The 54,089-nt window shown below is 40.2% G+C and carries 61 protein-coding genes, 2 pseudogenes and 1 riboswitch (1 of these 64 running past the window's edge); of the genes and pseudogenes, 37 read left to right on the forward strand and 26 right to left on the reverse strand.

Annotated features, from left to right (window positions below; genetic code table 11):
* Nucleotides 1-394, reverse strand: partial view of an aconitate hydratase AcnA gene (gene acnA, locus CZ487_RS14525; protein WP_077213016.1) — the 5' end (the start) only. Its footprint begins 2,315 nt before the window's first position; 394 of the gene's 2,709 nt are visible here — the first part of the coding sequence; it begins with the start codon at nucleotides 392-394; its stop codon lies off the left edge, out of view.
* A 334-nt stretch (nucleotides 395-728) separates the two neighbouring features.
* Here acnA and sspO point away from each other — a divergent pair, with 334 nt between their 5' ends.
* Entirely contained in the window at nucleotides 729-878 is a 150-nt protein-coding gene (gene sspO, locus CZ487_RS14530) for a small acid-soluble spore protein O (protein WP_077213017.1), read from the forward strand.
* Between the two features lie 137 nt (nucleotides 879-1,015).
* Here sspO and CZ487_RS14535 read toward each other — a convergent pair whose 3' ends face one another.
* Entirely contained in the window at nucleotides 1,016-1,276 is a 261-nt protein-coding gene (locus CZ487_RS14535; RefSeq protein ID WP_077213018.1) for a hypothetical protein, read from the reverse strand.
* 109 nt (nucleotides 1,277-1,385) lie between these two features.
* Here CZ487_RS14535 and CZ487_RS14540 point away from each other — a divergent pair, with 109 nt between their 5' ends.
* Entirely contained in the window at nucleotides 1,386-1,529 is a 144-nt protein-coding gene (locus tag CZ487_RS14540; RefSeq protein WP_077213019.1) for a small acid-soluble spore protein P, read from the forward strand.
* Nucleotides 1,530-1,625: 96 nt separating this feature from the next.
* Here the strand turns inward: CZ487_RS14540 and selA are convergent, their stop codons facing one another.
* Complete coding sequence (gene selA / locus CZ487_RS14545) at nucleotides 1,626-3,035, reverse strand: L-seryl-tRNA(Sec) selenium transferase (protein WP_077213020.1); 1,410 nt, start codon at nucleotides 3,033-3,035, stop codon at nucleotides 1,626-1,628.
* A 146-nt stretch (nucleotides 3,036-3,181) separates the two neighbouring features.
* On the opposite strand from selA, the gene CZ487_RS14550 reads away from it, so the two are divergent.
* Nucleotides 3,182-3,577: an Hsp20/alpha crystallin family protein gene (locus tag CZ487_RS14550; protein WP_237562890.1), complete on the forward strand. Its 396-nt coding sequence runs from the start codon at nucleotides 3,182-3,184 to the stop codon at nucleotides 3,575-3,577.
* 107 nt (nucleotides 3,578-3,684) lie between these two features.
* Here CZ487_RS14550 and CZ487_RS14555 read toward each other — a convergent pair whose 3' ends face one another.
* The 3 genes and pseudogenes from CZ487_RS14555 to CZ487_RS27885 form a co-directional block, all read right to left on the reverse strand.
* Nucleotides 3,685-4,149 (reverse strand): DinB family protein, encoded by a 465-nt coding sequence (locus CZ487_RS14555; RefSeq protein ID WP_077213021.1) that lies wholly within the window; start codon nucleotides 4,147-4,149, stop codon nucleotides 3,685-3,687.
* 86 nt (nucleotides 4,150-4,235) lie between these two features.
* On the reverse strand, nucleotides 4,236-4,433 hold the full coding sequence (locus tag CZ487_RS27195) for a hypothetical protein (protein ID WP_077213022.1): 198 nt from the start codon (nucleotides 4,431-4,433) through the stop codon (nucleotides 4,236-4,238).
* Nucleotides 4,434-4,754: 321 nt separating this feature from the next.
* Nucleotides 4,755-4,940, reverse strand: a pseudogene (locus CZ487_RS27885) (Rdx family protein); the annotation flags it as partial.
* Nucleotides 4,941-5,134: 194 nt separating this feature from the next.
* Here CZ487_RS27885 and selD point away from each other — a divergent pair.
* On the forward strand, nucleotides 5,135-6,187 hold the full coding sequence (gene selD / locus CZ487_RS14570) for a selenide, water dikinase SelD (RefSeq protein ID WP_084783280.1): 1,053 nt from the start codon (nucleotides 5,135-5,137) through the stop codon (nucleotides 6,185-6,187).
* Nucleotides 6,188-6,263: 76 nt separating this feature from the next.
* Here selD and CZ487_RS14575 read toward each other — a convergent pair whose 3' ends face one another.
* The 4 genes from CZ487_RS14575 to CZ487_RS14590 all read right to left on the reverse strand — a co-directional run bounded on the left by CZ487_RS14575 (nucleotide 6,264) and on the right by CZ487_RS14590 (nucleotide 10,556).
* Entirely contained in the window at nucleotides 6,264-7,178 is a 915-nt protein-coding gene (locus CZ487_RS14575) for a pseudouridine-5'-phosphate glycosidase (protein ID WP_077213024.1), read from the reverse strand.
* Nucleotides 7,175-8,284, reverse strand: a complete 1,110-nt coding sequence (locus tag CZ487_RS14580; protein ID WP_077213025.1) for a PfkB family carbohydrate kinase — start codon at nucleotides 8,282-8,284, stop codon at nucleotides 7,175-7,177. The genes CZ487_RS14575 and CZ487_RS14580 overlap by 4 nt, the downstream gene beginning before the upstream one ends.
* Before the next feature lie 126 nt (nucleotides 8,285-8,410).
* Nucleotides 8,411-9,364, reverse strand: coding sequence for an L-threonine 3-dehydrogenase (locus tag CZ487_RS14585; RefSeq protein ID WP_077213026.1), 954 nt, complete (start codon nucleotides 9,362-9,364; stop codon nucleotides 8,411-8,413).
* A 1-nt stretch (nucleotide 9,365) separates the two neighbouring features.
* On the reverse strand, nucleotides 9,366-10,556 hold the full coding sequence (locus tag CZ487_RS14590) for a glycine C-acetyltransferase (protein WP_077213027.1): 1,191 nt from the start codon (nucleotides 10,554-10,556) through the stop codon (nucleotides 9,366-9,368).
* A 251-nt stretch (nucleotides 10,557-10,807) separates the two neighbouring features.
* Between CZ487_RS14590 and CZ487_RS14595 the strand changes: the two genes are divergently transcribed.
* From CZ487_RS14595 to CZ487_RS14615, 5 genes are all read left to right on the forward strand, one after another.
* On the forward strand, nucleotides 10,808-12,364 hold the full coding sequence (locus CZ487_RS14595; RefSeq protein ID WP_077213028.1) for an ABC-F family ATP-binding cassette domain-containing protein: 1,557 nt from the start codon (nucleotides 10,808-10,810) through the stop codon (nucleotides 12,362-12,364).
* Nucleotides 12,365-12,548: 184 nt separating this feature from the next.
* Nucleotides 12,549-13,454 carry a putative selenate ABC transporter substrate-binding protein gene (locus CZ487_RS14600; RefSeq protein ID WP_077213029.1) on the forward strand — a complete coding sequence of 302 codons (906 nt, stop codon included), beginning with the start codon at nucleotides 12,549-12,551 and terminating at the stop codon, nucleotides 13,452-13,454.
* A 13-nt stretch (nucleotides 13,455-13,467) separates the two neighbouring features.
* Nucleotides 13,468-14,220 (forward strand): phosphonate ABC transporter ATP-binding protein, encoded by a 753-nt coding sequence (locus CZ487_RS14605; RefSeq protein WP_077213030.1) that lies wholly within the window; start codon nucleotides 13,468-13,470, stop codon nucleotides 14,218-14,220.
* Nucleotides 14,220-15,848, forward strand: coding sequence for a PhnE/PtxC family ABC transporter permease (locus tag CZ487_RS14610; protein ID WP_077213031.1), 1,629 nt, complete (start codon nucleotides 14,220-14,222; stop codon nucleotides 15,846-15,848). The genes CZ487_RS14605 and CZ487_RS14610 overlap by 1 nt, the downstream gene beginning before the upstream one ends.
* A 919-nt stretch (nucleotides 15,849-16,767) precedes the next feature.
* Entirely contained in the window at nucleotides 16,768-17,415 is a 648-nt protein-coding gene (locus tag CZ487_RS14615; RefSeq protein WP_077213032.1) for a glycoside hydrolase family 25 domain-containing protein, read from the forward strand.
* A gap of 323 nt (nucleotides 17,416-17,738) precedes the next feature.
* On the opposite strand, the gene CZ487_RS14620 is transcribed toward CZ487_RS14615, so the two are convergent.
* Nucleotides 17,739-18,749 (reverse strand): DUF3231 family protein, encoded by a 1,011-nt coding sequence (locus tag CZ487_RS14620; protein WP_077213033.1) that lies wholly within the window; start codon nucleotides 18,747-18,749, stop codon nucleotides 17,739-17,741.
* A 116-nt stretch (nucleotides 18,750-18,865) separates the two neighbouring features.
* On the reverse strand, nucleotides 18,866-19,303 hold the full coding sequence (locus tag CZ487_RS14625) for a peptidylprolyl isomerase (RefSeq protein WP_077213034.1): 438 nt from the start codon (nucleotides 19,301-19,303) through the stop codon (nucleotides 18,866-18,868).
* Between the two features lie 227 nt (nucleotides 19,304-19,530).
* On the opposite strand from CZ487_RS14625, the gene CZ487_RS26660 reads away from it, so the two are divergent.
* Nucleotides 19,531-19,692 carry a hypothetical protein gene (locus tag CZ487_RS26660; RefSeq protein ID WP_154676039.1) on the forward strand — a complete coding sequence of 54 codons (162 nt, stop codon included), beginning with the start codon at nucleotides 19,531-19,533 and terminating at the stop codon, nucleotides 19,690-19,692.
* Nucleotides 19,693-19,750: 58 nt separating this feature from the next.
* Here the strand turns inward: CZ487_RS26660 and CZ487_RS14630 are convergent, their stop codons facing one another.
* Together CZ487_RS14630 and CZ487_RS14635 are read right to left on the reverse strand one after the other, a co-directional pair.
* On the reverse strand, nucleotides 19,751-20,944 hold the full coding sequence (locus CZ487_RS14630; protein WP_077213035.1) for an acyl-CoA dehydrogenase family protein: 1,194 nt from the start codon (nucleotides 20,942-20,944) through the stop codon (nucleotides 19,751-19,753).
* 160 nt (nucleotides 20,945-21,104) lie between these two features.
* On the reverse strand, nucleotides 21,105-22,664 hold the full coding sequence (locus CZ487_RS14635) for an acyl-CoA synthetase (RefSeq protein ID WP_139339577.1): 1,560 nt from the start codon (nucleotides 22,662-22,664) through the stop codon (nucleotides 21,105-21,107).
* A 244-nt stretch (nucleotides 22,665-22,908) separates the two neighbouring features.
* Here CZ487_RS14635 and CZ487_RS14640 point away from each other — a divergent pair, with 244 nt between their 5' ends.
* Nucleotides 22,909-23,499: a C39 family peptidase gene (locus tag CZ487_RS14640; protein ID WP_077213037.1), complete on the forward strand. Its 591-nt coding sequence runs from the start codon at nucleotides 22,909-22,911 to the stop codon at nucleotides 23,497-23,499.
* Nucleotides 23,500-23,527: 28 nt separating this feature from the next.
* On the opposite strand, the gene CZ487_RS14645 is transcribed toward CZ487_RS14640, so the two are convergent.
* From CZ487_RS14645 to CZ487_RS26665, 4 genes are all read right to left on the reverse strand, one after another.
* Complete coding sequence (locus CZ487_RS14645) at nucleotides 23,528-24,742, reverse strand: MFS transporter (protein WP_077213038.1); 1,215 nt, start codon at nucleotides 24,740-24,742, stop codon at nucleotides 23,528-23,530.
* Between the two features lie 198 nt (nucleotides 24,743-24,940).
* Nucleotides 24,941-26,092, reverse strand: coding sequence for a cell division protein FtsZ (gene ftsZ, locus CZ487_RS14650; RefSeq protein WP_077213039.1), 1,152 nt, complete (start codon nucleotides 26,090-26,092; stop codon nucleotides 24,941-24,943).
* Between the two features lie 256 nt (nucleotides 26,093-26,348).
* Entirely contained in the window at nucleotides 26,349-27,428 is a 1,080-nt protein-coding gene (locus tag CZ487_RS14655) for an NAD(P)H-dependent flavin oxidoreductase (protein WP_077213040.1), read from the reverse strand.
* 106 nt (nucleotides 27,429-27,534) lie between these two features.
* Nucleotides 27,535-27,693 (reverse strand): hypothetical protein, encoded by a 159-nt coding sequence (locus tag CZ487_RS26665; protein ID WP_154676040.1) that lies wholly within the window; start codon nucleotides 27,691-27,693, stop codon nucleotides 27,535-27,537.
* Between the two features lie 141 nt (nucleotides 27,694-27,834).
* Here CZ487_RS26665 and CZ487_RS14660 point away from each other — a divergent pair, with 141 nt between their 5' ends.
* Entirely contained in the window at nucleotides 27,835-28,851 is a 1,017-nt protein-coding gene (locus tag CZ487_RS14660) for a TIGR00341 family protein (RefSeq protein WP_077213041.1), read from the forward strand.
* A gap of 68 nt (nucleotides 28,852-28,919) precedes the next feature.
* Nucleotides 28,920-29,222 (forward strand): DUF5634 family protein, encoded by a 303-nt coding sequence (locus CZ487_RS14665; protein WP_077213042.1) that lies wholly within the window; start codon nucleotides 28,920-28,922, stop codon nucleotides 29,220-29,222.
* 83 nt (nucleotides 29,223-29,305) lie between these two features.
* On the opposite strand, the pseudogene CZ487_RS14670 reads toward CZ487_RS14665, so the two are convergent.
* From CZ487_RS14670 to yyaC, 3 genes and pseudogenes are all read right to left on the reverse strand, one after another.
* Nucleotides 29,306-29,645: pseudogene (locus CZ487_RS14670) on the reverse strand (zinc ribbon domain-containing protein YjdM).
* A 154-nt stretch (nucleotides 29,646-29,799) separates the two neighbouring features.
* Nucleotides 29,800-30,546, reverse strand: coding sequence for an SDR family oxidoreductase (locus CZ487_RS14675; protein ID WP_077213043.1), 747 nt, complete (start codon nucleotides 30,544-30,546; stop codon nucleotides 29,800-29,802).
* Nucleotides 30,547-30,597: 51 nt separating this feature from the next.
* Nucleotides 30,598-31,176, reverse strand: a complete 579-nt coding sequence (yyaC, locus tag CZ487_RS14680; RefSeq protein WP_077213044.1) for a spore protease YyaC — start codon at nucleotides 31,174-31,176, stop codon at nucleotides 30,598-30,600.
* 240 nt (nucleotides 31,177-31,416) lie between these two features.
* Here yyaC and guaC point away from each other — a divergent pair, with 240 nt between their 5' ends.
* A complete protein-coding gene (guaC, locus tag CZ487_RS14685; RefSeq protein ID WP_077213045.1) occupies nucleotides 31,417-32,400 on the forward strand; it encodes a GMP reductase in 984 nt (327 codons plus the stop codon).
* 49 nt (nucleotides 32,401-32,449) lie between these two features.
* Here guaC and CZ487_RS14690 read toward each other — a convergent pair whose 3' ends face one another.
* The gene (locus CZ487_RS14690) at nucleotides 32,450-32,872 is read right to left on the reverse strand and encodes a hypothetical protein (RefSeq protein ID WP_077213046.1); all 423 of its coding nucleotides are present in this window, start codon (nucleotides 32,870-32,872) and stop codon (nucleotides 32,450-32,452) included.
* 224 nt (nucleotides 32,873-33,096) lie between these two features.
* On the opposite strand from CZ487_RS14690, the gene CZ487_RS14695 reads away from it, so the two are divergent.
* A complete protein-coding gene (locus CZ487_RS14695; RefSeq protein WP_077213047.1) occupies nucleotides 33,097-34,689 on the forward strand; it encodes an FMN-binding glutamate synthase family protein in 1,593 nt (530 codons plus the stop codon).
* Nucleotides 34,690-34,740: 51 nt separating this feature from the next.
* Here CZ487_RS14695 and CZ487_RS14700 read toward each other — a convergent pair whose 3' ends face one another.
* Nucleotides 34,741-35,064: a hypothetical protein gene (locus CZ487_RS14700; protein ID WP_077213048.1), complete on the reverse strand. Its 324-nt coding sequence runs from the start codon at nucleotides 35,062-35,064 to the stop codon at nucleotides 34,741-34,743.
* A 99-nt stretch (nucleotides 35,065-35,163) separates the two neighbouring features.
* Nucleotides 35,164-35,267, reverse strand: a riboswitch (SAM riboswitch).
* A 214-nt stretch (nucleotides 35,268-35,481) separates the two neighbouring features.
* Between CZ487_RS14700 and CZ487_RS14705 the strand changes: the two genes are divergently transcribed.
* From CZ487_RS14705 to CZ487_RS14720, 5 genes are all read left to right on the forward strand, one after another.
* Nucleotides 35,482-37,050 carry an S-layer homology domain-containing protein gene (locus CZ487_RS14705; protein WP_077213049.1) on the forward strand — a complete coding sequence of 523 codons (1,569 nt, stop codon included), beginning with the start codon at nucleotides 35,482-35,484 and terminating at the stop codon, nucleotides 37,048-37,050.
* A gap of 138 nt (nucleotides 37,051-37,188) precedes the next feature.
* Nucleotides 37,189-37,863: a DUF3889 domain-containing protein gene (locus CZ487_RS14710; RefSeq protein ID WP_077213050.1), complete on the forward strand. Its 675-nt coding sequence runs from the start codon at nucleotides 37,189-37,191 to the stop codon at nucleotides 37,861-37,863.
* A 102-nt stretch (nucleotides 37,864-37,965) separates the two neighbouring features.
* The gene (locus tag CZ487_RS14715) at nucleotides 37,966-38,202 is read left to right on the forward strand and encodes a hypothetical protein (RefSeq protein WP_077213051.1); all 237 of its coding nucleotides are present in this window, start codon (nucleotides 37,966-37,968) and stop codon (nucleotides 38,200-38,202) included.
* Between the two features lie 134 nt (nucleotides 38,203-38,336).
* On the forward strand, nucleotides 38,337-38,465 hold the full coding sequence (locus CZ487_RS27725; protein WP_272914201.1) for a hypothetical protein: 129 nt from the start codon (nucleotides 38,337-38,339) through the stop codon (nucleotides 38,463-38,465).
* A 2,054-nt stretch (nucleotides 38,466-40,519) separates the two neighbouring features.
* The gene (locus CZ487_RS14720) at nucleotides 40,520-40,711 is read left to right on the forward strand and encodes a CDGSH iron-sulfur domain-containing protein (RefSeq protein WP_077213052.1); all 192 of its coding nucleotides are present in this window, start codon (nucleotides 40,520-40,522) and stop codon (nucleotides 40,709-40,711) included.
* A gap of 47 nt (nucleotides 40,712-40,758) precedes the next feature.
* On the opposite strand, the gene CZ487_RS14725 is transcribed toward CZ487_RS14720, so the two are convergent.
* Nucleotides 40,759-41,838, reverse strand: coding sequence for an LLM class flavin-dependent oxidoreductase (locus CZ487_RS14725; protein WP_077213053.1), 1,080 nt, complete (start codon nucleotides 41,836-41,838; stop codon nucleotides 40,759-40,761).
* Between the two features lie 252 nt (nucleotides 41,839-42,090).
* Between CZ487_RS14725 and CZ487_RS14730 the strand changes: the two genes are divergently transcribed.
* Together CZ487_RS14730 and CZ487_RS14735 are read left to right on the forward strand one after the other, a co-directional pair.
* Nucleotides 42,091-43,269 carry an MFS transporter gene (locus CZ487_RS14730; RefSeq protein WP_077213054.1) on the forward strand — a complete coding sequence of 393 codons (1,179 nt, stop codon included), beginning with the start codon at nucleotides 42,091-42,093 and terminating at the stop codon, nucleotides 43,267-43,269.
* A gap of 236 nt (nucleotides 43,270-43,505) precedes the next feature.
* A complete protein-coding gene (locus CZ487_RS14735; protein ID WP_077213055.1) occupies nucleotides 43,506-45,179 on the forward strand; it encodes a thiamine pyrophosphate-binding protein in 1,674 nt (557 codons plus the stop codon).
* A gap of 57 nt (nucleotides 45,180-45,236) precedes the next feature.
* Here the strand turns inward: CZ487_RS14735 and CZ487_RS14740 are convergent, their stop codons facing one another.
* Nucleotides 45,237-45,716 carry a hypothetical protein gene (locus CZ487_RS14740; RefSeq protein ID WP_077213056.1) on the reverse strand — a complete coding sequence of 160 codons (480 nt, stop codon included), beginning with the start codon at nucleotides 45,714-45,716 and terminating at the stop codon, nucleotides 45,237-45,239.
* Nucleotides 45,717-45,921: 205 nt separating this feature from the next.
* Between CZ487_RS14740 and CZ487_RS26195 the strand changes: the two genes are divergently transcribed.
* Complete coding sequence (locus tag CZ487_RS26195) at nucleotides 45,922-46,941, forward strand: cell wall hydrolase (RefSeq protein WP_237562891.1); 1,020 nt, start codon at nucleotides 45,922-45,924, stop codon at nucleotides 46,939-46,941.
* 241 nt (nucleotides 46,942-47,182) lie between these two features.
* Nucleotides 47,183-48,079, forward strand: coding sequence for a DMT family transporter (locus CZ487_RS14750; RefSeq protein WP_077213057.1), 897 nt, complete (start codon nucleotides 47,183-47,185; stop codon nucleotides 48,077-48,079).
* A 91-nt stretch (nucleotides 48,080-48,170) separates the two neighbouring features.
* On the opposite strand, the gene CZ487_RS14755 is transcribed toward CZ487_RS14750, so the two are convergent.
* Nucleotides 48,171-48,989, reverse strand: a complete 819-nt coding sequence (locus CZ487_RS14755) for a squalene/phytoene synthase family protein (protein ID WP_077213058.1) — start codon at nucleotides 48,987-48,989, stop codon at nucleotides 48,171-48,173.
* Between the two features lie 334 nt (nucleotides 48,990-49,323).
* On the opposite strand from CZ487_RS14755, the gene CZ487_RS14760 reads away from it, so the two are divergent.
* The 13 genes from CZ487_RS14760 (at nucleotide 49,324) to CZ487_RS26725 (ending at nucleotide 53,922) form a co-directional block, all read left to right on the forward strand.
* The gene (locus CZ487_RS14760; RefSeq protein WP_077213059.1) at nucleotides 49,324-50,709 is read left to right on the forward strand and encodes a class II fumarate hydratase; all 1,386 of its coding nucleotides are present in this window, start codon (nucleotides 49,324-49,326) and stop codon (nucleotides 50,707-50,709) included.
* A 153-nt stretch (nucleotides 50,710-50,862) separates the two neighbouring features.
* Nucleotides 50,863-51,021 (forward strand): hypothetical protein, encoded by a 159-nt coding sequence (locus tag CZ487_RS26670; RefSeq protein ID WP_154676041.1) that lies wholly within the window; start codon nucleotides 50,863-50,865, stop codon nucleotides 51,019-51,021.
* A gap of 152 nt (nucleotides 51,022-51,173) precedes the next feature.
* On the forward strand, nucleotides 51,174-51,332 hold the full coding sequence (locus tag CZ487_RS26675) for a hypothetical protein (protein ID WP_154676042.1): 159 nt from the start codon (nucleotides 51,174-51,176) through the stop codon (nucleotides 51,330-51,332).
* Nucleotides 51,333-51,380: 48 nt separating this feature from the next.
* Nucleotides 51,381-51,539 carry a hypothetical protein gene (locus CZ487_RS26680; RefSeq protein WP_154676041.1) on the forward strand — a complete coding sequence of 53 codons (159 nt, stop codon included), beginning with the start codon at nucleotides 51,381-51,383 and terminating at the stop codon, nucleotides 51,537-51,539.
* Nucleotides 51,540-51,691: 152 nt separating this feature from the next.
* Nucleotides 51,692-51,850: a hypothetical protein gene (locus CZ487_RS26685; RefSeq protein WP_154676042.1), complete on the forward strand. Its 159-nt coding sequence runs from the start codon at nucleotides 51,692-51,694 to the stop codon at nucleotides 51,848-51,850.
* Nucleotides 51,851-51,898: 48 nt separating this feature from the next.
* Nucleotides 51,899-52,057, forward strand: a complete 159-nt coding sequence (locus CZ487_RS26690) for a hypothetical protein (protein ID WP_154676041.1) — start codon at nucleotides 51,899-51,901, stop codon at nucleotides 52,055-52,057.
* A 152-nt stretch (nucleotides 52,058-52,209) separates the two neighbouring features.
* Entirely contained in the window at nucleotides 52,210-52,368 is a 159-nt protein-coding gene (locus CZ487_RS26695) for a hypothetical protein (RefSeq protein ID WP_154676042.1), read from the forward strand.
* A gap of 48 nt (nucleotides 52,369-52,416) precedes the next feature.
* Entirely contained in the window at nucleotides 52,417-52,575 is a 159-nt protein-coding gene (locus CZ487_RS26700; RefSeq protein ID WP_154676041.1) for a hypothetical protein, read from the forward strand.
* Between the two features lie 152 nt (nucleotides 52,576-52,727).
* A complete protein-coding gene (locus tag CZ487_RS26705) occupies nucleotides 52,728-52,886 on the forward strand; it encodes a hypothetical protein (RefSeq protein ID WP_154676042.1) in 159 nt (52 codons plus the stop codon).
* 48 nt (nucleotides 52,887-52,934) lie between these two features.
* A complete protein-coding gene (locus tag CZ487_RS26710) occupies nucleotides 52,935-53,093 on the forward strand; it encodes a hypothetical protein (RefSeq protein WP_154676041.1) in 159 nt (52 codons plus the stop codon).
* 152 nt (nucleotides 53,094-53,245) lie between these two features.
* Nucleotides 53,246-53,404 carry a hypothetical protein gene (locus tag CZ487_RS26715; RefSeq protein WP_154676042.1) on the forward strand — a complete coding sequence of 53 codons (159 nt, stop codon included), beginning with the start codon at nucleotides 53,246-53,248 and terminating at the stop codon, nucleotides 53,402-53,404.
* A 48-nt stretch (nucleotides 53,405-53,452) separates the two neighbouring features.
* A complete protein-coding gene (locus tag CZ487_RS26720) occupies nucleotides 53,453-53,611 on the forward strand; it encodes a hypothetical protein (protein WP_154676041.1) in 159 nt (52 codons plus the stop codon).
* 152 nt (nucleotides 53,612-53,763) lie between these two features.
* Nucleotides 53,764-53,922 carry a hypothetical protein gene (locus CZ487_RS26725; RefSeq protein WP_154676042.1) on the forward strand — a complete coding sequence of 53 codons (159 nt, stop codon included), beginning with the start codon at nucleotides 53,764-53,766 and terminating at the stop codon, nucleotides 53,920-53,922.
* The last annotated feature ends 167 nt before the right edge of the window (nucleotides 53,923-54,089 follow it).

Here is a 54,089-nt window from a genome sequence, read left to right on the forward strand (position 1 = left end):
CAGAGTGGTCGATTACAAGATCAACTGGTTTTTCAGGATTAATTTTATCAGGATCTCCACCTAGGTCAGCCATTGCTTTACGTAATGAAGCAAGGTCTACGACAGCTGGTACTCCTGTAAAGTCTTGTAGAATAACACGAGAAGGTTTGAAAGGTACATCAACCTCTTTAACCTCGTCAGTTCCCCATTTAGCTAAGTTTTCAACATGCTCTTTTGTAATAACGCGACCATCATATTGACGAAGGACAGATTCAAGAAGAACCTTTACAGAGTATGGAAGTTTTGAAACCTTGCCAATCCCTGCTGCTTCAAGTGCACCTAGGTCATAGAAGTTGTAACGTTTCCCGTTTAATTCGAATGATTTACGGGAATTAAAAACGTCGTTTTTAGACATATGTATTTCCCCCTCTTGTGATAATTCTATAACAACTTAAGGTATATTGTCGAAAAGTTTGAATTTTTGCTCCCATCCTAACTTTTCTCACATTTCCTATATTAATACAACCTTGAACATAAGTAAATAACAAGAAAGTTATAGTTTATGATAAGTTTTTCTTATATATTTAACTATTTTTAAGGTGATTAGCTTAATTATGCCCTTTTTTCGTCGATTTCCGAGCAATTTCTTATAAAATATTTTCCTTCGAAATTATACTAATAAAGTTTTACAAATATTTTGAATGAAATTCCTTTCATAGGAAAAAGTAACAAATGGAGGTGAGACATAAGTGGCAAAAAGAAAAGCAAATCATGTGCGGCCGGGAATGAACGCAGCTAGTGCACAAGGTACAGGAGCTGGCTATAACGAAGAGATGGCAAATGAACCACTAACCGAAGCACAAAAACAAAATAACAAAAAGAGAAAAAAGAATCAATAAATTCTAAATGCGGAAGCACTGCAGCTGGATATAGAAAAGCGGAAGCACCCTTACGATAAAGCCGGCAATTTTCCACTACTGAAAACTGTATATTACAAAAAGAGGGCTTTCAGACCCTCTCTTTTTGTGATTTATATTTATTCTGTTTGATTTACTTCTGTTACGATTGAGTGTAGATCTTGTCTGAACTGCTCTAGTCTGCTCCTTTGCGTGTCGGACGCCACCTCAAGAGCATTTTCTATCTGCTGCATGGCCTCATTCACTTCATTCTTTAGATGTTTCAATTGATGACCATAGCTTGCACTATCTCTTACAATATCTTGATACAGCTCTTGCGCTTCGTTTACCCCCTGCTGTGCTGCTTGAAAAGCTTGTTGCTTATCCTTATGGTATGGCATGTCAAAAACTCCTTTCTAAAGTGTTTACGTTAAATTGTGCAGTGTGCAAATAAAATATTCGGTATAAATCTTTCTTCACAGCAGCATCTTATGGTTAGGAGGGATTACAATGAATAAAAACGATGGAAAAGATATGCGCAAAAACGCACCAAAAGGAGAAAACTCAGGTCAGCCTGAACCGCTTAGCGGCTCCAAAAAAGTAAAAAACCGCAACCACACAAGACAAAAAAACAACCAACACCACGACATGTAGGTACCTGGTACCGTAAAAGGACGGTGTCCGTTTGGTATGGACACTGTGATAATACAAAGAAGCTGTTGGTCTTGGTTAGATCAACAGCTTCTTTTTTCAGCCTATTTTTGCTAGTGTTTGTAGTATCGTCTGTTCTTCTTCGTTTGTAACGCATCTTAAGTCAAGAATGACTTCATCTTTTTGAATGCGAACGACAATCGCAGTGTCCTCTTCCACCCTTAGTTTTCTTGCCAAATTCTCTGCTGATAAGTCTTTATGCTTTAGAACAGCCACATATGTAGGGAGTTCCACCTCAGGCATAGTCCCACCTCCTACCTGACTCGTGCTTTCAGCAATAGCAATGTCATATTGATTGCTAACCTTCGATAATTCAGCCGCAAATTTCTCCGTTCTTTCTTTCATTTCTTCTTTCGTGGTAAGCATGTCTCCTACAACTGGGATATTCCTAATACCAGATTCCCCTTTTACATACTCAATCAACGTACCCTCCAATGCGGCCAGCGTCATTTTATCAACACGGACAACTCGCGCCAATTGATTTTTCTTTAATCGGTCAATCAGCGGCTTTTTCCCAACAATAATCCCTGCCTGTGGACCGCCCAGCAGTTTATCTCCACTAAAAGAAACAATGTCAACACCCTTCATTAAGACATCCCCGACCACAGGTTCATTTCCAATGCCATGCTTACTGTAATCATAAAGGGCACCGCTGCCCAAATCCTCATAAAAAACCAGATTTTCATGAGCACTGGATAGATCAGCCAATTCCTCCGAACCGACTGACTTCGTAAAACCAATTACTTTGAAATTACTTGTGTGGACTTTCATCACCATTCCGGTATTTTCGGAAATAGCTCGTTCATAATCATAAAGATGGGTTTTATTTGTAGTACCAATCTCAACAAGCTTTGCTCCGCTTTCCTCCATAATAGATGAAATCCGAAAAGACCCGCCTATTTCAACAAGCTCTCCTCTAGAGACAATGACCTCTTTATCATAAGCTAACTCTCGCAGTATTAAATAAACCGCAGCGGCATTATTGTTCACGACCATTGCCGCCTCAGCTCCGGTAATCTCTTTAATAAGAGATTCTACATGTGAATGACGGGAGCCGCGCTCCCCTTCTTGGAGCTTATATTCTAAATTAGAATAAGACTCTGCCGTTTCCACCACATGTTTTATGGCCATTTTACTCATCCTGGCCCGCCCAAGGTTTGTATGTAAAATCGTGCCGGTGCCGTTTATTACTTTTTTTAATGTAAATTGAAATTGATGTTTAAGCCTCTCTTTAATGTTTTCAAAAAGATAGGAAAGAAATTCTTCATCTCCTGGAGAAGGTCCAGTATATTGTGCATGTAGTATATCTTCACGAATTTCATCAATCACCGCTTTAACATGCGCCGTCAGTTTCAATTGATCCAATCCATATTTATATATAAGCGTGCTATACCTTTCATCCCTTTGCAGCTCATGCACAGGGGGAATATAGCGAAGCATCTGTTTCATTAAAAATCCTCCATCCCAAGCTTTTACCGGTCCATTATACCACTTTCTTCACCATTTAAGAGAGTGTGAATAGAATGTTACAAGCATTCGAACTCTATCTTCATTTTACATTATGGCCAAAAAAATCAAAAAAGGGGTAAGGGTCAATGATGGCTAGTTTAAACGAGGATTCTTTGTTTGATGGTAATGAAGTTGAAAAATGGCTAAGAAAATTATACTTAGATCCACTAACTTCCTATTTAGATCAGACCATTTTTCGAATCGATATCTTTGAGACAGAACAGGAATATATATTAGAGGCACTTTTGTCAGACTACCAATGCAAGGATATCAGTGTTTATATAGAAGATGGTCAAATCAAAATAGAGGCCGTTAACACAGACCTTTCTGAGGAAGGTAAAAAAGCAAGGACCATCGACTTTCCTTTTAAAGTCATCGAAAAAGATGTAACCGCCACTTTTTCTGATGGGATATTAGAGATATTTATCTCGAAGATTAAGAAAGGCTCAGGAAAAAATCGATTTATTTCCGTTCTAATATAGCTGCTATACTATTTTTATTCTAAATAAATAAGGATAGATAAAAGCTAATCATTCCGGCTTTTATCTATCCTTTTATGTTATTTATCTCGGTTAGTTCCCCGGTTGTATCACATATTCGGCGGGTCAATCCCCTGCAGCCTTAAGAGTGCATTGACCTGACCTAAATGATACACCTCGTGATCGAAGACTCGATGGATAATCCACCCAATTGATGGATTTTCAATCGGTTCCCCGCGGAAGCCCTCCGATGGAATGGTACGAGTCTCATCAAGAACGGTAATTGGATTTTCTTGCAAATATGCTAAGGTTCTGCCTCTTGTTTCGTTAAGATAGTCTAGAATACTATCAATATCTTGAAGCTCTTTTCGTCTTTTAGGCGTCATATTCTCTCCCAGAATGACCGTCTGGAGAAACCAATCCTCTGCCTGAGCAATATGCCTTAATAAGAATCCGATACTGTTTTTAGAACCTTCCGGAGTCCATTCCAATTGTTCAGATGTAATTCCACCATATGCTGAGAAAAACTTATCTCTCAAATCATTCACAAAATAAAATCGTTCGATTGCTTTCAACTATGTCACCTCCTGTATATATTAGTTTAACTATTCTGTATATTTTAGAGAAAATCCTGCTATTACTATAAAAAATGGTAGTTAGCTTAGTTTCCTATCGTCTGATTTGGATTCTTCGAATGTACATTTATCACTCTTGTGCACTTTTCTTTTCTTCTCTTTCGTTTTTCCTTCTTCATCCTGCTTCTGCTTTCAGATTGAATAAACAAATACGTCAAATAAGATTTTAATTCGAACCGATCGCCTTCAATAAAGTGATTTAATAAATGCTTATTCTCCACCAAATCCTCACCACCTCTGCTTAATTATTATCCCGTATTCCTTTAGCATTACGCTTTACACTTTATATTCTCTATCTCTACTAATCTATAAAAAAGTAAGTACTGGCCCCGACCATCGCCATGTACCGTGACAGCCACACGCGCCGTCCTCCTAAGTACATTCTAATTGAAAACGCTTTCAGTTTCAATGAGTTCTTTGCATCAAGTTTCGACATTTTCATACTTTAACAACGTTGTTATGTTACAAATGTTATTTAATCAAAACGCTAACCATGACTGTCAGTATGACTGGTTAGCGCTGTCTTGTTCAATTCTTAAAAAACACTATAAGGCTTCCATCTTTTCGATGATTTCCTTATTTTTTGGAAAAAGCCCAGTATCATCCTTGGAATAAATCTTGTCTCCATTCACTGTGACTTCAAATATCCCTCCAGTACCTGGTGTCAAGATCATATTCTTAATGTCGGTACGAAAATGGGTAAACAAATCCTCCGCGAGACTCGCGGCCTTTGGTGCATAGTTTCATTGCATACAGAATTCTACTGTTACCTCATAAGCTTTCATTCATGGTGCCTCCTTCGAAAGTTGTCTTCAGTTATACAAGGTTATTGTAGTATACATTCAATTCTTTTCAAAGTAACTAGCATGTTAGAAATGATTTTCATTTCTTTTATGTGTATACTGATTTATGGAGGTGAGCTCTGTTGAGTGAACATGAAAAAATTCGACTTACATCGTTATCAACAAAAGCTGGCTGAGGCTGTAAAATTGGTCCAGAGGACTTAACTCAGGTTCTGAGTTTATTACCAAAACATGACCCTGTTCCCGAATTGCTTGTAGGCCATGAAACATCTGATGACGGCGGAGTCTATCAATTAACCGATACAATTGCACTTGTACAAACACTAGATTTCTTCACACCGATTGTGGATGATCCATATATGTTTGGGCAGATCGCTGCCGCAAATGCACTAAGTGACGTTTTTGCGATGGGCGGCACACCAAAAACGGTGATGAATATAGTTGCGTATCCTGTTAAAAAGCTTGGAGCTGAAATTTTAGCAGAAATTTTGAAGGGTGCAGGAGATAAAGTACACGAAGCCGGGGCTGTTACCATTGGCGGACATTCCATAGACGATCAAGAACCAAAGTTTGGTTTATCAGTTACTGGCGTAGTCCACCCAGATAAGGTTTGGAAAAATGTTGGGGCTAGACCTGGAGATGTATTAGTTTTAACTAAACCGATTGGCGTTGGAATTATGACTACAGGAATTAAGCGTCAAGCCGTGACAGCAGAACAGGAAAAAGTGGTTACTGAAGTAATGGCTGCGTTAAATCGTAAAGCTGCTGAAGCACTCCACAACTATTCTCCGAATGCCGTTACGGATATTACTGGTTTTGGATTGTTAGGCCACGGCAGTGAAATGGCTAGAGGCAGTAATGTAAGCTTTGAAATTTCCTACGAAGATGTACCGATGTTAGATGGAACAAATGAATTAGCCAAGAACGGTGTAGTTCCAGGCGGCTCAAAATCAAACCACAAATGGTTGGAAAACGACATCAATTACGAAGATATCAGCCCTGAAGAGCAACTTATCCTATGTGACGCCGTTACATCAGGCGGTTTGTTCGTATCTCTTTCTGAGCAAGAAGCGAAGCAATATGTTGCTGACCTTCATCAGCAAGGAATTAAAGATGCTGCAATCATCGGAAAAGTTACAGAGAAAAGAGACAAGCTTATTTTTGTAAAAAGGTAAAATCCCCTGTGATTTTACCTTTTTTACTAATTAAAAATAGAAGCAACCATGCAACAGTTGCTTCTACCATCATTCATTACTTCATTCCATATAAACTAACTGCAATTTTCGCTCCTACTACAGCGTTATTCTTTACCAATTCAATATTGGCGTCGAGACTTTTCCCTTCAGTCAGTTCTTTTACTTTTGCTAGTAAAAACGGAGTAGTATCCTTGCCGTGAATGTGATTCTCCTCTGCCTCTTTAAGAGCTGATTGAATGACACCAGTAATCATACTTTCTTCCATCGCATGTTCTTCTGGAATAGGATTAGCAATGACAGCTCCGCCTTTTAAATTCAAATCCCATTTTGCTTTTAACGTTGCAGCAACAGTTTCTGGGTTATCAGCACGGAAGTTAACGTCAAATTCACTTGTTCTCGTATAGAATGCTGGAAGTACATCTGTTCCATAGCCAATTAGCGGTACACCCTTTGTTTCCAAATACTCCATTGTCAGCCCTAAATCTAGAATAGACTTCGCACCAGCACAAATGACGGCAACATTAGTATTTGCTAACTCCTCTAGATCAGCGGAAATATCCATTGTTGTTTCAGCCCCGCGGTGAACACCGCCGATTCCGCCTGTTACGAAGATTCGAATATCTGCAAGATCTGCACAAATCATTGTAGCAGCGACAGTTGTTGCACCATTTTTCTTTGTAGCGAGTAAATAAGGAATATCTCTGCGGGAAGCTTTTGCAACCTCGGTATTTTTCCCAAGCATTTCAAGCTCCTCATCTGATAAGCCGATCTTTATTTTCCCTTCTAAAATCGCAATCGTAGCTGGTACTGCCCCATTGTCGCGAATAATTTGTTCGACTTCGCGGGCAGTTTTAACATTTTGCGGGTACGGCATTCCATGTGAAATGATCGTAGATTCCAATGCCACAATCGGTTTTCCTTGTTCCTTCGCTGCACGTACTTCTTCTGATAATGTGATATATTCTTTCATGATAATTCCTCCATGTCTTTTTGTAATTGTGTTGCTGTTAAATCCTCTCGAACGGTAAATGGCGAATGAAGTGTTTTATAGGCATTGACGATCCCTGCTTTGCCGATTTCCTTTAAAGCGTTCCCTTCCAGCCAAGAAAAAATCACCCCTGAACTGAAAGCATCACCCGCACCAGTTACATCAATAATTTGATCGGACTTAATCGCAGGAATATGAAAAACACCTTCTTCTTTATTTCCGATCATCACACCGTCTGCTCCCTTTGTAATGACAACATTGGATATACCAAGTGACAGCCATTTCTCAACAAATTCTCTCCACTCAGACTCGGTTTTTATTTCTTGTTGAAAAAACGTTTCTGATTCGTCCCGGTTTGTAATTAACCAAGTCACACCCGTTAAGTCATCAGGAAGCCTAGCCATTTTCGGTGATGAAACAGGGATAAAAATCAATGGTCTATCGTGTTTTTTGGCAAAATAACAAAGAGTTTGCAGCGCCTCTTTTGGGCAATTCAAATCAGCAATGATGCATTTAGCATGTTTCAATAAGCTTTCATGGCTTAGTATAAGTTCTGGTGTAATATACTCGTACACTTCCATATCTGCTAAAGCAATAACCATGTCACCATTCTCATCCAGTACAGCTGAATAAGATCCTGTTGAATGGTCCGGACTTGGAATAACCTTTTCAAGATTCATGTATAAGGAAGAGGAATCCTCTATGAATTTCCATTCCGAATCTGCGCCGCATTTTGTTAAAAGTGTCACATCCATCCCAAGGCGCCCGAGGTTCTCAGCAATATTTCGTGCGACCCCTCCTACACTTTGTGAAGATTTGACAGGATTAGATGTTCCAAGCATTGTCTTTTCTTTTAAGAAAAATTTTCGGTCAACATTCGCCCCGCCAATACAGACAATTTGTTCAGAATCATTCAGGATATAGGCTCGTCCAACGATCAAGCCTTTTTTCGTCAAACCAGAAATCATATTCGCAATCGATGGGCGCGACAAACCCAATATTTCTGCTAGTTCTTGCTGAGATATGAATGGATTTTCACGAATAAGATTGATCAGAGTCGTTTCCTTTCCTGACAACTTCTCAGGCACAGTTTCACCCCTCAAACTTTTGTTTAATTTTAAACTTATGTTTATATCTTACTTCGTTTTATTTAGTTTGTCCATCTAATATGTTTTTCTACAAAACAAAAAAACAAGCTTTAGAAACGCAGCTTGTTAAAAATAACTATTCTGTTTGGTTAGTTTCTCCAGCATATCAATGGTCATGTTTTCAAGATCGTACGCTGGTTTAAACCCCCATTCACTTTTTGCTGCTGCTGCATCAATTGAATTTGGCCAGCTGTCAGCGATACGCTGTCTTACGGGATCCACGTTGTAATCCATTACAAAATGCGGTAGATGTTTCTGTATTTCCTTTGCAAAATCCCCTGGCGTCACACTCATTGCTGTAACATTATAGGAATTTCGATGTTTAAGCTTAGAAGACTCGGCTTCCATTAAATCAAGTATCGCAGCTAGTGCATCTGGCATATACATCATGTCTAATGATGTCCCTTTTGCTAAATAACAGGTGTAGCGTCCGTTTTTCAAGGCTTCTTCATAAATTTCAATGGCATAGTCCGTTGTCCCGCCTCCAGGAGGGGTTAAATACGAGATTAAACCAGGAAAGCGAAGTCCTCTCGTATCGACTCCATACTTGTAGAAGTAATAATCGGAGAGCAATTCGCCGGCAACCTTATTGATGCCATACATTGTGGTCGGCCGCTGAAGGGTAACTTGTGGTGTATTGTTTTTGGGAGTAGAAGGTCCGAATGCTCCTATTGAACTTGGGGTGAAAAACTGCGCCTTTACTAAACGTGAAGTTTCCAAGGCGTTCAGGAGACCGTCCATGTTTAATTTCCACGCCTTTAAAGGGTGATTTTCTGCCGTCGCAGATAAAAGCGCGGCCAAATGAAGAATACTATCAACACGGTATTTTTTCACATATTCCAAAAATTTGTTTCCATCCATAACATCCAATATTTCAAATGGTCCGTTGGATAATTTCTCATCCTTCGGTTGGCGAATATCAGTAGCAATCACTTGATCCTCACCATATATTTCTCGGCATTTCATCGTCAATTCTGAACCAATCTGTCCTAATGCTCCAGTAATTAAGATTCTTTTCATTTTAAATCATGCCCAATTCCTTTCCAACCTTCTCATAAATTGAAATCGCCGTATCGAGCATTTCTTTTGTATGAACTGCGGTTGGCATATTTCTTACTCTGCCCGTACCTTTAGAGACTGTTGGGAAAACAATCCCTTTCGCATAAACGCCTTCTTCAATTAAGCGCTTGCTGAACTTCTGTGTCAGAACCTCCTCACCGATGATACAAGGAGTGATCGGTGTTTCACTTTCCCCGATATCGAACCCTAGCTGGGAAAGTCCTTTTTTCAAATAGTTTCCGTTATCCCATAATCTCTGATTTAATTCCGTACTTTCTGTTAAGAGATCAATGGCTTTTAAGCAAGCTGCTGCATCTGCCGGTGTCATTGCAGTAGAAAATAAAAACGGCCGGCTTCTCACTTTTAACCAGTCAATCAAAGATTTTTTCCCAGCAACATAACCCCCAACTACCCCGATTGCCTTTGATAATGTTCCAATTTGAAAATCAACTTTATCTGATAAACCAAAATGCTTAACCGTACCTGCTCCGTCACCTAATACTCCTGATCCGTGTGCATCATCCACATAGGTGATTAAATCAAATTCTTCAGCTATGTCAACAATTTCCGGAAGCTTAGCAATGTCTCCATCCATTGAAAAAACTCCATCGGTAATGACCATCACCTTATTAAATTGACGGGACTCAACAGCCTGTTTCGCTTTACTCCGCAAATCTTCCATATCAGAATGACGATAAGTGATGATTTTTGCCCCTGACAGACGGCAGCCGTCGATAATCGAAGCATGATTCAATTCATCTGATAAAATTCCATCTTGTTTATTCATCACAGCAGAAATCGCTGCCATATTACAGTTAAAGCCAGATTGATAAGCAATTGCCGCTTCTGTATGTTTAAATTGTGCTAACTTTTCTTCAAGCTCTATGTGCAGCTTTAGTGTCCCGTTAATTGTCCGAACGGCGCCTGCCCCAACCCCAAATTCCTCAATTGCCTTAATCGCTGCTTCCTTTAATCTTTGATCAGTTGCAAGCCCCAAATAATTATTAGATGAAAGATTAATTAATTTTCTACCGGCTATTTTGATAATCGGACCGTTCGGGCTTTCGAGCTGATCAATATCATTGAAAAGACCATTCTCCTTTAAATCTTGAAGGCTTTTATTCAAAAAAGAATCCAATGCTGTACTGCTCATGACATATCCTCCTCATTGATATCTTTTTCTATTAGTCTATTCCAAATATTTACCTCCTGTGTAAAAGGTCTAGTCTTGAAATAACAAATTTAGTATTATGTATAGAGTAAACTCCCATAGAAGAAGCGCGCCAATGATTATTGTTGAAAAATCGGACATTTACAGCCGTTGTTCTGTACAATCTCTTCGGCATGGAGGACAACTTCTGTAAGATAGATAGTAACTTTTTAAAAAAGCGAGGAATTTAGATAATGAGCTTATTAACAGTTGAGAAATTAAGCCATACGTTTGGAGATAGAACCTTATTTAAGGATGTATCTTTCCGTCTTTTAGCGGAAGATCATGTTGGTTTAGTTGGAGCAAATGGAGTAGGAAAATCTACTTTAATGAACATCATCACGAAGCAGTTGATTCATGATTCTGGAAAAGTTGAATGGACACCAGGTACTCATTACGGATATCTTGATCAGCATACTGTTTTAACACCAGGTAAAACGATAAAAGATGTTTTAAATGATGCGTTCCTTCCATTATTCCAACAGGAAGAGGAATTAAATGAAGTAACCGCGAAAATGGCAGATGCCAGCCCAGAAGAGCTTGAAGAACTTTTAGAAAAAATGGCAGAAATCCAAGACCGTCTTGATGCGGGCGACTTTTATTCTTTAGATATGAAAGTTGAAGAAGCAGCACGAGGACTTGGCTTAGATGCAATTGGGTTGGACCGTGATGTTTCAGCATTAAGCGGTGGACAACGTACGAAAGTATTATTAGCAAAGCTTTTATTAGAAAAACCAAAAGTATTATTGCTTGACGAGCCGACAAACTATTTGGATGTTGAGCATATTCGCTGGTTAACTGGTTATCTGAAAGAATATCCATATGCATTTATGTTAATTTCTCATGATACGGAATTCATGAACCAGGTATCGAATGTAATTTTCCATTTGGAGTTCTCAAAAATGAACCGTTACACAGCGAGCTACGAGAAATTTTTAGAACTGGCGGAAATCAATAAAAATCAACATATTAATGCCTATGAAAAACAGCAAGAGTTCATCAAAAAGCAAGAAGATTTCATTGCGAAAAATAAAGCTCGCTACTCTACAACAGGCAGAGCAAAAAGCCGTCAAAAGCAGCTGGAACGCTTAGAACGAATTGATCGTCCTGAAACAGCTGTGAAACCAACCTTTGAATTTAAGGAATCTCGCGGCAGCTCTCGCTATGTGTTTGAAGGAACTGACTTTGAGATTGGATATACTCAACCACTGCTACCGAAAATGTCAATGACCATTGAACGCGGAGAAAAAATCGCGATTGTTGGCTGCAATGGAGTCGGAAAATCCACCCTTTTAAAGACGATGCTTGGTGTTATTGAACCATTAAGCGGAAAAATAGAACGAGGTGACTTCCTCTTTCCTTCATACTTTGAACAGGAAGTGAAAGCTGGCAATATCACACCAATCGAATCTGTTTGGAATGACTTTCCGGGGATGGATCAGCATCAAATCCGTGCAGCTCTCGCTAGATGCGGTCTTAAGAACGAACATATCTCCCGCCCTCTTAATCAGTTGAGCGGTGGAGAACAAGCAAAAGTTCGTCTTTGCAAGCTGTTGATGCACGAAAGCAACTGGCTGCTATTTGACGAACCAACAAACCATTTGGATGTTGATGCAAAAGCAGAACTAAAGCGTGCCTTGAAAGCTTATAAAGGTACTGTTGTGTTAGTATGCCATGAGCCTGACTTCTATGAAGATTGGATTACTAAGGTTTGGAATGTGGAAGAATGGTCAGCTAGTCTAAATCGTTAATAGAAAGAATACTTCCCTTGCCTAGTTCTGGCAAGGGATTTTTATATTAATGATAAAATAGATCCTTGTACTTTCAACCTATCGATAAAATCTATGGATAAATATTGATAAAATCTATTATAACGTTCAAAAATGAAATATAATTAACTATTGATTGACTATTACTTGATAGATGGAGGACATAATGAGGAAACTTTTAACTTATTTTACTTTTTTACTATTATTGCTTCTTACAGCCTGTGGAGGTGGAGAAGAACCTGCAAATGAAAGCCAAGGAGAAGAAAACAATACTAAAAATACGGAAGAAGTATTTAAGATTGGTGCGATACCTGATCAAAATGCAGCGGAATTAAGTAGAAGTATGGGCGGAGTGGCAGAATATCTACAAGAAGAAACAGGACTTACAGTTGAATATGTTCCTTCTGTTGATTATGCGGCACTTGTAACAGCGTTTGAACGCGGTGAAATTCACTTAGCTTGGTTTGGCGGTCTAACAGGAGTTCAAGCGATGAGCTTAGTTGAGGATGCTGAAGCAATTGCACAAAGACCTCGCGACGAAGAATTCCATTCTGTTTTTATCGCACAAAAAGAGCTTGGTCTTAAAGGAATTGAAGACATCAAGGGACATAGCTTTACATTTGGCAGTGAAAGCTCAACATCTGGGCATTTAATGCCACGTTATTTCTTAATGGAAAATGGCATTGATGCTGAAAATGATCTTGATGGTGCGCCAAATTACTCAGGCTCCCACGATAAAACATATAAATTAGTAGAAGCAGGCACATTCCAAACAGGTGCTCTAAACGAAGCGGTATGGGAAACAGCCGTTGCAGAGGGAACAGTTGATACCAATAAGGTTGAAGTATTTTACGAAACACCTGCTTATTACGATTATAACTGGACAATTAACGCAGTAGATCCTGTGTTTGGTGAAGGTACGAAAGATAAAGTGAAAGAAGCTCTTCTTTCCATGGGTGAAGAACAACAAGAGATTCTAGATTTATTCGCAACAGATAAGTTCATTGAAACAAGCAACGAAAACTATGCTGCTATCGAGAAAGTGGCAAAAGAATTAGGCATCATTAAGTAGAGGTGAAGATGCTGTGGCATCTGAAAATATCATTGAAGTACAAAAACTACATGTTGGTTTTGAGAGGAAGATAGCTCTATCTTCCCTTTCTTTTTCAATCCAAAAAGGTGAAAGAGTTGCGTTGATAGGACCTTCTGGAGCAGGAAAAACGACGCTTTTGAATACATTGGCGACTTTTATCACTCCAACAGAAGGCGAACTACAGATAACGGGTTTGAATCATCAGGATAGCAAGAATCGGAAAAAGCTTGCCAAGAAAATCGGCATGATTCGGCAGCAATTCGATTTAGTATCCCCTCTCCCTGTCATTCATAATGTGCTTGCAGGGCGGTTGGCGGATTGGGGGTTTTTTAAGTCGCTTTTCTCTCTTCTCGTTCCTCAAGAAAAAACACTAGCGATGAAGGCCTTAGATCGAGTCGGCTTAAAAGACAAGCTATATGCGCGAACATCTACCCTATCTGGCGGTGAACAGCAGCGTGTTGCACTAGCTCGTTTATTAGTGCAAAAACCGGAAATCATCTTAGCTGATGAGCCGGTCGCCTCTCTTGATCCTGCTCGTGCGGAAGATGTTTTATCAATTCTGGCCAAGCTTGTAACCGAGGAAAACCAAACCTTGATCGCGAGCCTTCATTCGGTCGAATATGCGAAAAAATATTTTACAAGGGTTATTGCTTTGCGAGATGGTGAAATCTTTTTTGATTTGCCTTCTGAAAAAATAGAAGATCAAAATTTAGCAGCCCTTTATGAATTGAAGGGGAAATCATAATGTCTGCTAAACCCGATTTCTTCCGCTATTATAAAAAATCATATCTTACGATTATCTTAATTGGGATTTTTGTATGGAGTCTCTTTGCTGTTCAATGGAATAGCGATCTCATTCATGCGGGCGGCTTTGTGACAATTATGCAAATGCTCGGGGCGCTGTTCCAGCCAGATTTCTCGAAAGAAATCTTGGAACTGGCGATTGAGTCAACTTGGATTACCTTATCATATGCTGTGGCCGGCATGACACTTGCGTTTATCATTGCCTTCGTTCTTGGAGTGTTAGCATCGGGAATACTCTTTGGTGAAAGCCGTATATCAATTCTGATGAAATCTTTTTTTCGCGGACTTCTCGGCTTTTTAAGAGCCATCCATGAACTTGTCTGGGCGTGGATCTTTGTCGCTTCCTTCGGCCTTTCCCCTTATGCTGCGATTTTCGCACTCGCGCTTCCTTATGGAGGGATTTTAGGACGAATTTTTGCCGATATGCTTACGGATGTTCCTAAGGAACCGATTGAAGCATTGAATTCTACAGGAGCTTCTAAATTTCAGGTCCTTTTATACGGCTACCTTCCAATGGTAAAAACAAATATTTTAAGCTATACAATGTATCGTTTTGAATGTTCAATCCGGTCTTCAGCGATTATGAGTTTCGTCGGTCTTGGTGGACTGGGCTATCAAATACAGCTTTCGCTGGATGACTTACAGTACGACGAAGTTTGGACATTTATTTATTTTCTAATTGCCATCGTCGTATTGATTGATTTGTGGAGCAGTCAATTAAGGAATAAATTAAATGCTCCTTCTAAGCATTGGTTTGTACCGTTTTCTAGTATTCTTACTGTCTTTTTGGTAGCAGGATCATGGGGATATGTCTATTTCGTTGATAAAGCTAGTTTTTTGGCGTTATTTTCCCAAGAAAACCTGGCTTATGCGAAAAAGTTTTTTGCCGGAATGCTGGGAATCGGAGAAGAAAATCCGGCCTTCTTGGATCGTGAAAGCTGGAGTAACGCCTTGCTGCTTACGTATGATACATTAAGAATGAGTATTATGGCAATCGGTTTTTCAACGATTGTTATGTTCCTTACGGTAATCCCGGCGGCGAGAAATGTGGCAAATGGCACTTTAACGCTTGCTCCAAAATGGTACAGTTGGATTTCTTTCGGTTTTATTCGCTTATGCTATATTTTTAGCAGAGCGATCCCCGAATTGGTTTGGGCAATGATGATTATCTTTATTTTAAAACCAGGGATTTTACCAGGGGCGATTGCGTTAGCTCTTCATAACTTTGGTATCCTTGGTAAGCTTTGTGCAGAGGTCATTGAGGACTTAGATGAAAGGCCAATCCGCCATCTTTCCTCATCAGGGGCAAGCAAAGCGCAAATTCTCATGTATGGCGTCATTCCTTCTGTGCTCCCGCAATTTTTAACTTATATTTTGTATCGCTGGGAAGTGATCATGCGGACAACAATTGTGGTTGGATTTGTCGGTGCAGGCGGATTAGGTCAGCAATTTAAGCTGAGCATGAGCTTTTTCCATTATACCGATTTGACACTGCTGTTGTTCTGTTACCTGATTCTTGTGTGGATATCGGATTACATTTCAGAATGGGCAAGGAAAACGGCTAGATAAAGGGGATTCAGCGGGGCTGTCCAAAAAGTCAGGTAACTGATCTTTGGCAACCCTTTATTTTTTAGTTGTTGGTTAAATGGAGTTGTTGATTTCCACTCCAGGCACTTCGCTTTCCGCGGGCGGTACGGGGAGCCTCCTCGGCGCTTAGCGCCTGTGGGGTCTCCCCTGCCCCGTCATCCCGCAGGAGTCTTCGTACCTTCCGTTCCAATCAACCTATATTAAACCTTTTTTGGCTTATAAATTCCATCTAATTAAAAATAAGGGCAAAAAAAATTGCCCTATTTAGTAAATAGTAAGTGAGGAAACCATATAATACAAAAGCAATTGGAGAACAACGAGCTGTTATCTCCAATTGCTTTATTTTAGGGACTTATCGGACAGCCCCGTTTTTGCTTTGATGAAGACGGTCTCCTTCTCATGCTGCTGTTGTTACGGCTCTCATCCCCTTGATGAAGACCGTTCCCTTCTGATGCTGCGATTGTTTCGGTTCTCATTCCCTTAATGAAGACCGTTCCCTTCTCGTGCTATTGTTGGTTCGGTTCTCATTCCCTTAATGAAGACCGTTCCCTTCTCATGCTGCGATTGTTTCGGTTCTCATTTCCTTAATGAAGACCGTTCCCTTCTCGTGCTGCGATTGTTTCGGTTCTCATCCCCTAAATGAAGACCGTTCCCTTCTCGTGCTGCGTTTGTTTCGGTTCTCATTCCCTTAATGAAGACCGTTTTCTTAGGGAAATCACAAGCCTTTTGGTCTTCATCCCCATTACGAAGACCATTAACACAGTAAACCCTCCTGCCTTTTGTCCTTAATCTTTGTAGTTCTTATGACCCTAACATCCGCTTTAATTATTTTCTTGGTCTATGACAAGAACCCCCTACGATATAATGTAAGGTTACTACCTACTACGGGAGGGAAAGAAACGTGCCTATATATTGGGGAGTGGACTCGGCTGATAAAGTAACGCAGGAATTATATGACCGCGTGTTGCACAATTTTGGAAAACCATCCTATTGGGGAAGATATTTGGCTCCAATCCCTGAAAAAGCGACGGGTTTGACGAGAGCGGAAACAGACCTGCTCCATAATAGCGGAACAAAGGTCTTTGCGATTTACAATAATTTCGCAAAAGCAGTTGGATATAGAGAAGGAACGGTTGTGGCTCAAAATATGGTATTTAACGCGCGAAAAATTGGGTTCCCTAAAGGGAAAATGCTGGTTGCTAAAATAGAAGAAGGTTTTGAAATAGATGAGGCTTGGATACGTGGTTATGTTGACGCGATGTATACAAGCGGTTTCAAACCTGGAATCTATCATGATCCCATTAATGGAGTTTTTAAAGCAGCTTATTGTGAAGCAGTTTCGAACGATAACAAGGTTGCTAACCAGGTAATTCTTTGGAGTACTTCACCTGAACGAGGTCCAAGTAAAGCTAGAAATGCACCAAATTTCAGACCGAAAAAACCGCCTTGCAAAGGCAACGTCTGGGGCTGGCAGTATGGACGTGACTCGAATATTTGTCCGATTGATACTAATTTAGTGAACGGCTCGATGTTTGAATTGATGTGGTGAAAAAAATGTCCCCCACGGAATAATTACGTTTTTATCAGCGAACAATAAGCATAGTGTTAGCATCTAACACTAAACTTCAATGTGGAGGGATATATTTTGAATATTCTCTATCGCTTACTTCCAAATCTATTTTTATCGATCATCAGAAAATTATTCTTAATAAGGAAGATATCATTTAAGTTGATTAACTTATTAAGAATGCCGACTTTGGCTTAAGCATTGGAGATTCAAGAAGATATGTCTTTTCTCATTGATTAGAAAAAGGCGGGCATATTATTATATGCTTGCCTTTTTTAATACTTTGTAAAATTCCATTCCTGTCTTTACTCTTTCTCACCCTTTGTTAAGCTTCGGCGGTCTGTTGCTCTTGGCGGTTCTTCCAACCATCCAAAATCAATCATCAAATTCCCGCCGTCTTCTGCATATTTTGCAAGCTCAGCTGTCAGGGTAACATACTTAAAAGCTAAATCTCTTCGCGTTGTTACACTTAAGGCAGTACCATAAAAAGCAACAGCCATTTGCGTGGATAATTGAACCTGATACATCATAAGTTTATCGGAGAAAGGCGACACGGTAGAGTCCGTGATAGAAGATTGCCAAGAAGAAGGAGAATTCAGTTTCTCTTCTCGAAAGATATCATCAAATGCAGCAATATGTTTATTCGAAATTTCCATCCCTCTTCTAATATAAGCACGCACTTTATCGGAAGAAGCCACTTGGCTAAATGCCACCTTCAGAGCAACATGTAAATGCATTTTATTCATATTAAACGTAATATCGCCAATTTCCATAGCTGTTAAAGGGCGACGTTCTCCAAACCATCCAGTTAAGAAACTTTGGTGCTTTACAAAGTCTATTTTGGTTGGAGGTGTTAGAACAGGAGGACGGTGAAAGATCCCTTTTGTTAAAAGTGCGTCAATTGTTTGCTCAAAGAGCGCCATTACTTCGCTATTACAGGTTATGTAATACTGCCTTAAATCAGCCCGTATTGAGGTCCCTACGGAAAGTGCATAGCCTGTGATTCCCTGTAGAGACATAATATACATATAATATAAATAAAACGGGTCTTGGAACAATCGGGGAGCTTTCGTATTCACATCTTGTTCGGTAAATCCGAGCGGAATCGGATAGTTTTCACCGATAAAAAACTCTTTAATTTTCTCCACATGTCCTTCTGAATACTGTAACGCCGTCTGATAAATATCTCTTATATCCTCATCTTCTATATGTTCAAGTGCATATTTAATAAAACAAATTGACATGGTATCAAACATATATTGAGTCCAGAGACTAGACAGCTCTGGAGCTGTTAGTTTAATGTTTTTTATTTCCATGCCGACCCTCCTTTAGGATTTACACTATTAATTTTTCCTACTAACATGTAAATATTCCCTTAAAAAAGAGGAAACAAAAAAAAGAGAGAGTCTTTTACAACTCTCCCTCTTACTAATTATGCATCAAATACTTCAACTTTTTCCATAACATCGCCTTGCTTGTGCTTTAGGGCTGCATCCATTCCTGAAGTCACTTTTCCAAAAACAGTATGAACACCATTTAAGTGAGGTTGCGGTTCGTGTACGATAAAGAATTGGCTTCCACCTGTATCTTTACCAGCATGTGCCATTGAAAGGGACCCAACTTCGTGCTTATGAGGGTTTCCTTCTGTTTCACATTTAATTGTATATCCTGGACCGCCAGTTCCAGTTCCGTGTGGACAGCCTCCTTGGCTAACAAAGCCAGGAATAACACGGTGGAACGTTAACCCGTTATAAAACCCTTCGTTCGCTAATTTTTCAAAATTAGCAACTGTTCCAGGAGCTTCATTTGGATAAAGTTCAAACTCGATTTTGTCTCCGTCTTTCATTTGTATGTATCCTTTTTTCGCCATATAGTACATCTCCTTTTATGTATGCATAGAATCAATTCTTATCTTACATGATTCTTTTTCTAAAATAAAGCGCGAGGGTCTTTTCGCTTGGAATTTCAGTTAATTTTATGAAAAACATATCCTAGCATAAGTGTATTACAAGGATATATATCAATAAATAGCTGGTAGTTTATTTTTTAAAATAATATTTTCTTACTTTACATAAAATAAGCTTGGAGGTGAAAGACTTGATGGAGCATGAAAATATGCAGAGGGATCAAAATCAAAACAAGCTTGATCAACCAAGTACAGAGGAACTCATGAATAGAGTGAATCAATCCTTCGATCAAATGACAGAGGAAGTCAAAAATATATTAACTGAAAATAATCAACGCAATAATAAAATGTAATCAAATTTAAGCCGGAATAGATAGATTATCTACTCCGGCCTCTATATTAAATAGACTTTTAAAATTTGATATCCTTCGGAAGTCCCATTAAACGTTCCCCAACGACATTTCTGTTTATTTCAGAGGTACCTCCCTCAATGGTATAAGCCATTGAACGCAGGTATTCATTCTGCCAGCTGTCATGAATAGGGGCATCTTCTTTCCACAATATGTTTGTAGATCCTTGAAGGGTCATTGCATAGGCCAATATTTCCTGCCCGAGCTCACTCGAAACAATTTTATCCATCGAGCCTTCAGGACCTGGATGCCCCTTGCGAATTGTATTGGTCAAATGGCGGTAAAAGTTAAGCAGCAATGCTCTTGTCTTCGAGCGCAATTTCACTAGATTTTGCAAGACAAGTGGATTTTCTATAAGCGGCTGCCCATTTCTTGTTAATGTCTTTGCCATTTGTGCTAATTCTTCTACTTGATACTGCAATGAAAAAATTTTTCTAGCGACACCGACTCGTTCATGACTTAGTAGTGTCAAGGAAACCTGCCAGCCTTTATGCAATTCTCCTACAATATCTGCTTCATAGGCAACAGCATCAGTGAAGTAAACTTCGTTAAAATGATGCCAATCATTAATGGATCGAATTGGTCTTACTTCAACCCCCGGCTGATGCATATCCACTATAAACGCCGTAATACCTTCATGTTTTTTCCCAGTATTGTCTGTCCGGGCCAGCAAGAAGCAGCGGTCTGCCAAATGAGCAAAGCTTGTCCAAATCTTTTGACCATTAATAATCCACTTATCCCCTTGTTTAACGGCTTTTGTCTGTAAGGAAGCTAAATCTGATCCCGAGTTAGGCTCTGAATATCCTTGACACCAAATTTCTTCTCCATTTAAGATTTTTGGAACATATTTTTCTTTTTGTTCTTCTGTTCCAATTTGTAAAAGCGTTGGACCAACCATGGCTGTCCCGACTATATTTAGCTGCGGGGGTGCCTTAACTCTTGCCATTTCCTGTTCATAAATAACTTCCTCGATTAAAGATGCGCCTCTCCCACCATATTCTTGAGGCCATGAAACTCCTGCCCATTTCCCTTTGGATAAGGTCTTTTGCCAATCTTTCATAAATTTTGCTTGTTCTTTCGCATCCGCTGGTACTGTCTGCTTTCCTTCTAACCAACCATCAGGCAGGTTCTCTTGAAGCCATGAGCTCAATTCTGAACGAAATGCTTCTTCCTTTGGAGAAAATGTAAAATCCATTAATCTCATCCCTTTCTATTCCTGATTATTCATAGGTTTATTTTCTATTATTAAAAATTTTCATAATATTAACTATATTATAACTCTTATGTATTTAAGATTAAAAGTAAAATTGGCAACTCATTGAGCTGCCAATAAAAGTTATTGGATCAAATGAACGCTAGCTTATCAATGGTGCATTTTTTCTTAAAACTTGCTTCAACACTTTTCCTGCTGCATTTCTAGGCAACGCATCAATGAACTCTACTTCTTTTGGCTTTTTATAAGAAGCTAAATACTTCATGCAATGTGAAATTACATCATTTTCTGTCATCGATTTACCTGGCTTTAATGCAACAAACACCTTTACTTTTTCTCCCCACTCTGGGTCAGGCACACCAATGACGGCGCATTCTAGAATACCGGGATGCTTATAAAGAACCTCTTCAATTTCCGCTGGATAAATATTTTCTCCACCGCTTATGAGCATATCCTTCTTCCTGTCTACAATGTAGAAGTAACCTTCCTCATCGACTCTGACCAAGTCACCGCTATGGAACCATCCTCCCTTGAAGGCTTCAGCCGTTGCTTCAGGATTCTTATAATACTCCTTCATTACAGTTGGGCCGCGATAAACGATTTCTCCAATTTCACCAGGAGGAACATCGTTCATGTTATCATCTACCACTCTCACCTCAACATTAATCACTGGTCTCCCGATGGAAGCTGTTTTTCTAAGAGCATCATCCCCATAGAGAACAACCGTAATCGACGTTGTTTCCGTTTGACCAAACTGCTCGATCAGTGTTGCATTTTTAAAACTGCTGAGGATTTTTTTCTTTAACTCAAGTGGAGCAATCGCTGCGCCTACAGAACACCTCGTAATAGAGGAAACATCATACTTTTCATAATTCGGAACTTGGAAAAGGAAGATCCACATGGCTGGAACTAATCCTAATGTAGAAATCTTTTCTTGTTCAATTGTTTTAAAAATTTCCACCGGATTAAAATCACGGTGAATCACTATTGTACCGTTCATAATACAAACCGAAACAAGAGAACCAAGACCGCCAATATGAAACATTGGAATGGCAACCAATGTCTTTCCATACAATTCTGCTTTTCCTTCCCAAGCTAGATTCATAGAGTTTTGGCACAGGTTCTTATGAGTTAAGACGGCTCCTTTTGGGCGTCCTGTTGTTCCCGATGTATAGGCAATCATCGCTGCATCATTGTCAGTTAAGCCTTCTGGTGGAGTAAACGTAACTTCCGTTTGGTAGATAGAATCATAGTGTAAAAAATCTGATGGGATTTCTGTATCCCCCACTACGACAATCTTTTCTACTTTTGCCAATTGATCTTTCACGGATAGAATCTGATCAACAAACTCACCGTCAATAAATAATATTTTCGTATCGGAATTGTTAACAATATAGGCGATTTCCTCAGATGCTAGTCTGAAATTCATTGGAACACCTACACCGCCTGATAGTGCGGATGCATAGAAAATCTCAGCGAAGGCCAAGGAGTTTTTTAACAGAAATCCAACCTTTTCATCACGTTGTATCCCTTGATTTTGAAACCAGCCTGCCAAATGGGTTGCTCGTTCATCCATTTCTTTGAAAGTTAATCTTGTGTCTCCAAAAACAAACGCTTCAAGATTAGGCCCTCTATGTGCTGCACGTTTTAACATTTCCCCAACGAGGAGCTGGGATGACAAACTAAGTAAAGAGGTTGTCAAATTATATCCCTCCAAATGCATGATTTTATTTTGAATCTTCTAAATAATCATATAATAAAACGCTTACAATAAAATATAACATAATTTTTAGAATATTCAACAAATAATTACGAAAATAATCATTAAATTTGGGGGCATCTGGTAAGATACAATTATGTAGTTGATAGATTATTGATAGAAATATTCTATTTTTATGACGATTCAGTTACAATAAGGAAGAGAATAGAATTTGAGGAGAGATTAAATGACACCGAAAATAATACATGCACCTTTTGTTGAACAAATGCCAGAACTGCCTAGAGGCTGTGAAGTTACAAGCTTGTCTCTCTTACTGCAGCATGCAGGAATTCATGTTGATAAGATGACTCTCTCTCGTGAAGTGAAAAAAGTTCCCTTTAAAGAAGGTGACTGCTTTGGACATCTAAACGACGGGTTTGTTGGAGATATGTATTCTTTTGAAACAGATGGTCTAGGCGTCTATCATTCGCCGATTAAGAAACTAGCAGAACGATATTTGCCCAATAAGATCGTTGATATTACAGGATCAGAAACAGAGAAAATTTATCATACCATTGATCAAGGGCTGCCTGTTTGGATCGTGACGAATGATACCTTCAAAGAATTAGGTGAGGAGCATTTCAAAACTTGGAATACTAGATTAGGAGAATTGCGGATAACCTATCGCATGCACAGTGTTCTCGTTGTTGGATATGACGACGATCATGTCTATATTAATGATCCTTTATATCATGAGCCAAACCGCGCCATTGACCGCCATGATTTTGAGAAGGCGTGGGAGCAAATGGGCCGTCAAGCTATTACGTACATAAAGTAGAAAAAAAGGCGTCTACTGACGTCTTTTTCTACATCTGTATTGATTTTTGCGGCACTGGATTCTGGAAAGTTTCTGCTTTTTTTACCGTAAAGGCCAAAATAAATCCTACCCCTAACACAATCGAACAAAAAAGAAAGGCGCTCTTGAATCCTCCCCATTCATCAATTAACCAGCCGCCAATGGTCGGACCAAGAAATTGCCCGACTGCATAATAAAAAGTTGCATAACTAAATGCAATTGGCATCTCAACCGGCTTAACAAAATCCATACTAGAAGCTTGTATGAGCGTAAACAGTCCGTTCAACGTACAGCTTAGAATAAGCATATGCATGATAAATCCAGGCATGGAGGTAAAAAAAATCGGGATGAGCATAGAAAACGATGTGATACCTGCTGTTAATATGAGAGATATGCGTCTCCCTAATTTATCCGAAACAACTCCCCAAATTGGACCACAAAATATCGATAAAATTCCGTTAATAGCCATGAGCTGGCCAGCTATGGTGATATCTACTCCAGATTCGATCATATAACTCATAATAAAAACCGCATGAATGATATAAGTCATTCCTAAAATTCCATAAAGGACGGCAATTTTAATTACATTAGGATTTAAGAAGATTTCCTTTGTTGATGCCGTGTCTTGCATATGTTCGGATTTCTTCGTGGAAGGAGGATCCTTCATAATGACAAATGCAAGGATGACTACAATGAAAGCAACTAATGCAAATAACCCCCAGGCCACCCTCCAGCCGTATCCTGTAAAAACCGTTTCTAAATAGGGAACTAAAATTCCAGTCGTAAGAAGTCCGATTCCGACACCGCTTGTCGTGATCCCTATCATCGTTCCTTTTTTATGAGGAAACCACGCTACCAACCAGGATATGAGCGGTGTATATGTAAAGGCTGTCCCTACTCCTAAAAGAAGCATAAATAGGAAGGTAATCCAATAGGAAGAGGAAAATGTCAAGCCGATAAATCCCACCGTTACCAGAGATACGCCGCTTAGGATCGTAACCTTGCTTCCCCATTTTGCCGCTGCCATACCGGCAAAAATCACCATACATAAATAACCGAGTGAAGTAGTCGTCCCAAGATAACCCGCCTGACTGTAAGTAATATTCAAGCCATCTTTCATAAACGGCAGGACTACCCCATAAGAAAGCCTTGCAAACGCGATTACCACAGCTGCAATCAGCAATCCAATGCCGCTGTACACCCACATTTTTTTATCGGCAACCATTTCGTGCACCTCATTTTCCCACATTTACTTTTAGTGATAGTCTAATGTATTTTCTTTTATTGGTCAATTAATTTTCAGAATTTACTAATTATTGGAGCTTTATAGTTATGCAAAAAAACACCCCAAAAGTTAGTTTTTTACTCTAACTTTTGGGGTGCAGTAGTATTTTGTGTGTTTCGTAATCTTATGAACCTTAAGTTACGGCCGACGGTTTCTTCTGTTTCGTAAAAATGCTGGGATATCGAGGGATTCCTCTTCCTGCACAGTTGTGTTGCGTCTTGGACTTTGAACATATTCTTCTCGCTGAATTGGTTCTATTGGAGCTTCGTATACCTCTTGTCTTTGGACAGGTTTGTTTTCTCTAACAGGAGTTGGTGATTTTTTTTCAGGCACCTCTTTATCAGCAAATCCAGTTGCTATAACCGTCACGATGATCTCGTTATTCAAGTTCTCATTGATAACAGAACCGAAAATCATGTTTAGTTCTTCATCTGAAGAAGAAGCGACAATATCAGCGGCCTCTTGAACTTCATATAAACTCAGATTGCTTCCGCCGGTAATATTCATAAGAACACCTTGTGCGCCGCTAATCGACGTTTCTAACAGCGGACTTGATACGGCGTTTCTTGCTGCTTCTGCTGCTCCGTCCTCACCCTTTGCAATCCCGATACCCATAAGGGCAGTTCCTTTATTTGACATGATGGTTTTGACATCAGCAAAGTCAAGATTGATCAAACCAGGAACTGCGATTAAGTCAGATATCCCTTTTACCCCTTGTCGAAGTACACTATCCGCTTCACGGAACGCTTCAAGCATCGGTGTTTTTTTATCAACAATATGTAATAAACGGTCATTCGGGATAATGATTAATGTATCAACCGCCTTTTTCATTGCCTCGATTCCACTTGCAGCATTGACAGCACGCTTACGTCCTTCAAAGGCAAATGGTCTCGTTACAACACCGATTGTCAGTGCGCCGAGGCTGCGGCTGATCTGCGCAATGGCAGGTGCTGCACCAGTCCCTGTACCGCCACCCATACCAGCTGTAACGAATACCATATCGGCACCTTCAAGCACATCTTGAATTTGTTGAGCACTTTCTTCTACTGCTTTCATCCCGATTTGCGGGTTTGCACCTGCGCCGAGTCCTCTTGTTAAAGAACCGCCGATTTGCATAACGATATCCGCTTTTGACTGCTTAAGAGCCTGTGCATCGGTGTTCACCGTAATAAACTCTACACCTTCTACTCCGTCTTCAATCATACGGTTGACAGCATTTCCGCCTCCGCCACCGACACCAATTACTTTAATTCTTGCATTTTGATCTATATTTGTATCAAATTCGAACATTACCATCCCTCCAGGTTGCATCTAACGTCTTCAATTATTGGTAAAATCTACTATATTCGGGTTGATGTCCGCATGTTGTACTATTTAGTGTCACAGTAAGTGAGATAATGCAGATCCATACTATTAAAATAAAGCCCAAAATATACCTAGTATTTGTTAACTATAAAAAATAAATGTTACTATCATATGTTTACAAGATTACATTGTTTTAACGTTTCTTTTACAAAAAAATGATTTTTGTAATGATCAGATAGAATCAGCTATTTTTTAGCTTTTCAGCTTGACTTAAGATTGTTTTTATTAGACTATCTACAGTTTGATCTTTTGCCAGCCTTGGGCTCTGACCAGACCATAGTGACATATATTCAAACTGATTTTGTTGTCCAGCAGCTTTCCTGATTCCCTGAGTAAGAGTGTTTTGGATGGGAAATTCTGGAAGTATTTTTTCTTCTCCTCTCATATCTTTTATGAATTGATTTTCTACTCCTCTCGCCCATTTCCCAGAAAATGATCGGGTCACGACGACCTCATTTTCCTTCGATCGAAGGACCTTTTCCTTATGAATAGCGTGAGCTCCGCTTTCCATACATGTTAAAAAGGCAGTTCCCATTTGCACAGCACTTGCTCCTAAGAAAAGAGAAGCCATCAGCCCCCTGCCATCCATGATTCCCCCGGCCGCAATCAGTGGAATATTCACATGATCGGCCGCCTGTGGGATAAGCGACATTAATCCTACCATGCTTTTCTCCAACGAACTCTCGCTAAAATTCCCGCGGTGGCCACCAGCCTCACTTCCTTGAAGAACAACTGCATCCATTCCGCTTTCTTCTACCTCTTGTGCTTCGCTCACCGTTGTAGCAGTTCCAATTAAAAGGATACTGTGACGTTTCAACTCAGCCACTACTTCTTTCGATGGAATCCCAAAAGTAAAAGAGCATATTGGAACATTTTCTTCTATTATAACCTTTATTTGATTAATAAAGGTCTCGATTTGCTTATCATGACTCGGAAAGTCAACCTGCTTACTTTGCGAGATCTTCAATTTTTGATAAAAAGGATCTAGTATTTGCTGGGCGAAACCAATGTCTCCTTCAGAAGCATGAAAGGATTGAGGAACAAAGAGATTCACACCAAAATGGTTCTTAGTCATAGCCTTAATCTCTCTAATCTGCTCACGCAATTGACTAGGAGTCATATATCCAGCCCCAATAAACCCTAAGCCTCCAGAGTCAGAGACCGCTGCCACTAGTTTCGAAGTCGTAACACCTCCAGCCATCGGCGCTTGGATAATCGGGTATTGTATTTTCAACTTTTGTGTTAATTTATTCGCAAACATAACATTAGCTCCCCCTCAAAACTTTCAAAAAAAATCCCTATAGAGATTGTAATTTCCTATCCCTATAGAGTTTATATGTGCTCAGCAGAATATAATCTTATGACATCTAGTTTCTAACCTTACCAATTCTCTTTTTAATAGGGATGCTGTAACAGTCATCGCAAACGCCCTCGTTATCAATATATTCATTTTCGTCAGTGATGATTTGATTGCATGAAGAGCATTGCCATTGTTGATCTGTAACGGCCTCCTTAACATGCTCCATACTCTCAGCTCCTTTTTATTACAATATTCGCTAAAAAGTTCGAAAATCCTGTCATAAAACAAAAAAATTCGTATTGTTTCTAGATTTATGATTATGGGAAAGGCTATGAATAGGTAAATTTCAGCTTTGGAGTTGAGTGAAATGGATTTGCAGCTTGTGGAAGCGCATATACCAGAGAAATTTTTTGAAAAAGTGGGTGAATCTTTAAAGAAATACCCTTATGTATCTTACTGGGTGTCACAGGCAACAAATGATAAAAGACTTGTTCGTATCCTCGTAGAAACAAAGGATGCCGAAGAAATCTTAAATTATTTAGAAAGTGTAACAGATGTCGTCGATGGGTTCGAAGTTCTCCTTTTCCCAGTTCAAACTTATATGAGAAGATTAACAGATGAAGAGAAAGAACAGCAAAAGGAAGAGGAAGAACAGGAAAAAAATAAGCTGCAAAGGGCGAGCCGCCAAGAACTGCTCGGTTCTATTGAAAAATCTAGTCATATCACACTTACCTATACAATGCTGGTAATCTTATCAGCGATCGTTGTGACAATCGGTTTTATAAAAAATAGTGAGGCTGTCATTATTGGAGCGATGGTCATTGCCCCCATGCTGGGACCTGTCATTTCGATTGCCTTTTCATCTATATTAGGTGATTTCAAGCTTATACGCAGTGCATCTTTCACATTGTTTTATGCCATTGCTTTAGTGTTAGGCATTTCCATATTCATTTCGTTTTTTCTTCCTGTTCCAGTTGACAGCTCTGAATTTGCGACGAGAACACATGTGAATTTGACGGATATTGTTTTAGCGCTAGCCTCCGGGACTGCTGGTGCGTTATCCATTTTAAATCAATTACCTGGTGCACTTGTCGGTGTAATGGTCGCGGTTGCCCTGTTGCCTCCTACCGCTGTTCTCGGAATGACGATTGGGTCAGCAATGTGGCAGGAAGCATTTGGATCCATGCTTTTATTAACTGGAAATATCACATCCGTTATTTTAGCCGCTATTGTGGTCTTTTCGCTTAGCGGCATTCGGCCGGTTAAATTTGATGAGATGGAAAAAGCAAAAACTTCGTTAAAGCTTTCGATCCTTTTTGTAAGTGTTGTTATTATCCTGCTCATAACAGCGATTCTCTTCAGTCATCAATTCGACATTGTGTAACAGGACGTTTAATCAGAGAGTAAACTAGACATATTAAAGGTAGAATTTGCAAAAAAGGAGAGAATGGGATGGACTATTTATCAAGAGAACAGATTATCAATGAATTACAGAAGCCTCTTCCCGCCTATATGAATCAATATGGAATTGATGATATCGGTATTTTTGAAGAAGAAGGAGAAGATGACCTATACTTTATGGGCTACACAATTAATAAAGAAGGAAAAACCTATCATATCCATAGTCCGTATCGAAAAGGGGATGATGGAGGTTTAACACCTGCTAAAGCAGAGTGGACCGTTGAAAGCGATGAACCTGATAAGAAGGATTTGCAAGGCTATCAGGACATAGAGAGTGCACTGCGGGAAATTTAATAGTGATATTAATGCAGAGTAACGTATAAGAGGAAATGAGGAGCTTAAGTCCCTCTTTTCCTCCCCCTTATTTGTTTAAATATTTAGACCTTCTTAACAAACTCTGACTTTAACTTCATGGCTCCAAATCCGTCAATTTTACAGTCTATGTCGTGGTCTCCATCCACTAAGCGGATATTCTTTACTTTTGTACCTATTTTTAAAACTGATGAACTCCCTTTTACCCTTAAGATCTTTAATGATTGTAACTGTGTCGCCGTCCTCTAAAACATTTCCGTTCGCATCTTTGATGACCCTCTCGTCTTCATTTGCATGGTCCTCTCCTTGAGTCCATTCGTGAGCACATTCCGGACAAACGAAAAGTCCACGATCTTCATATGTATACTCTGATTTACATTCTGGGCAAGCTGGCAATTTTTCCATATACCGTCTTCTCCATTCTTTAAAAATTTAAAACTATTACCTTAATGTATTATATCGAATAGAAGATTTTACCACAATGTCCATTGTTTTTCCATGTCTGATATACCAACATAAAAAAGCCTGTAACCATTATTATGGCCGCAGGCTTAGTTCATTATGATTGCTGTGTGGTTGGACGAATTAAAATTTCATTAACAGCTACATGATCCGGTTGTTCTACGGCATAAATAATAGCATTTGCTATATCTGCGCCTTGTAATCGATCACCACTGACCCGTCCTTTTAAAGCTTTCAATGCATCTTTATCGGTAATCGTATACGCCAATTCTGTTGCTACCGCACCTGGAGAAATGATCGTCGCGCGGATATTTGCTGTCGGCGATAATTCTTGTCTTAGTCCTTCTGTAATCGCCCGCACCGCAAACTTTGTTCCACTGTATACCGCCCCGCCGATTCCGACGCGATGACCTGCAACAGAAGAAACGTTGATAATATGACCTTTATTTTGTTTTTCCATAATCGGCACAGCCGCGGCAATTCCATAAAGAACGCCCTTAATATTGACATCCACCATCTTATCCCATTCATCAACTTTCAATTTATTCACATAGGAAAGCGGCATAATACCTGCATTATTAACCCACACATCAATACTGCCGAATGTGTTCACAGCATACTGCGCTAACTCTTCAACTTGTTCTCTGGATGTGACGTCTGTTTTCATATAAACCGCATTACCGCCATTTTGCTTAATTTCATCCACTAGCTTGATTAAACGATCTTCTCTTCTCGCTGATAGGATGACCTTCGCCCCTTTGGCAGCTGCAGCGATAGCGGTAGCTTCACCTATGCCGCTGCTCGCTCCTGTGATGACGATGACCTTATCTTGTAAATTACTCATAAAAAAACCTCTCTTCCTTTTTAATATGTATAGATGAACAAAGATTGCCCATCATCTTACTTGCAGAATGGGATGGTCTGCAGGATAACGAAAATACTGCCGTACCAATAGAGAAATGGCTTTTGCAATATTAACAGCCATCGTATAAATGACATGAAGGTCTGTATATAGAAGTGATGTATGATCAGGGGTATGTTTCTCTAGGACTACTCCCATCACGCTACAATCACCAATACATGGCAGATTCTTCCCAAGACCTGCTCCTGGATGTAAGGCGCTGTTTGATATCACAATTGAATTTAAGAGACTCTCTGATCCTAGTACACTATCAATACCAATGACAAAGCAATTACTAGGCAAATTAAAACGAGAAATTTCCTTTTCTATGGTTGTTCCATCAAGTGGAGTTTGAAGATTTCCGTACACGGTTAGATGTGTTGGAAAAGAATCACGAAGTAAGGTACCTACAAAAGGTCCGAGGCTGTCACCGCTTATTACATTTGAACCAATTCCAGTTACACAAATATGCTCTGTGCCATCTGGAATTAGAGCATACAGAGTATCCCGAATTAAAAGCGGTGCAAGTCTATAATTATAAGGTATACTATTCCCCTGATGCTGTTTTAACATGTCTCCCCTCACCTTTTTGCCCATAATATACTTTTATTCTTGTCTATACGTTCGTATTCGTCATGGTTATAAAAAAATCCTTTCAAAATCCATAATTTCTTTTCCCTCGCAAATGAGCTTTATGATTTCAATTTTTAATTTAAAAAAGAACGCATTTCTTGTTTGCTCTTCGCTTTTTCTGGAACAATAAAACAGACATTACGCTTAAAAACTATTTTACATAGGTTAGAGGTGAACGCCATGGATAATGTGTTTGATTACGAAGATATACAATTAATACCAGCTAAAAGTATCGTTTCGAGCCGAACAGAATGTGATACTTCTGTTGAGTTCGGAGGAAGAAGATTTAAGCTTCCTGTTGTACCTGCGAACATGCAGACGATTATTGATGAAAAAATTGCTGCTTACCTTGCACGAAATGGTTATTTTTACATTATGCATCGTTTCGAACCAGAAAAGAGAACCTCTTTTATTAAGGACATGCACTCACAAGATTTATTTGCATCAATCAGCGTTGGTGTGAAAGAGGGCGAGTATGAATTCATCCAAAATCTAGCAAGTGAAGGTTTGACACCAGAATATATCACCATTGATATTGCACATGGGCATTCTGATGCTGTCATTAAGATGATTAAACATATTAAAAAGCATCTTCCTGAAAGTTTCGTTATTGCTGGAAATGTTGGTACTCCAGAAGCGGTGAGAGAATTAGAGCACGCAGGAGCTGATGCAACCAAAGTTGGAATTGGTCCAGGAAAGGTATGCATTACAAAAATAAAAACGGGCTTTGGCACTGGCGGCTGGCAATTAGCTGCACTTAGATGGTGTGCAAAAGCCGCCAGCAAGCCGGTTATTGCTGATGGCGGGATTCGAACACATGGTGATATTGCGAAATCGGTTAGATTTGGGGCAAGGATGGTCATGATTGGATCGCTGTTTGCTGGCCACGAGGAGTCTCCAGGCGAATGTTATGAAAAAGACGGAAAGACATATAAAGAATACTTTGGGTCTGCCTCAGAATTTCAAAAAGGAGAAAAGAAAAATGTAGAAGGCAAGAAGATGTATGTGGAGCACAAGGGAAACCTGCAAGATACCTTAACAGAGATGGAACAAGATCTACAATCGTCGATATCATATGCCGGAGGAAATAAATTGGAGGCAATTCGCACGGTCGATTATGTGATTGTGAAAAATTCGATTTTCAACGGAGATAAAATCTACTAATCAAAAATGACAAAAAATCCTCTAAGAGGATTTTTTGTCATGAACTTTTTTACTGATACAGCTCCTTATAAGCAATTACTTTCAAAGCCATAATTTCTTCCTCGGTCAACTTAGCTTGGAGCGTTTGGAGGATTTCTTCCTTTGAGATTGTTCCTTCTTGAGCCCTTGTTGCGATGTCTTTAATTTCTGACATCCCTACTTTTTGAATAATGACTCTTGTTGCTTCTTCTTTTGTAGAAAAAGGCAGTTGTTCCTGATCGGCCGTTTCGGCTTCTTCAATAAATTGCTTGAGCTCTGGATCATTCTCTACATACTGTTTCACTTCTTGTATTTGTCCGCTTTCCTCTAATTCCGTTGAGACAGCATCCATGAGTTTCTCGGAAGCTATATTTGTACCAAAATAGTAAACCCCATAGCCTATTACACCCAATATAACAATGACTGCTGCACTTAATTTTATCCCCCTGCTCATTTTACGCTGTTTGTCCTCCTCCCCAACATTTCAATCTTTTTTAAATTTTTTTAACTTTTACTTCATTATTTTAACACAGTTACCTTCTCTTATCTTATTCCGAATACCCAAGCGAGAAAGTATCAGACTGAACTATTCACTAATTAGAGATAAGTGTTTTAAAAACAGTTCAATTTGGGGAGATTAATTTCATACATCCTGCATTGATATTAGGGAGGTTAACGATGAATCTAGCGGATTTTTTTATCATCTTTGGTTCTATTATCACCATACTAGTCTTAATAGTTTTTTTCATCTTACTTGTCTATTTATTCAACTTTGACCGTAATCAGAAACGCCATTCGATCTTACGAAACTATCCCGTCCTCGGCAGAGCACGCTATTTTCTAGAAAATATTGGACCGGAATTCCGGCAATATTGGTTTAATAGTGATACGGAAGGCAAGCCATTTTCAAGAGATGACTATGAACATATAGTAAAAAATGCAAAATACAAACGTGACGTTGTAGGGTTTGGATCGAAACGTGATTTTGAGGGAAAAGGATTTTTTATTCGTAATGAGATGTTTCCAAAGTTAGCAGATGAAATGAAAATGGATCGAACGACAAAGGTTTTAACGAAAAGATACGTTCTTTTAAATGACCCTCTCTTTTCCCAGAGAAAAGAAAAATGGGAGGATGAAGAAGCCTCCGCCTATTTATTACATGACGATGATGCCGTTGTGATAGGTCCAAGCACGCAGCATCCTTTTAGATTAAAAGGGTTAATCGGAATGTCTGCAATGAGCTATGGTTCTCTTGGCCCAAATGCGATCACAGCCTTATCGGAAGGCCTCGGATTAGCAAAAGGCACATGGATGAACACTGGAGAAGGTGGTTTATCCCCTTACCATTTAAAGGGTGATGTCGATATTATTGTGCAAATTGGACCAGCGATGTTCGGTGTACGCGATATGAACGGCAACATGGATTGGGATGAACTTAAACGAAAAAGTGAAATCCCACAGGTAAAAGCTTTTGAAATTAAGCTCGCTCAAGGAGCAAAGACTCGCGGAGGTCATATTGATGCAGAAAAGGTTACTCCAGAGATTGCAGAAATTCGTAAGGTAACACCATACAAATCGATTGATAGCCCTAATCGTTTCACACAGTTTGGTGATGTTCCATCAATGTGTGAGTTTGTGGAACAAATCCGTAATCACACAGGAAAACCGGTTGGGATGAAAATTGTTGTCGGTGGATCAGACAGTGTTGAGGAACTAGCCAAGTACATGAAAGAGACAGGTAAAGGTCCTGATTTTATTACCGTCGATGGTGGTGAAGGAGGCACCGGAGCTTCTTATCAGGAGTTAATCGACAGTGTTGGCTTGCCTATTAAGTCTGCTCTTCCCATTGTTCATTCAACTCTTCAAAGATATGGTGTTCGAAATCGTGTGAAAATTATTGCATCTGGTAAATTGTTTACACCTGACCGGATTGCTATAGCCTTAGCGATGGGAGCAGATCTTATTAATATTGCTCGGGGATTTATGATTACCGTTGGTTGCATTCAAACATTAAAATGTCACTCTAATGCATGTCCTGTAGGTGTTGCAACAACTGACCCTAACTTGCAGAATGCACTTGTGATCGACGAAAAGAAATATCGCGTAGTCAATTATCTCGTCACTCTTCGAAAGGGACTTTACCGAGCTGCTGCAGCTGCAGGCATTGAATCACCTGTCCATTTTGAACCAAAGCATATTATGTTTAAGGATGAAAAAGGAGTCATTACCTCCCTTGAAAAAATATTCCATGAACAAATAGAAGCGGGTTAACTCTTATTAGGATAGACAAATTGTCTATCCTAATCTTAATTGATCATCTTTCTATAAAACTGTATCTATATAATTCCCTACCCCCTGCTGGACTGAAAGCCCTTGACTCCTTAAAGTATTCCAAATTTTACGATCCAGCGCATACGGATCACAACCTTGAAGCAATCTTAGCTCCTCTTCGCTAATTTCGATTTGATAAAAGCGTTCTTTATGACCTATAGTCAATTCGTAATTTGTAAGTTTCATTAAATAAACTCGATATTCTGAACTCCATTCCTTTAACTGGCGTTGTATTTGATCAGCCACATGTATAAGAAACTGCTGTTCACTCTGACTTCTGGCGATATCCTCTCTTGTTTGTGCGTTAATGTTCATATTCAAATCTCTCCTTACTTTTTTCATAAGGCAGCAAGAGAAAAACTAAAAAAGGCCCTTTATTGCAAATGAATGCAACAAAGAGCCTCCGCTTTTCGTTCGTTATCATTCAAAGCAATGCTTTGCTGGTAGTAGCACCTTACCGCTATGGCAGGCTGCTGTGAAGTCAAAGAGCCAGTACTCTCGTTCACTCTTGATAACCTTATGTAATTATTAAAAATATAACATGGGTTTGTAAAATAGTAAAGAAGGACTTTATAATTTTCTTTTCTAAAGCTGCAGTTACGCTTTTATTAATTGGTTAAAACTACCGCCGACATTTAAAAAAAACATCTTTCTACCTTTGGAGAATCATGATAATGTAATAGAATCTTTATTACATTTTTATTACAGATAAAACATGAGAGGATGGCGAAGTTGCCAAAAACTATAAAGCTTTTAATCGTCTTGACATTTGCTATGATAATGACTCCCGTCTTATCACATTCAGTAAATGCATCCACGTTTTCAGATGTTCGTTTATATGAAAAAGAAATTAGTTATCTATACGGTAACGGAATTATAAAAGGTTACAGTGATGGAACCTTTAAGCCAGATCAACCGATAAAGCGGTTACAAGCCGTGCAAATGATATTAAAAGATATGGGCATCAACACGGACAATGCGCCAGATCCTAATTTAAAAGATATGAAACCCGGAGACTATGGATTTGAGGTCGTTGCGAAAGCTGTTGAATTAGGGATTATTTCTGGCAAGGATGACGGAAGATTCGATCCTTGGGGGACGCTTACAAGAGGACAAATGGCAAAGATATTAGTCAATGCATATGGATTATACGGCATCTATCCATATGGTTTTACGGATGTATCAGATCATTTTTGGGGAAATGAGTTTATTAGTTCTCTAGCTGCAAATAATATTACAACCGGTTATCCAGACGGTTCGTTTAGACCGAATGACTCGATAACACGCGCTCATTTTTCAGTATTTTTAGCACGGTTAATGGAACCAAGTTTCTTGCCTGATAATCCTAAAATAAAGGATACCATGCTTGAAGTATTAATGGATATTAATATCATGGATTATGATGTTCATCCAACAGAACCTATACTTTATTTCTTAGACGGATTCAGTAATTCAGTTGTTTCCTTTAATTATCAAACATATGAACTAAAGGAGGTCCCATTCTCCTTGCCTGCCGAACGTATGGATTACGCAAACGGCTATCTTTATGTAACTCTCCTTAAAGGAACTCACAGTTCATACTGGTGGAATGAAGATCAGACGGGTGCCTTTGCTGTGGTGGATGTTAATACGATGAAAATAAGAAACGTCGTTCACATTGAAGTAGATCCTTTTGACATTGCAGCAGATGACCAAGGAGTTGTTTACATCACACCTGGTTCTGGTCAACATGGAAATATTAAAAGCTTTGACAGTAAATCTGGAGAAATCCTTAGCGACCTTTATGGTGTTTATGAAAGGTCTTACATCGAAATGCACCCATCGCAAGATAGAGTATATTTAATTGATACAACACTTTCACCGCGTGATATTGAAAGTTATCCTATTCAAAATGGGAAGCTGCAAGCCGGGAAAGATTCTCCTTATCATGGTGATTATCAGATCAGCCCTGATTTGAAAATTTCCGATGACGGGCGTTATCTCTTTAACCAAAGTGGACATATTTTTATGTCCAGTGCAACACCTTCTGCCGACATGACCTATGTGGGCAAGCTCGACCGAGAATTTTCAAGCATAACTTTTGACATTACTTATGGCGGATTTTATGCAGCAAATAACCGTTCAGTGATCCAAGCATATGATTACGATACCATGAAAGCCACTTTCCAACTGGAATCTTACGGGAATATCAAGCATTTAATTATTCATCATGACGTTATTATCGCTTTGACTGAATTGAAACTGCCTAACTCTGCGAAAACCTTTATTGGGCTTGAGACGATTTATTTAAATCATGAATAAAAGTTTAAGTCTGTCCTACATATTTGGGACAGACTTTTTAATATTAATTTCTTTTTTATGTTTGCCTTTTGTCACAGATCAACCATTCGGGGGCATATGTTATCAAGAAGCTTTAGGTATCAGATAGGAGGGTAACAGATGTATTCGAATTATTCATATTGGGCCAACCTTTATCAGTATGGCTATAATCCATATCATTCCTATTCCTACTCGCAGCAGCCTTATTATGGTTATGATCGATTTTATCATGCATATTATTATCCGCAAACACGTCAACAGACATTGAAAGGGCAAGCTACATGGACGGACGGAGGACAAGTTACGAAGTGTAATATTCCTTGGTCAGATAATCAATATATGACAGCAGCTGTAGGTGCAGATTCACCTTTTCAGTGCGGCCAGAGTATCAAAGTTAGAAATTTAACCACCCCTGGTTCAAAAGAAATTATCGTAACTGTTGTCGATCAAGTTAAGGGCTATCCGACTAACAGGCTTAATCTCCACCGAAAGGCATTCGAGGCATTAGGAGCGACGGTAGGTACGGGGGTCATTGATGTAGAAATTATCCCTTCCCCAGAGCTTGAACAAGAAAAATGGGGCAAGTACTTATTATCTGTCACACAGACCGCCTATCCCAGCTATAAGGTAATTGATTACAAATCAGTAGAAAAAACTGCGGTTTTGGCTGATCAAACTCGAGAAGTCTTTGAATTCGTGCTGCAATCTCCCCAAGAGAGCATAAAGGTGAGAGCAACTGTTCTTTATAATCCAAACACGGATCGGGTTATTACGTTTGATTTAAAGGAAGTATAGCGATGCCCCTTGTATCCCCTACTCTAAAAATGTGGGGGCTTCTTACATATCTTTCATTGTATTGTACAAGCTATGAAAAAGCACTTTACTGGAGGTGAGTTTATGTCAAATCTAGAGCCTGTCGAGTATGAAACGGGTGTCCCGATACGGGATTATGATATTATCAACATTACGAAAACAGTGAACGGCCATGAAGTCTTACTCGATATTAACCTTGACAGCGGCTACTCATTAGCAAGAACAACGTTAGAAATAACGGATGAAGAATTGCAGGGTTACGAAACTGATAATGTAGAGGATGGGGTTAAATACGCTTTAGGGTTCTTTGTTCGGCAGTAGTAAGGCGGATGAAGACCACTTTATGAAGGTTATAGTTATATTTTGGCTTTCATAAGGTCGATGAGAACCGTTTCGCGGAGTGCTGGCTGGGTTTTTGGTTTTCATAACGGCGATGATGACCGTTTCGTGGAGTGATGGCTGGGTTATTGGTTTTCATAACCGCGATGATGACCGTTTCATGGAGTGCTGACTTGCTTTTTGGTTTTCATAACGGCGATGATGACCGTTTTGCTGAGTGCTGGCTTGCTTTTTGGTTTTCATAACGGCGATGATGACCGTTTTGCTGAGCGCTGGCTGGGTTTTTGGTTTTCATAACCGCGATGAGAACCGTTTTGCTGAGTGATGGCTTGCTTTTTGGTTTTCATAACCGCGATGATGACCGTTTTGCTGAGTGCTGACTTGCTTTTTGGTTTTCATAACGGCGATGATGACCGTTTTGCTGAGTGCTGGCTTGCTTTTTGGTTTTCATAACGGCGATGATGACCGTTTTGCTGAGCGCTGGCTGGGTTTTTGGTTTTCATAACCGCGATGAGAACCGTTTTGCTGAGTGATGGCTTGCTTTTTGGTTTTCATAACCGCGATGATGACCGTTTTGCTGAGTGCTGACTTGCTTTTTGGTTTTCATAACGGCGATGATGACCGTTTTGCTGAGTGCTGGCTTGCTTTTTGGTTTTCATAACGGCGATGATGACCGTTTTGCTGAGCGCTGGCTGGGTTTTTGGTTTTCATAACCGCGATGAGAACCGTTTTGCTGAGTGATGGCTTGCTTTTTGGTTTTCATAACCGCGATGATGACCGTTTTGCTGAGTGCTGACTTGCTTTTTGGTTTTCATAACGGCGATGATGACCGTTTTGCTGAGTGCTGGCTTGCTTTTTGGTTTTCATAACGGCGATGATGACCGTTTTGCTGAGCGCTGGCTGGGTTTTTGGTTTTCATAACCGCGATGAGAACCGTTTTGCTGAGTGATGGCTTGCTTTTTGGTTTTCATAACCGCGATGATGACCGTTTTGCTGAGTGCTGACTTGCTTTTTGGTTTTCATAACGGCGATGATGACCGTTTTGCTGAGTGCTGGCTTGCTTTTTGGTTTTCATAACGGCGATGATGACCGTTTTGCTGAGCGCTGGCTGGGTTTTTGGTTTTCATAACCGCGATGAGAACCGTTTTGCTGAGTGATGGCTTGCTTTTTGGTTTTCATAACCGCGATGATGACCGTTTTGCTGAGTGCTGACTTGCTTTTTGGTTTTCATAACGGCGATGATGACCGTTTTGCTGAGTGCTGGCTTGCTTTTTGGTTTTCATAACGGCGATGATGACCGTTTTGCTGAGCGCTGGCTGGGTTTTTGGTTTTCATAACCGCGATGAGAACCGTTTTGCTGAGTGATGGCTTGCTTTTTGGTTTTCATAACCGCGATGATGACCGTTTTGCTGAGTGCTGACTTGCTTTTTGGTTTTCATAACGGCGATGATGACCGTTTTGCTGAGTGCTGGCTTGCTTTTTGGTTTTCATAACGGCGATGATGACCGTTTTGCTGAGCGCTGGCTGGGTTTTTGGTTTTCATAACCGCGATGAGAACCGTTTTGCTGAGTGATGGCTTGCTTTTTGGTTTTCATAACCGCGATGATGACCGTTTTGCTGAGTGCTGACTTGCTTTTTGGTTTTCATAACGGCGATGATGACCGTTTTGCTGAGTGCTGGCTTGCTTTTTGGTTTTCATAACGGCGATGATGACCGTTTTGCTGAGCGCTGGCTGGGTTTTTGGTTTTCATAACCGCGATGAGAACCGTTTTGCTGAGTGATGGCTTGCTTTTTGGTTTTCATAACCGCGATGATGACCGTTTTGCTGAGTGCTGACTTGCTTTTTGGTTTTCATAACGGCGATGATGACCGTTTTGCTGAGTGCTGGCTTGCTTTTTGGTTTTCATAACGGCGATGATGACCGTTTTGCTGAGCGCTGGCTGGGTTTTTGGTTTTCATAACCGCGATGAGAACCGTTTTGCTGAGTGATGGCTTGCTTTTTGGTTTTCATAACCGCGATGATGACCGTTTTGCTGAGTGCTGACTTGCTTTTTGGTTTTCATAACGGCGATGATGACCGTTTTGCTGAGTGCTGGCTTGCTTTTTGGTTTTCATAACGGCGATGATGACCACTTCGCATTAGTTTTATTTGTCTTTAGTCCTTCATGAGTGAAATGAAGGACTTTTACCTTTGTCTATCGAAGTTTTATCCTTACTCCCGTTTTGTCCATCTGATAAACAATAAAATGGTTTAAGAATTTCGATTACTGGAAATCATTGTTAAAAAAGGAGGGTATATATGGCTACGATAAAAGTGAATGATAATGGGCCTTTACGTGTTTCTGGGGAAATTGAATTGCTAGATGGTGAAGGAAATAAAATTCAAGCAAAAGAAACTTTTTCGCTATGCAGATGTGGTCTTTCTGACAATAAGCCTTTTTGTGATGGAAGCCATAAGGGTAAATTTGAAAGCGAAGTAAGAGCCGAATAACCGCATAAAAGGGACAAGGTTTTTTAATAAACCAAGTCCCTTCCATGTTAATTCTGCTTGGAAATTTTATGCTCCACTCGCGGCATGACTTCTTCTTTTAGTAATCTCATTGATTTTTTCCATACATCCGGATTTTCACTATAATCGTAACCTGTTACAAGTAAACCGCCAAAGCCCCCTACTCGTTCGTAAAGGTTGGCAATTCGGTTAGCAACGGTTTCTGGAGAACCAACAAACCAATTATGTTTGGCAACGTATTCAGTACTGACTTCCGAATCGTCAACATTTTCTTCATGTTTAAATACAGAGACTGCCCCCAATTTTGTAAATAGTGGAATCCAGTACTCACGATGCTGCCTTCCCATCATTGATCCAAGTGATCCCTCTAGCGCTTCTTCATCAGTATCCGCTACAAAGACATCTCTTGTTATTCTCCAATCAGCTCGATTAGGTTTTTTACCCGTTTTTTCGGCACCTTTTTCAACAGACTTCCAGTGTCCTGAAATGTAATCGATATTAGCTCCAAGACTCATTGGAATAAAGCCTTTCTCTCCAGCTGTGATTAATGTTTCTGAATTCGGACTCAGTCCCGTTACACTTATCGGAGGATGGGGTTGTTGATAAGGATAAATATGATAGCTTAAATACTCGTCCCCCTCAATTTTATTTGCGTTCCAGTATTTACCTTCAAATTGGAATGGCTCTTTCTCATTCCAGAGCTTTAACATAATTTCCATTGCTTCGACCATCATTTTACGATTCTCCCCAACAACACCAAATGTTTGATGATCGCTTGGCAGGCCTCCTGCACCGATTCCAAGCATTAACCGGCCCTGTGATAGATGATCTAAATACGCAACACGATGGGCGAGTTCTACTGGATGGTGATAAGGTAAAAGGTGCGCACCTGGTGCTAATTTAATCTGCTTGGTCATCGTAATCGCTTGAGCTATTAGTAAATCTGGCGCTGGAATCGGCTCCCAAGGCGAAGTAAAATGTTCACCAATCCAAGCTTCACTGTACCCAAGTTCATCTGCATACTGAATCATTTCTAAATCCCATTGCGTAGCGTCATAAAGACTCCTCTCTGGCGGATGTGACGGCATAAGGAAAATACCAATGTTCATGAAATCCTCTCCTATCTATAAAAATAATAATAAAACGCTTTCAATCTATTAAAAGCTTTTCTATTTCCTATATTTATGCAGTCTTTAATCAATAAATTAATGATTTTAAAAATAAAGTTTGTCTTTTCATATTCTCATAGATTAACCAATAGAATGCTTCTCTCATTTCCTTTCCCAGTGATTACTCCTTGTAATTCGTACTGTTCAGGTATACTATTAAAAACGTAGCTTTTTTAAGAAAGGGCGTTTTCAATGAATAAACGAGTCTACTTCTTAATGATCGTTTCCTTTGTCATTGGAATGGTCGAATTAATTATAAGTGGAATCCTGGATTTAATTGCGGAAGATTTAAATGTAAGCTTGGGCCAGGCAGGCTACTTAATTACGATATTTTCTCTTATTTTTGCTATTGCTTCCCCGATTCTATTAATCTTAACGGCAAATATTGAACGAAAAAAATTAACGCTGATTTCTTTAGTTATTTTTCTAATCGGGAATGCAGTCATTGTCTTTGCTCCTACTTATAGCATCGTGTTTACAGGACGTGTGATTACAGCTATAAGCGGCGCGTTGCTGATTATTTTATGCTTAGTGATGGCTCCTAGTTTGGTGGAGCCTCAGTATCGCGGCCGCGCAATTGGAGTTATTTCTATGGGGGTCAGCGGGTCGCTTGTGCTAGGAGTGCCGCTTGGATTAATGCTTGGCAATGCTTTTGGCTGGAGAGCTCCATTTGTTCTCATTACGTTCTTAACCCTCCTGTCGATTGTGGGCGTCTATTTCTTTATGGAAAAGGTTGCACCAAAACCATCTGTTCCTCTTAAAAAGCAACTAGCCACACTTAAAAGTCAGAAAGTCTCTTTTGCACATGCCACTACTTTTCTTTATATGGCCGGACATTCAGTACTTTACACTTATTTAAAACCATATATTGATGCAACAACAGGGCTGCAAGGTTCCTGGATTAGTGTTATCTACTTTTTATTCGGTTTAGCGGCTGTACTAGGCGGTGGAATTGGCGGAACAATGTCCGATAAACTAGGTTCCAAACAAACGATCTCTATTTCGATTATTGGATTGGGGATTGTTCTCTTTACGATGTCGTACTCGACTTCCATTCTTTTTGTTTTTCTAGTCGTGTTAATGATCTGGGGTATGTTAAGCTGGGTTATTTCTCCTGCGATGCAAAGTTATCTGATTGAAACATCACCTGAAACTTCTGATATTCAGCAAAGTTTGAGCAATTCCTCGCTGCATCTTGGTATTGCAGCCGGTTCATTAGCCGGCGGTGTTGTCATTGAGCAAGCATCTGTGGAGATCAATCCGACAATTGGTGCGTTTCTAGTACTGCTTTCCCTTGTAACAGTTATTATCTCGATACGAAAAAAATCGGCTGTTCACCATAAGTCAAATTTGGATAAGCAGCTGATTTAAAGGTTTGTTATTAGGCAAACTGCCCATAGCAAATGCCGGATCTCAGGAGGATCCGGCATTTTTTAATATATGGTGAGTCTTCGTTCCCATTATCCGCAAAAATGAACTATTAAAATTCCCCTATAAGTTAAACATTATTTTTATAAGATTGAATATTTATAATATTATAATTATGATGTATATTTATGGATGAAGAAATGATATAAAACTATAAAAATAGTAAGGTGTGTGATGACATGCTTGGTAGAGATCTTGTCTTGAAAGCTTTTCAAAAGTATGAAGTAGAGTATTTGTTTGGAAACCCTGGGACAACTGAATTGCCGTTGATTGATGGTTTGGTAAACTACCCGGATATTGAATTTGTTGTTTCTCTGCACGAAGATGTTTGTGTAGGGATGGCTGCGGGCTATGCACAAGCAACAGGTAAGCCTGGTGTAGTTAACCTCCATGCAGCGCCAGGGCTTGCACATGGAATGGGCAATGTATATGATGCTTTTCGAGCTGGGGTCCCACTTGTTGTTACGGCCGGACAGCAGGATACTAGATTAGCTATACAGGAACCCGCTCTTTGGGGAGAAATGGTGAGCATGGTAAAGGATTATACAAAATGGAGTTGGGAAGTTAAAAACGCACAAGAACTACCAACTGTTCTACATCGAGCCTTTAAAGTAGCCATGACCGAGCCAATGGGTCCTGTTTTCCTTTCCTTTCCATCAGATGTACTTTGGCAAGAGGTTGATGCAGAACCCCTTCCATTAACGGTTGTTCCATCAAACATACGAGGTGACCTAGAAGCAGTTAAACAGGCGTCAAGCTTAATTCAAACTGCCAAGAATCCTGTTTTTATTGTAGGGGATCGCATTGCCACGAGTGAGGGTATGGACGAAATGGTTCGGCTTGCTGAATTGACAGGGGCTCCTGTCTATATTGAGCATCAATGCTCACGGCTAAGCTTCCCTTATAGTCACCCGCAATATGCTGGCAGATGCTTACCGAACGGCCCGTTTTTAGAAGATATCCTTTCGAAAGCTGATGTCGTTGCGTTTTTTGGCGTTAGCAGTCAGGCACCTCTCCTCTATTTTGATCGACCGATCATCCAACAAGGAACAAAGGTGATCGCGATTGATAGCGGTGAATGGGAACTTGGCAAGAATATGTACGTAGATGTACCGATTATCTCGAATCCGCGAATAGCTGTTAAAGAAATAACAGATTTCATCGAGACCAGCGCAAGTCATGAAGACAGGGTTCGTTTTAGCAATTTAAAAGAGCAAACACTGCAGATGAAAAAACAAAGAGATCAATTGCGTTTACAGGAATTAGAAGAAACAAAAGGGAATATTCCTCTTTCCCCTGCTGAGGTTATGTATGAATTAAACAAAGCTTTGCCAAGTAATGCTATTATTGTTGACGAATCGGTTACTTCTGGGAAGTATACACATAGTTACTTGGAATTGAATACGCCAGGCAGTCTCATCGCCTTGAAAGGCGGCGGTCTTGGATATGGGATGCCAGCTTCCCTCGGCGCGCAGCTGGGACGGCCAGACAAAAGAATCGTCAATGTGATTGGGGATGGGTCTTCCCTTTACTATATTCAATCGTTATGGAACGCTGCTAGAAACAAGCTGCCAGTTGTCTTCGTCATCATGAATAATCAGAGCTACATGATTCTAAAAGGTGGAATTCTCAATATTAATGGAGAATCTGCAAAGCACAAAGTGTTCCCTGGAATGGACTTAAATGAACCGGCCGTAGACTTCGTCAGTGTTGCAAAAGGCTTCGGGATCGATGCTGTGAGGGTTGAAAAGCCCGAAGATCTACAGCCTGTTTTTGAGAGAGCTTTTCAAGAGAAAAAACCAATGTTAATAGACGTACTCATTGATTCAACCGTCAAGGTGTTTTTAAAATAAACAATCTTCAAAAAAAAAGCCGAATGCCCGTGTATTATCGCGGAAATTCGGCTTTTGTTATTTGGTCTCTTGTTCTCCCTGCTCTTTATTACGATTGGTTTTAAATATATCTTTTGAGACTGCATTTAGTTTATTGACGAACCTGTTAAAGCCAAAGCCAACAAAGAAAGCAAGACTGATCGGTCCATATGGTGTATGCTCAAAATCCGTAAATTCAATTAAAAAAATCCCGCTTTGAATAAGTGTCACGGCCACAATCGCTGTTCCAGTTGCAAAAATCGGATAAAAAATGTACATGATCCATTCACGATAGTTGTCTAATTCATCGTTTACATAATGAGAACAAAACATATATAAATGTCGAAGTGATCCCCCGATCGATCCAGCGAAAAAGTAATACAAAAAGATTTCAATCTCCGAAATGAACGGAAATGAATTCTCTAAAGCTCCTGTCCATAAGGCGCCGACCGCAAAAAAGCTTCCAAAAAACAACAGGGAAAGGTAGATCAGAATAACTGCTTTTACCCATGTCTTCATGAGAACACCCCCGCGCTATTACATTATCCTATGAGGCCCTAACAGGTCATGTTCCTCTTTTTGATTAACAAAACTTTCCAATTTACTAGATTTGTTATCTCTATGTAATAAAACTGTAATACTATTCTATTTAAGTTCTTCATAGAAATGGATTTAGATAAGAGATTCACAATCGTAAAACTAAATTCACTAGGAGGACTACCACTTGAAAAATCTATTAGCTGCACTAGCATTACTAGCACCGTTCATTTTCGGATCAATCGCTTTTGCTTATAACATTGAAGAAGGTTTAAAATCAGAAAATCCTAAAGAAGAAAAGGTAACATCACAAGCCATCTCAGGCTCCAAATTAGAAACTCATAATCTCGACTTGACTGCCCCCGGCCAATTTTTACATATAAATAAGGCAATACAAGCTATCGAGACAAGCAACCCTCAAATTGATAGCAGCAATGTTGCTTCTATTTCAAATCATAGCCTTAAATTAGCGACGAGTCCCGCGTTGGACAAGAATGATGTGCTAATGAGCACCATAACTGAGAAAAATATGATTGAGGCAAATAATTCTCTTGAAATAAATTCTAATAGCATTACGGAGGCAGATAACGCTGAGGACGCAACTGACGATGCTGTTTCGACAACTACTGTTGAAACAACGAACACTTTAGAGACAACGACCGCCGCATATGAATCTGATAGACCAGAACAGACCGATACCAGCATCGAATCTGATAACATAGCAGAACCAGCTGTCGATACTAAATCTAGAAACGTCGAAGAGGCTGCTGAAACGGTTGAAGAAACAGTTGAAGAAACGGTTGAGCCTCAACCAGCACAAGCAGAAAATCAGTTTGGTGTCGAAGATTTTACTAACAATGAAATAGATTTACTTGCTAGATTGGTAAGAGCTGAAGCGCAGACAGAACCTTTAGAAGGAAAAATCGCTGTAGCTTGTGTGGTGCTGAACAGAGTCAAGAGCTCACAATTTCCAGACACAATCAAAGGAGTCATTTATCAGCCGCGACAATTCCAGCCGGTTTCCAATAACCAAATTAATACACCAGCTGATGCGGAATCCATTGAAGCTGTAGAAGCTGCGTTAACAGATCATAATCATATTGCTGAAGATTCCTTATTCTTCTACAACCCCGATATTGCAACAAGCCGCTGGTTAGATTCGAGAGAAACTACTGTTGTAATTGGACAACATGTCTTCAAAAAATAAACAAATAGGGTGTGCTCATTAGTGGATTTAAAAATCCCTGCTGATGGGTACACCTTTTTCAATTCTCTGGTACAAGCCCTCCCTCTACCTGTTCTCTCCCATAACGCACCCCTAAATCCATTAACTTTAATAATATGTTCAGACACCTCCTATTAAAAATGAAGATTTTGTGGAATTTCATTGAATTTTCACTAGTTCCGTAGTACCGTTAGTCTTGAATACGTTAAGGAGATGAAAACCGATGTCAAAAGCATACATAATGGCGTTCGTCACCGTCATTATATGGGGATCTACCTTTGCTGCCATTCGTGCAAGCCTACATGGCGGTTATGAGCCTGGTCACCTCGTACTCGTCCGGTATTTAATAGCATCTGCTATATTTATCGTATATGCCCTTTTGCCAGGTGTTCGTTTCCAATTGCCGAAAAAAAAGGATCTGTTAAAAATCATCCTTCTCGGATGGATCGGAATCAGCGTCTATCATATAGGAGTTACGTTTGGCGAACAAACGATTTCAGCAGGTACGGCCGGAATGCTGATAGGTTCAGCGCCCGTTTTCACAGCGATCATTGCAGTTCTTGTATTAAAAGAACGTCTGGATTTTCAAGGCTGGGCAGGACTTTTCATTGGATTTATTGGAATTGTCATCATCACATTAGGAACATCAGATTCTTCCTTTTCCATATCAAAAGGAGCGATGCTCGTGCTCATGTCTGCTGTAGCTACGTCAATCTTTTTTGTTTTTCAAAAGCCTTTATTTAAACGATATTCTCCAATCGAATTAACGGCTTATTTTACTTGGGCCGGCACACTGCCGTTTTTCTTTTTTGCACCAGGAACACTGGAGACAATCCAACACGCTAACCTGGAAGCAAATTTATCAGCACTATATGTGGGAATTTTTCCAGCAGCGATTGCCTATGTCACCTGGGCTATTGCTCTATCATTAGGAAATGCCAGCTCGATTTCGAGTGTTTTGTACATTGAACCGGTAATTGCCATTGTCGTGTCATGGCTTTGGCTTCGAGAGCTGCCTAGTACACTTTCACTCATTGGAGGAATCATAACTATCTCTGGAGTGCTGGTTGTGAATGGAGTCGGAAAACAGCGTCGTCATGCAGCAACAAAAAGCATGTAGAAAAAGAGCCTGATTACTTCCCTATTTCTTTTTGAAAAAAGGGAAAAATCAGGCTCTTTTTCTATTATGAGTTGACATAAGCTTGTCTACTCTATGAATTGACTACTTTATTTACCACTTCCGTTACGGAGGCTCTTGACATCTTCTCTTTTCCTTCTTTTAACGCTTTGAGAGTGGCAAATGCAAGCTCTAGCGGAATGCTGCAAAATGTACGAATTTCATTTGAGGTGATATCATTCAGATAAATTTTAGCTAATGCCAGATTCTTCTCTGCGTATTGAAACATATCCTCAAGCGTCCAACCTTCAGGGAAAAAGCTGACCCCGCGTACCCCATCTTCTTTATAGTTACGCAGGATATTTACAGACTGCAGACCGCGGCCAAATGCAATCGCGAGTTTCTTGTCTGTATCTGTACCATCATACCACTTCCAGATGTCTGTCAGCATTACTCCCACTAATCCAGCAACGTAGTATGTATAATCGTCCAGATCCTTCTCATCCTTGATCTTCCACTCTTTTTCCGCCCAATATGCCATTCCTTCCGCCATCGTAGAGGTAGCCTGCAGGACATTATCAGTTATGTCTGTCGGACATAGTTTAATCCAATCAGCGAGTCGCAGTGAGACTTCTGGCAGCTGTGCTTTATAAGGGAGGAGAACTTTTTCCAGATCCTCTTCACGAAAGGCCGTTTGCAGAAGTTGACTGACCGACAGCAGTAAATCATTTTTCGTTTTCAACGGGAGCTGAGGATGGTCCTCAATTTCATCAATTGCCCTCATGCATAAATAGGCCGATGCCACGGTCTCTTTTAACTTTTCTGGCAAAAGATTAATTGGGATAAAAAATGTCCGGCTTGTCTCCTTTAAGACGTCCATTGCTTCCTTATGCAAATTGTCTCTATCACTCATTTGTTGTTATCTCCCTTAATTTTGATCTTTTCTTTATACTAAAAGGTAACATACTTTTAAAGGCTTTGGCAAAGTATACACCCTGCTAAATTTCAAGGTCTGACCGCAAACAGGAGTTATGTAATGAATGCAATAATGTCTTTTGTGCCTTTTGGTTTAGGAAACATGAACCTCTATTTAGTAAATTAGAATGATGGATCTATGTTATTTTGCGAGAAAGCATATAGTTACTTTTTTCTAGATGAGATTACGAGAGGAAAATCCTTAATATTCCAAAATAACAAGGGTTACAATAAATATAATCATTAATCAATGGGTTATAAAGGAGAAAAATATGACATCTTCCGGACAATACCGTAGAGATACAGATACTTTAGGAGAAGTAATGATCCCTAGATACGCCTATTATGGCGCCGAAACACAGCGGGCTGTTGAAAATTTTCAAATCAGTGGAATCGTGCTGCCAAGAACTTTTATTAAAGCGCATGGAATCATTAAGTCTTCTGCTGCTCTCATAAACATGGAGCTAGGAAAACTTTCACAAGATATAGGACAAGCGATTATTCAAGCGTCTGAGGAGGTTATTCAAGGTAAATGGGATGACCATTTTGTTGTCGATGTCTATCAAGCAGGAGCGGGCACTTCACAAAATATGAACGCCAATGAAATCATTGCAAATCGAGCATCGGAAATCCTGACGGGTCGAATAGAGTCTAATAAGATTAACCCGCATGATCATGTGAACCAGTCGCAATCAACGAATGACACCTTTCCATCTGCACTTAATATGGCTGCGGCAGAAAATTTGGTGCAGCGTCTCCTTCCTGCGGTAAACAAATTGCAGCAAGCGCTGGAACAGAAATCTCAGGAATTTATGCCAATTTTAAAAAGCGGCCGGACTCATTTACATGATGCGGTTCCAATGCGGCTAGGACAGGAATTCTCTGGTTATGCTGGGACCATTCAGAACGCTTATCATCAAATCGAAAATTCTCTTGATCTGCTTTATGAGATTGGGTTAGGTGGAAATGCGATCGGAACGGTTAATAATACACACCCTCAATATTCAGAGAAGGTGATTGCTGAAATTGCTAGACGAACGAACCTTCCTTTCCGGCAGCCAAAGAATCTCTTTAGTTTCATGCAAAACCGTAATGCAGCGTTTCAGACGATGGCGTCCTTAAAGGATTTGGCCATTCATTTAATTAAAATCACGAGCGATCTGCGCTTATTAAGCTCTGGTCCGAGAACGGGATTATCGGAAATCACTCTCCCTTCTGTTCAGCCAGGCTCAACGATCATGCCCGGGAAGGTGAATCCTGCGATACTAGAAATGACGCATATGGTGTGCTGCCGAGTAATCGGGAATGAATCAGCAATGGCTGCAGCTGGCATGGCCGGACAGTTAGAGATCAACGTAATGATGCCGTTCATCGCCTACACCCTGCTAGAATCGATTGAATTGCTTTCAAACTCACTAGAAACATTGGTGAGTAAGTGTATTAATGGGATTGGAGTTAATGAAGAAAACTGCCGAAATTGGATGGAGTCGAGCCTTTCTTTAGTGACGGGGTTAAGTCCGCTTCTCGGCTATGACCTTGCAGCGCAGATTGGTAAGGAAGCGGATGAGCAAAACAAGCCGATAAAGGAAATACTTCTCGAAAAAGGGCTATTAAATCCGCAAACGGAGAAAGCACTTGAGCCGGAAGGATTGTTATAGGATTGACTATTGGATGTGATTTTGACTATGAAATAGGAACAATCGTGTCCGATGCAAAGTGATTTTAAGGTTCACTTCTGGAGTATCGGGAATGCATCTTCATGACAGGGATGAAAACCATTTTCTCTTCCGGAACAAGGAGAAACGGTCTTCATGACAGCAATGAAAACCATTTTCTCTCACGAACAAGGGAAAACGGTCTTCATGACGGCGATGAAAGCCATTTTCTCTTCCGGAACAAGGGAAAACGGTCTTCATGACAGGGATGAAAACCATTTTCTCTTTCGGAACAAGGAGAAACGGTCTTCATGACGGCGATGAAAACCATCTTCTCTTCCGGAACAAGGAGAAACGGTTTTCATGACGGCGATGAAAGCCATTTTCTCTTCTGGAACAAGGAGAAACGGTCTTCATGACGGCGATGAAAACCATCTTCTCTTCCGGAACAAGGAGAAACGGTCTTCATGACAGCAATGAAAACCATTTTCTCTCACGAACAAGGGAAAACGGTCTTCATGACAGGGATGAAAACCATTTTCTCTTTCGGAACAAGGAGAAACGGTCTTCACGCCGGCGATGAAAACCATTTTCTCTTCCGGAACAAGGAGAAACGGTCTTCATGACGGCGATGAAAACCATTTTCTCTTCCGGAACAAGGAGAAACGGTCTTCATGACAGCAATGAAAACCATTTTCTCTCACGAACAAGGGAAAACGGTCTTCATGACGGCGATGAAAGCCATTTTCTCTTCCGGAACAAGGGAAAACGGTCTTCATGACAGGGATGAAAACCATTTTCTCTTTCGGAACAAGGAGAAACGGTCTTCATGACGGCGATGAAAACCATCTTCTCTTCCGGAACAAGGAGAAACGGTTTTCATGACGGCGATGAAAGCCATTTTCTCTTCTGGAACAAGGAGAAACGGTCTTCATGACGGCGATGAAAACCATCTTCTCTTCCGGAACAAGGAGAAACGGTCTTCATGACAGCAATGAAAACCATTTTCTCTCACGAACAAGGGAAAACGGTCTTCATGACAGGGATGAAAACCATTTTCTCTTTCGGAACAAGGAGAAACGGTCTTCACGCCGGCGATGAAAACCATTTTCTCTTCCGGAACAAGGAGAAACGGTCTTCATGACGGCGATGAAAACCATTTTCTCTTCCGGAACAAGGAGAAACGGTCTTCATGACAGCAATGAAAACCATTTTCTCTCACGAACAAGGGAAAACGGTCTTCATGACGGCGATGAAAGCCATTTTCTCTTCCGGAACAAGGGAAAACGGTCTTCATGACAGGGATGAAAACCATTTTCTCTTTCGGAACAAGGAGAAACGGTCTTCATGACGGCGATGAAAACCATCTTCTCTTCCGGAACAAGGAGAAACGGTTTTCATGACGGCGATGAAAGCCATTTTCTCTTCTGGAACAAGGAGAAACGGTCTTCATGACGGCGATGAAAACCATCTTCTCTTCCGGAACAAGGAGAAACGGTCTTCATGACAGCAATGAAAACCATTTTCTCTCACGAACAAGGGAAAACGGTCTTCATGACAGGGATGAAAACCATTTTCTCTTTCGGAACAAGGAGAAACGGTCTTCACGCCGGCGATGAAAACCATTTTCTCTTCCGGAACAAGGAGAAACGGTCTTCATGACGGCGATGAAAACCATTTTCTCTTCCGGAACAAGGAGAAACGGTCTTCATGACAGCAATGAAAACCATTTTCTCTCACGAACAAGGGAAAACGGTCTTCATGACGGCGATGAAAGCCATTTTCTCTTCCGGAACAAGGGAAAACGGTCTTCATGACAGGGATGAAAACCATTTTCTCTTTCGGAACAAGGAGAAACGGTCTTCATGACGGCGATGAAAACCATCTTCTCTTCCGGAACAAGGAGAAACGGTTTTCATGACGGCGATGAAAGCCATTTTCTCTTCTGGAACAAGGAGAAACGGTCTTCATGACGGCGATGAAAACCATCTTCTCTTCCGGAACAAGGAGAAACGGTCTTCATGACAGCAATGAAAACCATTTTCTCTCACGAACAAGGGAAAACGGTCTTCATGACAGGGATGAAAACCATTTTCTCTTTCGGAACAAGGAGAAACGGTCTTCACGCCGGCGATGAAAACCATTTTCTCTTCCGGAACAAGGAGAAACGGTCTTCATGACGGCGATGAAAACCATTTTCTCTTCCGGAACAAGGAGAAACGGTCTTCATGACAGCAATGAAAACCATTTTCTCTCACGAACAAGGGAAAACGGTCTTCATGACGGCGATGAAAGCCATTTTCTCTTCCGGAACAAGGGAAAACGGTCTTCATGACAGGGATGAAAACCATTTTCTCTTTCGGAACAAGGAGAAACGGTCTTCATGACGGCGATGAAAACCATCTTCTCTTCCGGAACAAGGAGAAACGGTTTTCATGACGGCGATGAAAGCCATTTTCTCTTCTGGAACAAGGAGAAACGGTCTTCATGACGGCGATGAAAACCATCTTCTCTTCCGGAACAAGGAGAAACGGTCTTCATGACAGCAATGAAAACCATTTTCTCTCACGAACAAGGGAAAACGGTCTTCATGACAGGGATGAAAACCATTTTCTCTTTCGGAACAAGGAGAAACGGTCTTCACGCCGGCGATGAAAACCATTTTCTCTTCCGGAACAAGGAGAAACGGTCTTCATGACGGCGATGAAAACCATTTTCTCTTCCGGAACAAGGAGAAACGGTCTTCATGACAGCAATGAAAACCATTTTCTCTCACGAACAAGGGAAAACGGTCTTCATGACGGCGATGAAAGCCATTTTCTCTTCCGGAACAAGGGAAAACGGTCTTCATGACAGGGATGAAAACCATTTTCTCTTTCGGAACAAGGAGAAACGGTCTTCATGACGGCGATGAAAACCATCTTCTCTTCCGGAACAAGGAGAAACGGTTTTCATGACGGCGATGAAAGCCATTTTCTCTTCTGGAACAAGGAGAAACGGTCTTCATGACGGCGATGAAAACCATCTTCTCTTCCGGAACAAGGAGAAACGGTCTTCATGACAGCAATGAAAACCATTTTCTCTCACGAACAAGGGAAAACGGTCTTCATGACAGGGATGAAAACCATTTTCTCTTTCGGAACAAGGAGAAACGGTCTTCACGCCGGGGATGAAAACCATTTTCTCTTTCGGAACAAGGAGAAACGGTCTTCATGACGGCGATGAAAACCATTTTCTCTTTCGGAACAAGGAGAAACGGTCTTCATGACGGCGATGAAAACCATCTTCTCTTCCGGAACAAGGAGAAACGGTTTTCATGACGGCGATGAAAGCCATTTTCTCTTCTGGAACAAGGAGAAACGGTCTTCATGACGGCGATGAAA

It is taken from the genome of Robertmurraya dakarensis, assembly GCF_900156875.1.
Lineage (GTDB): Bacteria > Bacillota > Bacilli > Bacillales > Cytobacillaceae > Robertmurraya > Robertmurraya dakarensis.

Excerpts from the sequence above, each read along its gene's own strand:
- yyaC (WP_077213044.1), bottom strand. The coding sequence starts at position 31,176 with ATGTTAAAACAGCATCAGGGGAATAGTATACCTTATAATTATAGACTT.
- CZ487_RS26705 (WP_154676042.1), top strand. The coding sequence starts at position 52,728 with ATGACAGCAATGAAAACCATTTTCTCTCACGAACAAGGGAAAACGGTC.
- CZ487_RS26715 (WP_154676042.1), top strand. The coding sequence starts at position 53,246 with ATGACAGCAATGAAAACCATTTTCTCTCACGAACAAGGGAAAACGGTC.
- CZ487_RS14600 (WP_077213029.1), top strand. The coding sequence starts at position 12,549 with ATGAGGAAACTTTTAACTTATTTTACTTTTTTACTATTATTGCTTCTT.
- CZ487_RS14625 (WP_077213034.1), bottom strand. The coding sequence starts at position 19,303 with ATGGCGAAAAAAGGATACATACAAATGAAAGACGGAGACAAAATCGAG.
- CZ487_RS14575 (WP_077213024.1), bottom strand. The coding sequence starts at position 7,178 with ATGAAAGAATATATCACATTATCAGAAGAAGTACGTGCAGCGAAGGAA.
- CZ487_RS26695 (WP_154676042.1), top strand. The coding sequence starts at position 52,210 with ATGACAGCAATGAAAACCATTTTCTCTCACGAACAAGGGAAAACGGTC.
- CZ487_RS14725 (WP_077213053.1), bottom strand. The coding sequence starts at position 41,838 with ATGAACATTGGTATTTTCCTTATGCCGTCACATCCGCCAGAGAGGAGT.
- CZ487_RS26720 (WP_154676041.1), top strand. The coding sequence starts at position 53,453 with ATGACAGCAATGAAAACCATTTTCTCTCACGAACAAGGGAAAACGGTC.
- CZ487_RS14535 (WP_077213018.1), bottom strand. The coding sequence starts at position 1,276 with ATGCCATACCATAAGGATAAGCAACAAGCTTTTCAAGCAGCACAGCAG.
- CZ487_RS14590 (WP_077213027.1), bottom strand. The coding sequence starts at position 10,556 with ATGAGCAGTACAGCATTGGATTCTTTTTTGAATAAAAGCCTTCAAGAT.
- CZ487_RS14715 (WP_077213051.1), top strand. The coding sequence starts at position 37,966 with ATGTCAAATCTAGAGCCTGTCGAGTATGAAACGGGTGTCCCGATACGG.
- CZ487_RS14595 (WP_077213028.1), top strand. The coding sequence starts at position 10,808 with ATGAGCTTATTAACAGTTGAGAAATTAAGCCATACGTTTGGAGATAGA.
- CZ487_RS27725 (WP_272914201.1), top strand. The coding sequence starts at position 38,337 with ATGGCTGGGTTATTGGTTTTCATAACCGCGATGATGACCGTTTCATGG.
- CZ487_RS14730 (WP_077213054.1), top strand. The coding sequence starts at position 42,091 with ATGAATAAACGAGTCTACTTCTTAATGATCGTTTCCTTTGTCATTGGA.
- CZ487_RS14540 (WP_077213019.1), top strand. The coding sequence starts at position 1,386 with ATGAATAAAAACGATGGAAAAGATATGCGCAAAAACGCACCAAAAGGA.
- CZ487_RS26675 (WP_154676042.1), top strand. The coding sequence starts at position 51,174 with ATGACAGCAATGAAAACCATTTTCTCTCACGAACAAGGGAAAACGGTC.
- CZ487_RS14660 (WP_077213041.1), top strand. The coding sequence starts at position 27,835 with ATGGATTTGCAGCTTGTGGAAGCGCATATACCAGAGAAATTTTTTGAA.
- CZ487_RS14700 (WP_077213048.1), bottom strand. The coding sequence starts at position 35,064 with ATGAACATTAACGCACAAACAAGAGAGGATATCGCCAGAAGTCAGAGT.
- ftsZ (WP_077213039.1), bottom strand. The coding sequence starts at position 26,092 with ATGTTCGAATTTGATACAAATATAGATCAAAATGCAAGAATTAAAGTA.
- CZ487_RS14695 (WP_077213047.1), top strand. The coding sequence starts at position 33,097 with ATGAATCTAGCGGATTTTTTTATCATCTTTGGTTCTATTATCACCATA.
- CZ487_RS14690 (WP_077213046.1), bottom strand. The coding sequence starts at position 32,872 with ATGAGCAGGGGGATAAAATTAAGTGCAGCAGTCATTGTTATATTGGGT.
- CZ487_RS14645 (WP_077213038.1), bottom strand. The coding sequence starts at position 24,742 with ATGGTTGCCGATAAAAAAATGTGGGTGTACAGCGGCATTGGATTGCTG.
- CZ487_RS26670 (WP_154676041.1), top strand. The coding sequence starts at position 50,863 with ATGACAGCAATGAAAACCATTTTCTCTCACGAACAAGGGAAAACGGTC.
- CZ487_RS26710 (WP_154676041.1), top strand. The coding sequence starts at position 52,935 with ATGACAGCAATGAAAACCATTTTCTCTCACGAACAAGGGAAAACGGTC.
- CZ487_RS14610 (WP_077213031.1), top strand. The coding sequence starts at position 14,220 with ATGTCTGCTAAACCCGATTTCTTCCGCTATTATAAAAAATCATATCTT.
- CZ487_RS26680 (WP_154676041.1), top strand. The coding sequence starts at position 51,381 with ATGACAGCAATGAAAACCATTTTCTCTCACGAACAAGGGAAAACGGTC.
- CZ487_RS14720 (WP_077213052.1), top strand. The coding sequence starts at position 40,520 with ATGGCTACGATAAAAGTGAATGATAATGGGCCTTTACGTGTTTCTGGG.
- CZ487_RS26685 (WP_154676042.1), top strand. The coding sequence starts at position 51,692 with ATGACAGCAATGAAAACCATTTTCTCTCACGAACAAGGGAAAACGGTC.
- CZ487_RS14665 (WP_077213042.1), top strand. The coding sequence starts at position 28,920 with ATGGACTATTTATCAAGAGAACAGATTATCAATGAATTACAGAAGCCT.
- CZ487_RS14585 (WP_077213026.1), bottom strand. The coding sequence starts at position 9,364 with ATGAAAAGAATCTTAATTACTGGAGCATTAGGACAGATTGGTTCAGAA.
- CZ487_RS14675 (WP_077213043.1), bottom strand. The coding sequence starts at position 30,546 with ATGAGTAATTTACAAGATAAGGTCATCGTCATCACAGGAGCGAGCAGC.
- CZ487_RS14755 (WP_077213058.1), bottom strand. The coding sequence starts at position 48,989 with ATGAGTGATAGAGACAATTTGCATAAGGAAGCAATGGACGTCTTAAAG.
- CZ487_RS26690 (WP_154676041.1), top strand. The coding sequence starts at position 51,899 with ATGACAGCAATGAAAACCATTTTCTCTCACGAACAAGGGAAAACGGTC.
- CZ487_RS14710 (WP_077213050.1), top strand. The coding sequence starts at position 37,189 with ATGTATTCGAATTATTCATATTGGGCCAACCTTTATCAGTATGGCTAT.
- CZ487_RS26665 (WP_154676040.1), bottom strand. The coding sequence starts at position 27,693 with ATGGAGCATGTTAAGGAGGCCGTTACAGATCAACAATGGCAATGCTCT.
- CZ487_RS14630 (WP_077213035.1), bottom strand. The coding sequence starts at position 20,944 with ATGGATTTTACATTTTCTCCAAAGGAAGAAGCATTTCGTTCAGAATTG.
- CZ487_RS14750 (WP_077213057.1), top strand. The coding sequence starts at position 47,183 with ATGTCAAAAGCATACATAATGGCGTTCGTCACCGTCATTATATGGGGA.
- CZ487_RS14640 (WP_077213037.1), top strand. The coding sequence starts at position 22,909 with ATGACACCGAAAATAATACATGCACCTTTTGTTGAACAAATGCCAGAA.
- CZ487_RS26725 (WP_154676042.1), top strand. The coding sequence starts at position 53,764 with ATGACAGCAATGAAAACCATTTTCTCTCACGAACAAGGGAAAACGGTC.
- CZ487_RS14655 (WP_077213040.1), bottom strand. The coding sequence starts at position 27,428 with ATGTTTGCGAATAAATTAACACAAAAGTTGAAAATACAATACCCGATT.
- CZ487_RS14740 (WP_077213056.1), bottom strand. The coding sequence starts at position 45,716 with ATGAAGACATGGGTAAAAGCAGTTATTCTGATCTACCTTTCCCTGTTG.
- CZ487_RS26700 (WP_154676041.1), top strand. The coding sequence starts at position 52,417 with ATGACAGCAATGAAAACCATTTTCTCTCACGAACAAGGGAAAACGGTC.
- CZ487_RS14760 (WP_077213059.1), top strand. The coding sequence starts at position 49,324 with ATGACATCTTCCGGACAATACCGTAGAGATACAGATACTTTAGGAGAA.
- selA (WP_077213020.1), bottom strand. The coding sequence starts at position 3,035 with ATGAAACAGATGCTTCGCTATATTCCCCCTGTGCATGAGCTGCAAAGG.
- CZ487_RS14735 (WP_077213055.1), top strand. The coding sequence starts at position 43,506 with ATGCTTGGTAGAGATCTTGTCTTGAAAGCTTTTCAAAAGTATGAAGTA.
- CZ487_RS14550 (WP_237562890.1), top strand. The coding sequence starts at position 3,182 with ATGATGGCTAGTTTAAACGAGGATTCTTTGTTTGATGGTAATGAAGTT.
- CZ487_RS14620 (WP_077213033.1), bottom strand. The coding sequence starts at position 18,749 with ATGGAAATAAAAAACATTAAACTAACAGCTCCAGAGCTGTCTAGTCTC.
- guaC (WP_077213045.1), top strand. The coding sequence starts at position 31,417 with ATGGATAATGTGTTTGATTACGAAGATATACAATTAATACCAGCTAAA.